Annotated in this window: 49 protein-coding genes and 3 pseudogenes (2 of these 52 cut by a window edge); 17 read left to right on the top strand and 35 right to left on the bottom strand. The window is 60.0% G+C overall.

What is annotated here, in order from left to right; genetic code table 11:
- From AB4Z53_RS23330 to AB4Z53_RS23315, 4 genes and pseudogenes are all read right to left on the bottom strand, one after another.
- On the bottom strand, positions 1 to 1,394 hold the 5' portion of the coding sequence (locus tag AB4Z53_RS23330) for an arylsulfatase (protein ID WP_441597904.1). 997 nt of this gene lie to the left of the window's left edge; only the first 1,394 of its 2,391 coding nucleotides appear in the window; its start codon is at positions 1,392 to 1,394; its stop codon lies off the left edge, out of view.
- A 549-nt stretch (positions 1,395 to 1,943) separates the two neighbouring features.
- Positions 1,944 to 3,047 carry an NADH:flavin oxidoreductase/NADH oxidase gene (locus AB4Z53_RS23325; RefSeq protein WP_441597869.1) on the bottom strand — a complete coding sequence of 368 codons (1,104 nt, stop codon included), beginning with the start codon at positions 3,045 to 3,047 and terminating at the stop codon, positions 1,944 to 1,946.
- A gap of 275 nt (positions 3,048 to 3,322) precedes the next feature.
- A pseudogene (locus tag AB4Z53_RS23320) lies at positions 3,323 to 3,451 on the bottom strand (ring-cleaving dioxygenase); the annotation flags it as partial.
- On the bottom strand, positions 3,451 to 5,220 hold the full coding sequence (locus AB4Z53_RS23315) for a sensor domain-containing diguanylate cyclase (protein ID WP_441597868.1): 1,770 nt from the start codon (positions 5,218 to 5,220) through the stop codon (positions 3,451 to 3,453). The pseudogene AB4Z53_RS23320 and the gene AB4Z53_RS23315, both read right to left, overlap by 1 nt.
- Before the next feature lie 173 nt (positions 5,221 to 5,393).
- Between AB4Z53_RS23315 and AB4Z53_RS23310 the strand changes: the two genes are divergently transcribed.
- On the top strand, positions 5,394 to 7,190 hold the full coding sequence (locus AB4Z53_RS23310) for an adenylate/guanylate cyclase domain-containing protein (protein ID WP_441597867.1): 1,797 nt from the start codon (positions 5,394 to 5,396) through the stop codon (positions 7,188 to 7,190).
- 13 nt (positions 7,191 to 7,203) lie between these two features.
- Here the strand turns inward: AB4Z53_RS23310 and AB4Z53_RS23305 are convergent, their stop codons facing one another.
- Positions 7,204 to 9,330: a winged helix-turn-helix domain-containing protein gene (locus tag AB4Z53_RS23305; RefSeq protein WP_441597866.1), complete on the bottom strand. Its 2,127-nt coding sequence runs from the start codon at positions 9,328 to 9,330 to the stop codon at positions 7,204 to 7,206.
- 262 nt (positions 9,331 to 9,592) lie between these two features.
- On the opposite strand from AB4Z53_RS23305, the pseudogene AB4Z53_RS23300 reads away from it, so the two are divergent.
- Together AB4Z53_RS23300 and AB4Z53_RS23295 are read left to right on the top strand one after the other, a co-directional pair.
- Positions 9,593 to 10,315: pseudogene (locus AB4Z53_RS23300) on the top strand (DinB/UmuC family translesion DNA polymerase); the annotation flags it as partial.
- A 100-nt stretch (positions 10,316 to 10,415) separates the two neighbouring features.
- Entirely contained in the window at positions 10,416 to 10,913 is a 498-nt protein-coding gene (locus AB4Z53_RS23295; RefSeq protein ID WP_441597865.1) for a ProQ/FINO family protein, read from the top strand.
- A 26-nt stretch (positions 10,914 to 10,939) separates the two neighbouring features.
- Here AB4Z53_RS23295 and AB4Z53_RS23290 read toward each other — a convergent pair whose 3' ends face one another.
- The 7 genes from AB4Z53_RS23290 to AB4Z53_RS23260 all read right to left on the bottom strand — a co-directional run bounded on the left by AB4Z53_RS23290 (position 10,940) and on the right by AB4Z53_RS23260 (position 20,720).
- Complete coding sequence (locus tag AB4Z53_RS23290) at positions 10,940 to 11,914, bottom strand: 3'-5' exonuclease (RefSeq protein WP_441597864.1); 975 nt, start codon at positions 11,912 to 11,914, stop codon at positions 10,940 to 10,942.
- Positions 11,915 to 12,243: 329 nt separating this feature from the next.
- Entirely contained in the window at positions 12,244 to 13,599 is a 1,356-nt protein-coding gene (locus tag AB4Z53_RS23285; protein WP_441597863.1) for an HlyD family type I secretion periplasmic adaptor subunit, read from the bottom strand.
- Positions 13,596 to 15,329 (bottom strand): type I secretion system permease/ATPase, encoded by a 1,734-nt coding sequence (locus AB4Z53_RS23280; protein WP_441597862.1) that lies wholly within the window; start codon positions 15,327 to 15,329, stop codon positions 13,596 to 13,598. The genes AB4Z53_RS23285 and AB4Z53_RS23280 overlap by 4 nt, the downstream gene beginning before the upstream one ends.
- An 8-nt stretch (positions 15,330 to 15,337) precedes the next feature.
- Complete coding sequence (locus AB4Z53_RS23275) at positions 15,338 to 17,317, bottom strand: cadherin-like domain-containing protein (protein ID WP_441597861.1); 1,980 nt, start codon at positions 17,315 to 17,317, stop codon at positions 15,338 to 15,340.
- A complete protein-coding gene (locus tag AB4Z53_RS23270) occupies positions 17,206 to 18,594 on the bottom strand; it encodes a VCBS domain-containing protein (protein WP_441597860.1) in 1,389 nt (462 codons plus the stop codon). The genes AB4Z53_RS23275 and AB4Z53_RS23270 overlap by 112 nt, the downstream gene beginning before the upstream one ends.
- A 1,187-nt stretch (positions 18,595 to 19,781) precedes the next feature.
- Positions 19,782 to 19,988, bottom strand: a complete 207-nt coding sequence (locus tag AB4Z53_RS23265; RefSeq protein ID WP_113537085.1) for a CsbD family protein — start codon at positions 19,986 to 19,988, stop codon at positions 19,782 to 19,784.
- A 405-nt stretch (positions 19,989 to 20,393) separates the two neighbouring features.
- Positions 20,394 to 20,720 carry a hypothetical protein gene (locus tag AB4Z53_RS23260; protein WP_441597859.1) on the bottom strand — a complete coding sequence of 109 codons (327 nt, stop codon included), beginning with the start codon at positions 20,718 to 20,720 and terminating at the stop codon, positions 20,394 to 20,396.
- 450 nt (positions 20,721 to 21,170) lie between these two features.
- Here AB4Z53_RS23260 and AB4Z53_RS23255 point away from each other — a divergent pair, with 450 nt between their 5' ends.
- The 4 genes from AB4Z53_RS23255 (at position 21,171) to AB4Z53_RS23240 (ending at position 23,358) form a co-directional block, all read left to right on the top strand.
- Positions 21,171 to 21,527 (top strand): hypothetical protein, encoded by a 357-nt coding sequence (locus tag AB4Z53_RS23255; RefSeq protein WP_441597858.1) that lies wholly within the window; start codon positions 21,171 to 21,173, stop codon positions 21,525 to 21,527.
- 188 nt (positions 21,528 to 21,715) lie between these two features.
- Entirely contained in the window at positions 21,716 to 22,012 is a 297-nt protein-coding gene (locus AB4Z53_RS23250; protein WP_441597857.1) for a hypothetical protein, read from the top strand.
- Between the two features lie 185 nt (positions 22,013 to 22,197).
- Positions 22,198 to 22,686, top strand: a complete 489-nt coding sequence (locus AB4Z53_RS23245; RefSeq protein ID WP_441597856.1) for a GNAT family N-acetyltransferase — start codon at positions 22,198 to 22,200, stop codon at positions 22,684 to 22,686.
- A gap of 261 nt (positions 22,687 to 22,947) precedes the next feature.
- The gene (locus tag AB4Z53_RS23240; RefSeq protein ID WP_441597855.1) at positions 22,948 to 23,358 is read left to right on the top strand and encodes a low affinity iron permease family protein; all 411 of its coding nucleotides are present in this window, start codon (positions 22,948 to 22,950) and stop codon (positions 23,356 to 23,358) included.
- A gap of 145 nt (positions 23,359 to 23,503) precedes the next feature.
- Here AB4Z53_RS23240 and AB4Z53_RS23235 read toward each other — a convergent pair whose 3' ends face one another.
- From AB4Z53_RS23235 to AB4Z53_RS23210, 6 genes are all read right to left on the bottom strand, one after another.
- Positions 23,504 to 25,297: an ABC transporter ATP-binding protein gene (locus AB4Z53_RS23235; protein WP_441597854.1), complete on the bottom strand. Its 1,794-nt coding sequence runs from the start codon at positions 25,295 to 25,297 to the stop codon at positions 23,504 to 23,506.
- A 12-nt stretch (positions 25,298 to 25,309) separates the two neighbouring features.
- Complete coding sequence (locus tag AB4Z53_RS23230) at positions 25,310 to 26,263, bottom strand: glycosyltransferase (RefSeq protein WP_441597903.1); 954 nt, start codon at positions 26,261 to 26,263, stop codon at positions 25,310 to 25,312.
- Positions 26,264 to 26,339: 76 nt separating this feature from the next.
- Positions 26,340 to 27,443 carry a glycosyltransferase family 2 protein gene (locus AB4Z53_RS23225; protein WP_441597853.1) on the bottom strand — a complete coding sequence of 368 codons (1,104 nt, stop codon included), beginning with the start codon at positions 27,441 to 27,443 and terminating at the stop codon, positions 26,340 to 26,342.
- A gap of 15 nt (positions 27,444 to 27,458) precedes the next feature.
- Positions 27,459 to 28,667: an acyltransferase family protein gene (locus AB4Z53_RS23220; protein ID WP_441597852.1), complete on the bottom strand. Its 1,209-nt coding sequence runs from the start codon at positions 28,665 to 28,667 to the stop codon at positions 27,459 to 27,461.
- Positions 28,668 to 28,895: 228 nt separating this feature from the next.
- On the bottom strand, positions 28,896 to 29,381 hold the full coding sequence (locus AB4Z53_RS23215) for a BA14K family protein (RefSeq protein WP_441597851.1): 486 nt from the start codon (positions 29,379 to 29,381) through the stop codon (positions 28,896 to 28,898).
- A gap of 279 nt (positions 29,382 to 29,660) precedes the next feature.
- Positions 29,661 to 30,257, bottom strand: coding sequence for a lyase family protein (locus AB4Z53_RS23210; RefSeq protein WP_441597850.1), 597 nt, complete (start codon positions 30,255 to 30,257; stop codon positions 29,661 to 29,663).
- A gap of 374 nt (positions 30,258 to 30,631) precedes the next feature.
- Between AB4Z53_RS23210 and AB4Z53_RS23205 the strand changes: the two genes are divergently transcribed.
- The gene (locus AB4Z53_RS23205) at positions 30,632 to 31,117 is read left to right on the top strand and encodes a hypothetical protein (RefSeq protein WP_441597849.1); all 486 of its coding nucleotides are present in this window, start codon (positions 30,632 to 30,634) and stop codon (positions 31,115 to 31,117) included.
- 53 nt (positions 31,118 to 31,170) lie between these two features.
- Here the strand turns inward: AB4Z53_RS23205 and AB4Z53_RS23200 are convergent.
- The 7 genes and pseudogenes from AB4Z53_RS23200 to AB4Z53_RS23170 form a co-directional block, all read right to left on the bottom strand.
- Positions 31,171 to 31,435: pseudogene (locus tag AB4Z53_RS23200) on the bottom strand (pyridoxal-dependent decarboxylase); the annotation flags it as partial.
- Between the two features lie 351 nt (positions 31,436 to 31,786).
- Positions 31,787 to 32,665 (bottom strand): SDR family NAD(P)-dependent oxidoreductase, encoded by an 879-nt coding sequence (locus tag AB4Z53_RS23195; protein WP_441597848.1) that lies wholly within the window; start codon positions 32,663 to 32,665, stop codon positions 31,787 to 31,789.
- Complete coding sequence (locus AB4Z53_RS23190) at positions 32,662 to 33,444, bottom strand: hypothetical protein (protein ID WP_441597902.1); 783 nt, start codon at positions 33,442 to 33,444, stop codon at positions 32,662 to 32,664. Before AB4Z53_RS23190 ends, AB4Z53_RS23195 begins: the two co-directional genes overlap by 4 nt.
- 10 nt (positions 33,445 to 33,454) lie before the next feature.
- Entirely contained in the window at positions 33,455 to 34,042 is a 588-nt protein-coding gene (locus AB4Z53_RS23185) for a protein-S-isoprenylcysteine O-methyltransferase (RefSeq protein ID WP_441597901.1), read from the bottom strand.
- 204 nt (positions 34,043 to 34,246) lie between these two features.
- Positions 34,247 to 34,819 carry a hypothetical protein gene (locus AB4Z53_RS23180; RefSeq protein ID WP_113540251.1) on the bottom strand — a complete coding sequence of 191 codons (573 nt, stop codon included), beginning with the start codon at positions 34,817 to 34,819 and terminating at the stop codon, positions 34,247 to 34,249.
- Between the two features lie 126 nt (positions 34,820 to 34,945).
- On the bottom strand, positions 34,946 to 35,077 hold the full coding sequence (locus tag AB4Z53_RS23175; protein WP_113540252.1) for an ABC transporter: 132 nt from the start codon (positions 35,075 to 35,077) through the stop codon (positions 34,946 to 34,948).
- Positions 35,078 to 35,267: 190 nt separating this feature from the next.
- On the bottom strand, positions 35,268 to 35,855 hold the full coding sequence (locus AB4Z53_RS23170; RefSeq protein ID WP_113540253.1) for a L,D-transpeptidase: 588 nt from the start codon (positions 35,853 to 35,855) through the stop codon (positions 35,268 to 35,270).
- A gap of 320 nt (positions 35,856 to 36,175) precedes the next feature.
- Here AB4Z53_RS23170 and AB4Z53_RS23165 point away from each other — a divergent pair, with 320 nt between their 5' ends.
- Positions 36,176 to 36,931: an SDR family NAD(P)-dependent oxidoreductase gene (locus AB4Z53_RS23165; protein ID WP_441597847.1), complete on the top strand. Its 756-nt coding sequence runs from the start codon at positions 36,176 to 36,178 to the stop codon at positions 36,929 to 36,931.
- Between the two features lie 257 nt (positions 36,932 to 37,188).
- Here AB4Z53_RS23165 and AB4Z53_RS23160 read toward each other — a convergent pair whose 3' ends face one another.
- Entirely contained in the window at positions 37,189 to 37,398 is a 210-nt protein-coding gene (locus AB4Z53_RS23160) for a helix-turn-helix domain-containing protein (protein WP_441597846.1), read from the bottom strand.
- Between the two features lie 840 nt (positions 37,399 to 38,238).
- Positions 38,239 to 39,117, bottom strand: a complete 879-nt coding sequence (locus AB4Z53_RS23155; protein ID WP_441597845.1) for a LysR substrate-binding domain-containing protein — start codon at positions 39,115 to 39,117, stop codon at positions 38,239 to 38,241.
- A 109-nt stretch (positions 39,118 to 39,226) separates the two neighbouring features.
- Between AB4Z53_RS23155 and AB4Z53_RS23150 the strand changes: the two genes are divergently transcribed.
- From AB4Z53_RS23150 to AB4Z53_RS23130, 5 genes are all read left to right on the top strand, one after another.
- A complete protein-coding gene (locus tag AB4Z53_RS23150; protein ID WP_441597844.1) occupies positions 39,227 to 40,753 on the top strand; it encodes an ABC transporter substrate-binding protein in 1,527 nt (508 codons plus the stop codon).
- A 68-nt stretch (positions 40,754 to 40,821) separates the two neighbouring features.
- On the top strand, positions 40,822 to 41,493 hold the full coding sequence (locus AB4Z53_RS23145) for a dimethylsulfonioproprionate lyase family protein (RefSeq protein WP_441597843.1): 672 nt from the start codon (positions 40,822 to 40,824) through the stop codon (positions 41,491 to 41,493).
- Positions 41,490 to 42,443, top strand: a complete 954-nt coding sequence (locus AB4Z53_RS23140; protein WP_113540259.1) for an ABC transporter permease — start codon at positions 41,490 to 41,492, stop codon at positions 42,441 to 42,443. The genes AB4Z53_RS23145 and AB4Z53_RS23140 overlap by 4 nt, the downstream gene beginning before the upstream one ends.
- Positions 42,440 to 43,327 (top strand): ABC transporter permease, encoded by an 888-nt coding sequence (locus AB4Z53_RS23135; RefSeq protein WP_113540260.1) that lies wholly within the window; start codon positions 42,440 to 42,442, stop codon positions 43,325 to 43,327. The genes AB4Z53_RS23140 and AB4Z53_RS23135 overlap by 4 nt, the downstream gene beginning before the upstream one ends.
- A gap of 3 nt (positions 43,328 to 43,330) precedes the next feature.
- A complete protein-coding gene (locus AB4Z53_RS23130) occupies positions 43,331 to 45,364 on the top strand; it encodes an ABC transporter ATP-binding protein (protein ID WP_113540261.1) in 2,034 nt (677 codons plus the stop codon).
- 454 nt (positions 45,365 to 45,818) lie between these two features.
- Here AB4Z53_RS23130 and AB4Z53_RS23125 read toward each other — a convergent pair whose 3' ends face one another.
- The 7 genes from AB4Z53_RS23125 to AB4Z53_RS23095 form a co-directional block, all read right to left on the bottom strand.
- Positions 45,819 to 47,741, bottom strand: a complete 1,923-nt coding sequence (locus AB4Z53_RS23125) for a HAMP domain-containing methyl-accepting chemotaxis protein (protein ID WP_441597842.1) — start codon at positions 47,739 to 47,741, stop codon at positions 45,819 to 45,821.
- Between the two features lie 444 nt (positions 47,742 to 48,185).
- Positions 48,186 to 49,172 carry a ScyD/ScyE family protein gene (locus tag AB4Z53_RS23120; protein WP_441597841.1) on the bottom strand — a complete coding sequence of 329 codons (987 nt, stop codon included), beginning with the start codon at positions 49,170 to 49,172 and terminating at the stop codon, positions 48,186 to 48,188.
- A complete protein-coding gene (locus AB4Z53_RS23115) occupies positions 49,172 to 49,948 on the bottom strand; it encodes a formylglycine-generating enzyme family protein (protein ID WP_441597840.1) in 777 nt (258 codons plus the stop codon). The genes AB4Z53_RS23120 and AB4Z53_RS23115 overlap by 1 nt, the downstream gene beginning before the upstream one ends.
- A complete protein-coding gene (locus AB4Z53_RS23110; RefSeq protein ID WP_441597839.1) occupies positions 49,935 to 50,996 on the bottom strand; it encodes an ABC transporter ATP-binding protein in 1,062 nt (353 codons plus the stop codon). The genes AB4Z53_RS23115 and AB4Z53_RS23110 overlap by 14 nt, the downstream gene beginning before the upstream one ends.
- Before the next feature lie 4 nt (positions 50,997 to 51,000).
- The gene (locus tag AB4Z53_RS23105; protein WP_441597838.1) at positions 51,001 to 51,867 is read right to left on the bottom strand and encodes a carbohydrate ABC transporter permease; all 867 of its coding nucleotides are present in this window, start codon (positions 51,865 to 51,867) and stop codon (positions 51,001 to 51,003) included.
- A gap of 5 nt (positions 51,868 to 51,872) precedes the next feature.
- Positions 51,873 to 52,796, bottom strand: a complete 924-nt coding sequence (locus AB4Z53_RS23100; RefSeq protein WP_113540266.1) for a carbohydrate ABC transporter permease — start codon at positions 52,794 to 52,796, stop codon at positions 51,873 to 51,875.
- Between the two features lie 205 nt (positions 52,797 to 53,001).
- The gene (locus AB4Z53_RS23095; RefSeq protein ID WP_113540267.1) at positions 53,002 to 54,261 is read right to left on the bottom strand and encodes an ABC transporter substrate-binding protein; all 1,260 of its coding nucleotides are present in this window, start codon (positions 54,259 to 54,261) and stop codon (positions 53,002 to 53,004) included.
- A 436-nt stretch (positions 54,262 to 54,697) separates the two neighbouring features.
- Here AB4Z53_RS23095 and nuoH point away from each other — a divergent pair, with 436 nt between their 5' ends.
- The 3 genes from nuoH (at position 54,698) to AB4Z53_RS23080 (ending at position 56,852) form a co-directional block, all read left to right on the top strand.
- Positions 54,698 to 55,693 carry an NADH-quinone oxidoreductase subunit NuoH gene (nuoH, locus tag AB4Z53_RS23090; protein WP_113540268.1) on the top strand — a complete coding sequence of 332 codons (996 nt, stop codon included), beginning with the start codon at positions 54,698 to 54,700 and terminating at the stop codon, positions 55,691 to 55,693.
- A gap of 106 nt (positions 55,694 to 55,799) precedes the next feature.
- Positions 55,800 to 56,366 (top strand): NADH-quinone oxidoreductase subunit I, encoded by a 567-nt coding sequence (locus AB4Z53_RS23085; protein WP_441597837.1) that lies wholly within the window; start codon positions 55,800 to 55,802, stop codon positions 56,364 to 56,366.
- Positions 56,367 to 56,411: 45 nt separating this feature from the next.
- Positions 56,412 to 56,852, top strand: a complete 441-nt coding sequence (locus AB4Z53_RS23080) for a CBS domain-containing protein (RefSeq protein ID WP_113540270.1) — start codon at positions 56,412 to 56,414, stop codon at positions 56,850 to 56,852.
- 49 nt (positions 56,853 to 56,901) lie between these two features.
- Here the strand turns inward: AB4Z53_RS23080 and nuoG are convergent, their stop codons facing one another.
- Positions 56,902 to 57,433, bottom strand: the final stretch of a protein-coding gene (gene nuoG / locus AB4Z53_RS23075; RefSeq protein WP_441597836.1) for an NADH-quinone oxidoreductase subunit NuoG. The gene runs 2,036 nt beyond the window's last position; only the last 532 of its 2,568 coding nucleotides appear in the window; its start codon lies beyond the right edge, outside the window; the stop codon is at positions 56,902 to 56,904.

Here is a 57,433-nt window from a genome sequence, read left to right as displayed (position 1 = left end):
TTGATGCGGACGGGCCACGCCATTGCCATGCCTTGCCGCGTACCGCCGAAATGCGAGGCGATCTGCTTGGTCCATTTGAACGGTGTGTCGAAGGCCCATGACCAGGCGACCGACATGTGCGGGTAGGTCTGGTCGGAACCCCAGGCATCATAGAATTTCAACTGGTCGGCGACGGGAATCTCCATACCCTCGATGGTGATCACCTCGCTCGGGGTGCCGAGCGTGCTCCCTTCCGCGCTCGTACCGTTGTCGCCCTCGATATAGATGACGAGTGTGTTGTCCAGCTTGCCCATGTCGTCTACCGCCTGGATGACGCGGCCGATCTCATTGTCGGAATAGGCGACGTAAGCTGCGAACACCTCGGCCTGGCGGGCAAACAGCTTCTTGCTGTCGGCGTCGAGCGTGTCCCATTTCGGCAGGTCGTCGGGCCAGGCGGTGAGCTGGGTATCTTGCGGGATGACGCCAAGACGCTTCTGGTTCGCGAAGATCTGGTCGCGCATGGCATTCCAGCCCATGTCGAACTTGCCCTTGAACTTCTCGATCCATTCCGGCGTGGGATGGTGCGGCGCATGTGTGGCGCCGGGTACGTAGTAGACGAAGAAGGGCTTGTCCGGCGCAGCCGCGTTCAACTGCTTGATGTAGTTGATGGCGTTGTCGGCCTCATCGGTAATCAAGTTATAGCCGGGCTTTCCGAGCCACGGAAATATCTGCGTGTGATCCTGAAAGAGATAGGGCTCCCACTGGTTGCTGTCGCCGCCCATGAAGCCGTAGAAGTAGTCGAAGCCCATGCCCGACGGCCATTGGTCGAAGGGACCAGCGCTGCTGTACTGGAATGACGGCGTGTTGTGATTCTTGCCAAACCATGAGGTGGAATAGCCGTTCTGTTTCAGTATGTTGCCGATCGTCGCGTTGTCCACGCCCAGAACCGAGTCATATCCTGGATAGCCGGTTGCCTGCTCGGAAATCACACCAAATCCGGTCGAATGATGGTTGCGTCCGGTGATCAGCGCTGCCCGCGACGGCGAACAGAGTGCGGTTGAGTGGAACTGCGTGTAGCGCAGGCCCATCTGCGCCACGCGATCAAGCGCCGGTGTCGGGATGACGCCGCCGAACGTCCCGGCAACCCCGTAGCCGGCATCGTCCGTCATGATCAAAAGGATATTGGGTGCGCCCTTGGGTGGGACGATTTGTGGAGGCCAATACGGTTTTGAGTCCTTTGCGCTCAGCCCGATCTCGCCGCCGAAGGCCGCAGGCGGGTTGGGAAGGTAGCGTCCGTCGATGGTCGTCGTGGCGTCCGGGGCACCCGGTGTGCCGGTAATTTGTTGTGCGTTTGCAGCCCAGGCTGAACACGTCAGAGCCACCGCGGCGACCTGGGTCAAAAGAGCCAATTTCATTCGCATGGTACCCTCCCTGGTCGCTACCATCTGATTGAAACGGTCACATCAGCATGAATTGAGGGGAACTTCAGTCGAACGAATCCATCAGAAAGTATTAGCTGGAGCCTGGGCCCAACCAACTCCGCAAGGGTCAAACAGAATAAGCAACAATGATATGCGGCGGCGGGACATGCTTTGCTTCTCCGCCATCACTCCACCCACATTATCTATATTAGCATGGGCTTGGCAGTGCAGCCAATTAACCCATATGACGGAAGCTTCGATTGTAGCGGGCGCGCGGGAGCGCCTGATGACGCTCAACTTCTCAACCAGCGCTGTCATTTTGCATTTAACCGCAAGACCATGCCGCGAGCACCGAAATACCCTGCAAATATCAGCGCCGGCGCAACCGCTTCCGGGTCAATCTCACCAAGGTATCCGGGCTTTGAGAGGCCCTCCTCTGCTCAGCCTTTGAAGCCATTAGGTCAAAATTCGGCGCCGGATTTTTCGCTGCGCGCTTCACCTGAAATCGGGATGTAAAAGCCGCAACCGGGTCCTGATCTATGCCTAGAGGTCGAAGAGATGGCGGAGCTGTCGGGGCTGCGATCGCAGATACTGATCGGGCGCCCATACCCGCTCACCGAAATGCGCCGCCGCGTGCCAGGGCCAGCGGGGATCGTAAAGGATGGCGCGGGCAATCGCGACGAGGTCGGCATCGCCCATCGTCAGGATCGCTTCGGCCTGCTCGAACTCTGTGATGAGGCCCACGGCGATGACCGGTATTCCCACGCCTTCTTTGACAGCGCGCGCAAAGGGTACCTGATAGCTTGGTCCGATCGCAATTTGCTGGTTCGACGCAAGGCCGCCCGACGAGACATGAATGGCTGAGCAGCCACGGGCTTCGAGCGCCTGGCAAAAGGTCACGGTTTGCTCGATATCCCAGCCGTTCTGCGCCCAGTCGGTCGCCGAGACCCGCATCGTCACCGGCCGGTCCGCCGGAAACGCTTCGCGAACGGCTTCGAAGACCTCAAGAGGAAAGCGCATGCGGTTTTCGAGCGACCCACCATAATCGTCCGTGCGTCGATTGGAGAGCGGCGACAGGAACTGATGCAGGAGATAGCCGTGCGCTCCGTGAATTTGGACAGCGTCCAATCCGAGAGCGGCGGCGCGCCTGGCAGCATCGGCGAAGGCCGCTCTGACCTGCGCAAGGCCACTTTGATCGAGCGCCGCCGGATGGTCATAATCCTCGTGGAAAGGGACAGCGCTCGGGGCAACGGTCTTCCAGCCCCCCTCGCCCGCCGGATTGATCTGGCGTCCGCCTTTCCATGGGATTTCGCTGGAAGCCTTGCGTCCGGCATGGCCGAGCTGGATGGCGATCGGCATGTCGGACCACCGTCGCACACCGTCCAGGACACGGCCCATGGCGTGCTCGCAGGCATCCGAATAAAGCCCGACATCGCCATAGGAAATGCGGCCCTCAGGCAGAACTGCCGTGGCCTCGATGGTGAGCACCGCCGCTCCCGACAGGGCCAGATTACCGAGATGAATGAGATGCCAGTCGTTCATCTGCCCGTCGGTCGCCGAATATTGGCACATTGGGGCGATGACGATGCGGTTTCGCAGCGTAAGCGATCCCAATTCAAAGGGTGAGAAAAGCCTGGTTGCGCTCATGATCGTTCTCCAGAGATCGACGGGGCCGGTCGCGCCGGCCTGTCAATGTTTCGCCGTTTGCCAGCGAAGTTGCAATCTCGGTGTAAAACAGGCTTTCCCGTATACTCCCTCCGGCTCTCGACGCGCACTCAACTATCGGATGTGATCCGAACCTGGCGAGTTGCTGCGACGTCGCCCGGTTTTTCTCCTTTCGGCAGGTGAGCGAACATGTGGGGCTTGATCTGGTTGATCCAGGATGTCACCGCCGGCTCTTTGCCCAGACAGTCCTGGCAAAAGGTATAACCTGTTCGCCGACGGTTGAAGCGCGCGCCGCTAAAGCCGCGGATGGCGTTGGCTTCGGAGATGTCCTGGGCGAGCCAGGGGGCGCGGGCATCGTCGGCCGCTTCGATCAGCGCGAGGCCGTTTACCATCGAAGCTTTTGCGCTGGCTCGCCTGTGCGAGCCGGCACAGGCTCGCGGTGACCAGAGGGTGTCTTGACCTTTCTTGCCGCTCCTTCAACCAACGCGGCTTTGGTTCGATTTCGACCGGCGCGTTTTGCATCATAGAGCAGCTTGTCGGCTTGTTCGTAAAGTGTTGAGAATTCTACAGCGGCACCTGGCGGTGCGGACGCAACGCCCATGCTGGCGGTTACAGGGCTGCTAAGTCCGGGAACTGCGTTGGCGACGATTGAGGAAATGGACTGGCGTCGACGCTCCGCCCTCGCTTCTGCGTCGCCGCCGCGCACAAGAAGGACAAACTCCTCGCCGCCAAGCCGGAAGGCTTGAACATCCTCATCTGCCTGAAGCGCCTTGGCCGTGGCTCTCAATACATCGTCGCCAACAACGTGACCGTGAATGTCGTTGACTGCCTTGAAGTGATCTAAATCGAGTACCGCAAGTGTGCAGTAGCCCTCGGCACGCATCGTTTCGAACTTCTCATCAATGGCTCGCCGGTTAAGCAATCCCGTTAGGGGGTCGCGCTCAGATAGGCGCTCGAGCATATCCGCTTCAAATCGAGCATGGTCGCGCTGGCGCCTAATCGACATGAAGCGATCCGCCAGCCCAAGTGTCGTAAACAGGACCTCGCACACGCAGCCCACATAAAACAGGAGCATGGCGTCGTTCGACTGCAGCCACGGAACGACACCGGTTACCAGACGCACCAATCCGGTAAACATCATGGGTATATAGCCGATCGCCTGAAACCCGGCCGCCCGGCTTCCGCGTCTCAGCGCATCTGCAAGAGACAGCACAAAGACGACAAGCACCGGGGCAAATGCCGCCGTGTACAGGGTAGACTGAATTGGGCGCGCCACGAACGGAAATGCCGCGTGGAAGCTGCTAAGGAACATCGCCCATCCTGCGCAATAGAGGAGCGCGTTACGCAGGAATGGCCGCAACAGGCCTGGTTCGATGAAGCTGCGGGTGAACATTGCCCCGGAAGCAATTGTCAGGCCGAAGATTATCGTGGTCATCCAGCTCAACGTCATTGCCGGCGGATCGAATATGACGACGGCAAGACCGGAAGAGACCAGGATGGTCAACAGCAAGCAGACCGCGAGCGCGGTATGCCATAGGACGAACGGCTCGCGCAGGACCCGGTAAAACGCCGCGTTGAAAATGAGCGGCATAGAGAGCATCCCGGCCAGCGCTGCCAAAAGAAGGAACGACCGCGTACGGGAAATGTCTATAGGGAGGTCCGATGGTCCGATACGGGCGTTCTCGAGCGTCATCGTGTGGCTTGGCAAATCAAAGGCGACCACAATCTGCGTCGTGTCGCCGGTGACGCGTGGAAGTGCTGCCTTGAAATATCCGCCGGACAAGGCGCTTAGCAGCTCACTCGAAGACAGCGAGGCTTGGCGGATGGAGCCGTCCCGATCGATTGCCAGCAAATGAACCGCTGCAAGTGCGCTACGCCTGGAGAAGAGATACTGGGGAAGGACATCACTCGCTTCGATTTCGAAGCGCAGTAGTACGCGATCGCCCTTAATCGAATAGGCGTGATCCGCGCAGATCCAGCGCTCCGGGGAGACAGCAAGAGTTGCGAGGTCGTCCGACAGCCCCGCTGATTTCCAGCAGGAACTGCTTATCTCCGCATTTCCAGCCGCGCTGAGTGGTTTGAGACCCAGCGATGCGAGCAGCACAAGGCTAAGCCCTGCCACGGCAAGCATTTTTTGAACATATTCCCAGATCATTGGCCGACGTTAGCCGCCAATCGTTGAGACGCAGTTACCCGACCGCAGTGTGACCAATATGGCAACCCGCTCAGTCTCCAAATGGGGAGATGGTCGGGGAGCCGTCGCTGGGCTATTGTGGCTGGGTTCGGTTTGTGTAGCCAAGAGCATCTGGCAGCATAAGGGGCGAGGAGATGAGCATCCTCGGAGAACGCAGGCTGGCGGCAATCTTCGTTGCCGATATTGTCGGCTACTCACGGCTCGTCGAATTGGACGAGGCGTCGACACTTGTGGCAGTCACGGATCTGCGCCGGACCCTGTTCGAGCCTCTGTTGGCGCAGCATCATGGGCGCCTCTTCAAGCTGACGGGCGACGGCCTGATCGCTGAATTCGGTTCCGTTGTGGAGGCTGTAGCCTGCGCCGCTGCGGTTCAAAAGCAATTGCCTGAACATCAGACGCAAATCCCGGCTGAGCGTCGGATCGTCTTGCGTATCGGCATCAATCTGGGCGACCTACTGGTGGATGGCGAGGACCTGCTGGGGGACGGCGTCAACGTGGCGGCCCGATTGGAACAGTGTTGCCCGCCAGGTGGTCTCCTTATCTCCGGAACAGCATACGACCAGCTCTCTGGAAAGCTCGATTGTCGCTTCGAGTTCGCTGGTGAGCGGCACCTGAAAAATATCGCACGGCCCGTAAGGACTTACGGCTTGGTACTGGACAATGCTGGCGACGGCGGGAGAAACGCCTGGGCGGTGGGCGATAAACCTACGGTGGCGGTGCTGCCGTTCGAAAACATGAGCGGCGATCCCGAACAGGTCTATTTCAGCGATGGCATCAGCGAAGACATCATCACGGAACTCTCGCGCTTCCGCGAGCTCATGGTCGTCGCGCGAAACTCTTCCTTTTCGTTCCGGGGAAAAAATGTCGACGCACGCGAGATCGGGCGTTCGCTCGGGGTCCGATACCTTGTCGAGGGTAGTGTCCGCCGGGCCGGCGGGCGCGTTCGCATCACAGCCCAGCTCATTGACGCTGCGAGCGGTGCCCATTTTTGGGTCGAGCGATACGACCGCGCACTCGAGGACGTATTCGCCGTTCAGGAGGAGATCTCCCAGAGCATTGTCGCAATGGTGGCCCAACGGATCATCCAGGACAGCGAAGTCGCAGCCCGACGACGTCAGCCAGAAGACATTCAGGCTTATGACCTCTTCCTCCAGGGGAATCGACTTTCCGACGTATTCACGCCAGAGGCACAAGCGCGTGCGAAGGCACTGTTCGAAGAGGCACTCCGGATTGACCCAGGCTTTGCCCGAGCCCATACGGGTCTAGCCTGGATATACCTCACTCGTTCGGTCGAGACGGGCGTCGGAGTGCCGCGAGACAAGGACGAAAACCGGATCGCGGCGTTTCACCAGGCCGAGGAAGCCCTGGCGAACGACCCCAACGACGCGCGTGTGCACTCCACCTTCGGATACATGTGCTTGATGTGGCGCGAATTCGAGCGGGCCGAGCGACATTTGAGCCTTGCCCGCGCCTTGAACCCGAACGACCCTCTGATCCAGATTTTCTGGGCCTGGATCCAGTCGTGCAACGGAAAGCCCGAATTGGCCTTGCATGCCGCCGAGATTGCCTTTCGGCTCAACCCAAGCCACCCGACCTGGTACAATTACTACCTTTCGCACATCCTGTTTCGGCTCGGACGCTACCAGGAAGCAGCCGACGCATTGGAGCGACTAATACTGGACGCACCCAGCCGGCGACACCCACGGTATATGGCTCTGCGCGCGGCGGCCTTCGGACATTTGGGGCGCCTCGAAGAGGCACAGCAGTGTGGCAGGGCCTGCATCGAGTCAGTTCGCGCGTCATGGCACGGCGATCCGGCCGCCGGCCCAAGCGAATACGTGGATTGGCTCGTGGATGTCTTGTATCTGCGGCGAGACGAGGACGTAGATCGATTGCGTGAGGGCCTGCGCCGCGCCGGATTGCCGGCTTGAGCAACCCGCTGCCTCACTCCGGCACGCCAGCTTTTCGCAGGCCGTCCAGATAGGCGCTCATCAGGCGCGCGTCGTAAATTGGTACCCGACGACGTAAAGTATCAAGGGTTACGCTGGGTTCGAGCTGCAGGAGATGCTCGACCGTTTCATGCGCTTCGCGCGGGCGGCCGAGTTCCGCCAGACACACTGCATGAAATCGCAGGGCGGGCGCAAAGCCTGGCCTGGCCCGAAGGGCGCGGGTCGTCCATTGAAGAGCTTCGTCGAAGCGCGCTGCGAGCATGTAGGCGCAACCGAGCGCCGACATGGTGAAGAAGGCCTCGGGATCGAAAGGGCTCAGCCGCAGTGCCTTCAGCAACGGGCGCATGGCCTCGTCCAGGTGCCCGGTCGTTGCGAGAGCCTGTCCTTGAAAGGTGAGAGCCTGCACGCAATTGGCGTTCGCGGCGAGCGACCGGTCAAAAAGTTCGAGGGCACCCTCGGGATCAACACGCAGCTGCCACATTACGAAGCCGACCATCCACTGCACGTACGGATCATCGGCGCCGTCCTGAAGAGCCTCCCGCCCGAGCCGGATTGCCGTCTCCCGCTGCTCCTGTAGCGCAAGGCTCAACCCCTGAGCACTGCACCAAGCGTAACACCGTGCCACGAAGGCCTTTGCCACGGCAAAGTTCGCGTCGATGCCGATCGCCTCCTTGAGAAGAGCGACGGCTCTATCAAGCCCCTCACCCGTCAACGCGTAAAAGTGCGGCAGTGCCCTCAGGTAGTAGTCATAGGCGTCCAGCCGGTCGGTGGGCTTGTTGCTGGCTCGTTCAATCTCGGCCTGGAACAGAGATGGCCCTACCGCTGCCACAACGCTCGCCGTCATCTGGTCCTGCAGGTCGAAAACATCGGCGAGCTCACCATCAAAGGAATCCGCCCAGATATGCTGTCCGGTCTCTGCCTGGATGAGCTGCCCGGTCAAGCGAACGCGGCTGCCCGCCCTGCGCACGCTGCCCTCGACCACATATCGGACGCCAAGCTCGCGCCCGACCTGCCGGACATCCACGGCCTTCCCTTTGTAGGTGAAGCTTGAGTTCCGCGCGATCACAAAGAACGATTTTACCCGAGCAAGCTTCGTCGTGATGTCTTCTACGATACCATCGGCAAAGTAGTCCTGGTCCGGATCGCCACTCATGTTCTGGAATGGAAGTACGGCGATCGACGGTTTCGTCGGGAGCGGCAGCGGCGCCGGCGCTGTCCCAAATGCAGAACCAACCGTGGTCGATGCCGTTCCGATCGAAAAGACCCGCATTGGTCGCGGTACATCCTTCAGCTCCCTTTCGCCCAGGTCAACAAAGCCATGCTGAAGCTTGGCCTGGACCTCGTGATACGCGTCTTCCGACAAGCAGAGGCACCCAGCCTCGCAAATTCTCTCCAGCCGCGCGGTGATGCCCACGGCCTCTCCCCTCAGCGTCCCGTCGTCCGCTTCGACCACGTTGCCTACGTGGATGCCCATCCGGAATTCGAAGCGTCGCTCGCTGGGTAGACCGGCGTTGCGCTCCAGCATGCCTGTCTGCACCTCGACCGCGGATCGCACCGCATCCTCAACACTTGGGAATTCGAACACCGCGCCATCCCCTGTGCGGATCACGGCGCGCCCATGATGCCCCGAGATAGCCGGGTCTATCAGGTCGGCTCGCAAGTTTCGCAATCGGGTCAAGGTGCGTTCCTCGTCGACCCTTACCATTCTGGCATAGTCGGCGATGTTGGCAGCCAAGATCACGGCAATCTTGTGCGTCCCATCCACGCAGCGTTCAGCGCATTCGCGCTGGTGACGTTCAATCGGGATGCCGACCTCTTCGCGAGCGGGCGCCACGAACCGTATGCCCTTCTTTGGCAGAGTACGGATCAGTCGCTGTTGTTCGCCATCATCGCCGATGGCCGATCGAGCAGCCGAGATGCGGCTGCTCAGCGTAGCGTCCGAGACAATCCGCCCCTTCCAGATCGAGTTGAAGAGATCGTCCCGCGTGACCACGCGATCGCGATTTTGAAGCAAGTACTCAAGAAGATCGAAGACCTGTGGCTCGACGCGAACCAGCCCTGTGCTTCCGCGCAATTCGCGCCGGTCAGTATCCAGCACAAACTCGCCGAAGACATACAACAAGATTGAGCCTCCCTCGCGAGACGGCAGTCTATCACAGGCGAACCCTGAAAAAATCAAGGAAATCTCAAGATAAAATCACGGTCGCCTGCAAGCGGGGCGTGTTGCCGCCTGTCATCCTCTGGCCTGTCAAAGAACGCTCATCCAGGTGGATCGAGCATACCGAGGAGAGACCATCATGCCTGCAACCGCATCCACGATCACAGCATCGCCGACACGGCGTCAATTTCTTGCGACGACGGCTGCCGTCGGAGCCATCAGCCTGCTGGAGGTCGCAACCGAGATTGCCGAAGAAATCCGTGGACAGATCAAGACGCGGACCGGACTGACGGCGTCCGCCGGCGTTTCCTACAACAAGTTTCTGGCCAAGATGGCGTCTGACCAGCGCAAGCCCGATGGTCTCTTCGTCATCACGCCGAAAAATGGCCCGGCCTTCGTCGAGGCCTTGCCGGTCAAGAAGTTCCATGGCGTCGGGCCGGCGACGGCCGAGCGCATGCACAGGCTCGGCATAGAAACGGGAGCCGACCTCAGAACGCGCGACCTTGCCTTTCTGCAGCAGCACTTCGGAAAATCAGGGCCTTATTTCTACTGGATCGCCCGTGGTGTCGACGAACGGCAGGTCAAACCTGACCGGGTGCGCAAGTCGATCGGCGCGGAAGATACCTTCTCCATCGACGTCCACGATTTCGAAACGGCACGCGCGGGACTTCAGCCGCTAATCGAGAAGGTCTGGCGCTGTTGCGAGGTGAACCGCATTCACGCAAAAACGGTAACGTTGAAGGTGAAATGGGGAGACTTCACGCAGATCACCCGGAGCAAGACGGTCACCGCCCCGATCGCAAGCGCTGGCGAACTCGCCGCCGTCTCCACGCTCCTGCTCTCACCGCTTTTCCCGGTCACAAAAGGCATTCGGCTTTTGGGCGTGTCGCTGTCATCGCTCGACAGCACGACCGTCGAAGACAAGCCTCAACTCGCGCTCGCGATTTGAGCTTGCCCGGCCGTGCGCCCCGACCCCAATGTCGCTCTTTTGACATGTTGTGCGGCATATCCTTGATGAGGACTTTGCCAGATTGCTGCGGGCACGAACCGTGAAACGTCAGAAACCTCCCACACTGAAATCACCACGAGAGAAAACCGGCCCGGTTCCGGCGCGCGATCGAGAGGTATCAAAGGCCGATGAGATCAACGCTCTCCTCACACGGCCGATCGCGATCCTTCCGATAAAGGTAGGTGACCCGATCCGGCCATTTGCCTTGGGCCTATGGAATGAGATCCGGTGCCTTTTGAAGCCGGAGATCAGCGTATCGACGCTGCGAAAGGCGACGGGGGCCTATATTCATTCCAGAAGCTATCAGATCGCAGTCGCGCGCCAGGATTCATCCCGTCATGACATCAACGGCGTGCCGATAGACCTCGTCTCCGACGCCGATCGACTGGACGCCCAGCAGAGGTACGAAAGCTTGCGGGGGCGTGATGGAAAAGCCAAGTCAGGCGCGCACCTCCTTCTTCCTGCGCCGCCGTCGAAAACCGAAATGATCCGTGCGGCGCTTCTTGAAAGACGTCGGTCTCCCGGCAAGGCCGTATAAGCTCAACGGTCGGGCTCAAGGAAGGCTCACGCAGCCCTGAAGCGGTCGAAAGCCGTCAGGTGCTTGACAGGCGGATCGGCCTCATCCCAGCGATAGATATCCGAGCGCAGGTATCGAAGCTCGTCCTCGAGCGCATCCTCTCCAACTTCGATCCACCATGATTTCGGGCGCCCGTCGCTGCCGTCTGACCAGCGATAGCCGCGCGCCTTCAGATGGTCCTTCATGTCGAATGGGCTGTTTTCCGCAAACACACGAACGCGCGATCGCTGGCTTGCCTCATAGAGTTCGGCAAACGGCTTCCGGCTCGCGCCGTCCTCGCCCTTTGCCAGGACCTCGAGCAGCGCGAAGCAGTCGTCTACGGCTCGATGTCCGTCGTGGAAGTAACCAGCCTGCCCGATCAGGTAGCCGAGCTTGGTGCCTTCGAAGCCGCGGGACGCCCAGTCGATTTCGGAGACCGAGCAAGCCCAGGCCTTACCCGCAAAGATCGAAGAAAATGCCTCGCAGAACGGCCGATCGAACCCGGCGTTGTGTGCGATGATGAGATCCGCCGGTTCAAGGATCGTACGCAACGCCTGAATATCGATCATCTGGTCAACGACCATGGCATCGGTAATGCCGGTCAGGCGCGTGACCTCAGCCGGGATAGGAACGCCTGGTTGCTGCAGCCCTCCATAAACCCCGGTCACGTCGCCGATGTTGCCGGCCTCGTCAAACGTGAACGCGATGGTTCCGATCTCGATGATCTCGTCCTTGCGGTGGTTGAGGCCGGTCGTTTCCGTGTCGAGGATGACGCCTCTCAAGGGAAACTCGGGACGCAACGCTGTCGCAATGGGGCGAGGCTCGAGCTTTGTGAGTATCCGAAACCGGCCTGTAGCGCGAAGGTGCCGGACCATCTCCTCATCGCTGAGACCGGTTGAAGCCTGTCGCTTCATGCTCGATGGACGGGCGACCTTTGACGGATCCGTATCATCGGAAACAAATAGGTCGAACTGTTGCTTCATGCGCTCTCTCGAACTCGTTTCCGAACCTGTTCCCCGAATCCATTGCTCGGGTGTCCCCAATAAGCCATACGCCTGAACGACCTTAAGGGGAAATTGTGCAAACGATAGAAAGCAGCGTTCACAGCGGCTTTGCACAGTAAGAATGCTTGCGTTCCCCGGATCTCGAATTCAGGAGACCAAGGGCAAACGGGCGTCCGGAATTTCCGCCAGGCGGTAGGAAAGCAGGAAAGAGCGAGCCCGGCGCAAAGCGATGAGGCTCCGTTCGTTTCGAACTGACTTCGCCCCGAGCCAGACAAGCACGCAAGACGCATGCCCCGGCGATTTCGACCTCAATTCTCCCGCATGGACCTTCGGAACGTTCGCGCGAGCGGCTCGCCGATATAGGCAAGCATTGTTCGACTGCCGGTACGGATCATCACTTCGCTGGTCATGCCAGGGAGCAACTTGCGGCCGGCAAGCTTATCGAGCTCTTGCTCGTCGACCACGATTTTTGCCGTGAAGTAGCCGGCACCCGTTCTGTCGTCGGTCAGGCGATCGGCCGACACAAGCTCAACGAGGCCCTCGAGCGGGGGCATGTCGTAGCGTGCAAAGGCCGATATTCTGACATGTGCGGTCTGGCCGACTACGATGGTGTCGACGTCTTCCGGACGAACCATAGCCTCGACAACCAGTTTCTGGCCGGCGGGCACGATCGACAATATCGGCTCGCCGGGGCGCACGACCCCGCCGGTCGTGTGCACCTGCAATCCCATGACGACACCGTCGACGGGCGCTCGGATATCAACACGAGCAAGCACGTCCTCGGCTGCGCGCAACTGCTGCTGAAGATCGAAAAGTTCGGTTTCGACCTTGCTGAGTTCGGCCACCGCCTCGTTCAGTCGCGTCGTGGAGAGGTTCATGATCTGCTGTTCGATCTCCGCCATCGACTCCCGGATACGCGCGATTGCAGCGATATTGGTCGCACGCTCCCCTTTCAGTTCCCCCTGGCGCCGGCGCAACTGGAGGTGCCGCTCGCGGGTGGCAAGGCCCTTCTTCGACAGCTTTTCGAGATCAGCCGCCTCCGTTTCGATGGAGACCATCACCTGGTCCTGTGCGGCGACCATGTCTTCGAGACCTTTGATCTCGTTTTCGCTCTGCAGGATGCGCTGATGCAGGATGCCGGTTTCGTTGCTGAGCGCGAGGCGGCGCGCCAGAAAGACCTCATTCTGCACTGCGACCGCCTCTCGGGCGGCCGAAGAGGACGAAGGCGTCAGAAGCTCCTGTTCGAAGGCAACCTCGTCTTTTCCATCCCGCTCGGCCCGTAGTCGCGCAGCCGACGCCTTGCGGGACATGACACGGTTCTTAAGGAGCTCCAGATGCGCGGCTGCCTGTGTGTCATCCAGCTTGACCAGGACCTGGCCGCTTTTGACGTGTTCGCCATCGGCGACCTTCAGCTGCGAAACGATGCCGCCTTCGAGATGCTGGATCACCTTGCGCTCGCCCTCGACCTTGACGACGCCTTGCGTGACTGCCGCGCTGTCGAGAGGCGCCAGCGCCGCCCAGCCGCCGAAGATGCCAAAGAATGCGAGGATCACCACACCCCCGGTCGCAATCGCGGGCTTTAGCCGTGGCTGAAGCCGTAGGTCATCCAAGACTGTGGTTGCCGTGGTATCGCCTCGACCAAGGGCCATCATCTTTGCAATCATGCGCTCACGATCCCCAGTCGCGGTGCGGGTGTTGCGGCTCGCGCACGCTCTTCCATTGCACGGAACACATCATTGCGCGGACCGAAGAGATCGACCTGACCGCGCTGAAGCACGAGAACCTTGTCGACGCTCTCCATCATGTTTGAGCGGTGGGTGATCAGAACGACCGTTCTTCCAGCAGCCTTCAGCCTTTGGAGCGCATTGCTCAGCGCCTGTTCACCGTCACGGTCGAGGTTCGAATTTGGCTCGTCCAGAAGCAGGAAAGAAGGGTCGCGATAGAGCGCACGCGCAAGTGCGATCCGTTGGCGCTGGCCGCCCGAAAGCGCCGCGCCCGCCTCTCCGATCTCTGTGTGGTAGCCTTTGGGAAGCCCTTTGATGAGCTCGTGGACCCCGGCCTCATGCGCAGCGCGCAAAACTTCGCGGAAGGATTGCTCATTGAGTTCCTGAAACCGGGCGATGTTTTCGGCGACGGTTCCGGAGAAAAGTTCGATTTCCTGCGGTAGGTAGCCGACATGCTGGCCGCGATCGGCGGCGGCCCATTGCGCAACATCCATGCCACCGAGGAGCACCCGGCCGTGGGCGGCCGTAGAAGCTCCCATGATGAGCCTCGCCAGGCTGGTCTTGCCCGCCGCAGACGGCCCAATGACCGCAAGCACTTCGCCGGGCTCGAGCTGGAAGCTCACACCCTTCAGTATTGGTTCTCCGCCGCCTTCGCGCGCAACGATGAGGTTTTCGACGACAAGCCTCCCCTCGGGCCGCGGCAAAGGCAGAATGGGAGCCTCGTCGCGCCGAGCGCCAGCCACTGCCGACAGTCGTTGATAGGCAGATCTTGCACTCACGATCGCCTTCCATGTGCCGATCGCCTGCTCGACGGGCGCAAGCGCCCGGCCCATCAGGATGGATGCCGCCACCATTGCGCCGGGAGACGCTTCAGCGTGCACGACGAGATAGGCTCCAAGCCCGAGAACACCGACCTGCAGGCCGAGACGCAGGAAGCGTGCCGCCGCGGCAAGGGCGGCCGAACGGAGGCTTGCGGTCGCCTGCCCCTCAGCCGCGGCCTTTTGCAAGGGCTTCCAGCTGGACATCATCGCCTGCAGCATTCCCATCGCCTGTATGGCCTCGGCGTTTCGGATTGCTGCTTCCGCTTGCGCATAGGCTTTGCTTTGAGCGCTGCTCGCCTGGGCAATCGGCTGTCGCGTGACGAGCTCGGTGAGGACGGCCAGAGCAAAAAGCGCGATGCCGCCCCCCAAAGCCAACCAGCCAAGCCAAGGGTGCAGAAGGAAGATCGCCGCGAAGAAGATCGGCGCCCAGGGCGCGTCGAGGATCGGGAAGATTGCCGATCCGGTGACGAAGTTCCCGAATTGCTCGAGATCGCGGAGCGTGCGAGCGCCGCCATTGCCCCGCTTTCCCGCCGCCTGTTCGATCGAGGCGGCAAGCAGCACCGGTGACAGGCGCCCGTTCAGCCAGATCCCGGTTGCAATAAGCAGTTGCGATCGCACGGTCTCCAGTATGGCCAGAGCCAGAAGCGCCACAACCGCCATGACGGTGAGTGCCGTCAAGGTTTCAAGGCTGTGGCTCGAAAGCACCCGGTTATAGACCTGCAACATGTAGAGGGCGGCCGTCAGCATCAGGACGTTGATTGTCGCACTGAAAGCAACCAGGGGCCAGGCGGCACGCCGAAGTTCGGCAGTCACCGCCTGGAGGGAAGACTGGTTTGATGCCCCGCTCATCTCTGCTCCTACGAAAACTGGAAATCGCCGGCATTCAAGTTGTCGAGATTGCCGAGCAGCGTGACATTGTCGAGTTCGGTCACGAGGATTGCGCCACCTGCAGCACTGGGATTGGGGTCATAGTAGACCGCTGCGTGCCCCAGATCCGAATTGTGGAGGACGAAGAACGCGCCCGTGGTGATGTTGCCGTAGCTGTTGATCGTGCTCTGGACCGAAGCGTTGGTAACGCTCGCGTCCGTTTTAACGGCAATCTCGGTGCCAGCGACATTGATCGTCGCATTGTTGCCCGACTTGAAGTTGTTGACGGTGAGGTCGTTGTTCCCCACGGAAAACTCGCCCGCTCCGGTCCCCACATCGAAGCGCAGCTTGTCGACGGTCGTTGTATTCGTACCGGCATCGAAATCGGTGACATGGTTCGCCGCGCTACCGAAGTTTCCAAAGTCGAAGGTGTCGTTGCCAATTCCACCGGTAAGAATGTTACTGCCTGAACCGCCGATAAGCCAGTCGTTGCCGCCGCCACCACTTAAGGTGTCGTTTCCGGCGCCGCCGACCAGCACGTCGTGTCCTGAGCCACCGGTGATCGTTATCACGTCATTGTGGTTCAAGCCGAAGGCAATGATCGTTTCGCTGTTGTTGGACAGCGTAGTTGGCTGGTTAAGGCCAGACGTCCCTATCCAGAGGCGGATAGTAGTGCCAATTGACTGATTTCCATGCGAATCTGTCGCCATTACATTGAACGTCATGTCCTGACTATTGAGGTCGCTTGCCAATGTGAGCGCGCCTGTCGTCGGGTTCAGTGTCAGGCCCGTGGTCGTGCCGCCGCCGAAGCTGTAGCTCACGGCATCGCCGTTGGGATCGACGGCAGCGAACGTGCCGAGAAGCGTTCCGGAAGCGAGCTTGTTGCCGTCATCTCCGGAGACTGCACCCGGATTGAAGGCAAAAGTCGGGGCTCCGGGTGCCTGATTGGCCGGCGCATTGACCGTGAGGGCCACCGTGTCGATATCACTTAGGGAGCCATCGGACGATGTAACGGTCAAAGTGTCGGCGCCGCCATAGTTCGTGTCGCTGACGTAGCTCAGCGCAGCCAGCGCAGCATTGACCTGCGTGAGCGTCCCGCTGATGGTCACCGTCGCGGTGGCATTGTTGCTCACGGTCACGCCGCCGGCGGTGCCAACTGTCAGTTTGCCGTGAGCGACAGACACGGTCGTCGACACATTGGCACTGTCGACATCCGCCACAGCAACACCGGCGATCGCACTTGCCGTGTTCGAATTGACAGTCTGCGCCCCCGGCACGGTGTTGGTCGGCGCATCATTGACCGGCGTGATGTCGAGGCTTGCCGTACCGGCAACGCTACCGCCGTGACCGTCCCCGATCGTGTATTTGAATGAGACACCGGTGTCGTCGTTGGCAGCGGGCGTATAGGTCCAGGTGCCGTTGCCATTATCAATGAGCGACCCCTTGCCGGCGTCGATCGTCAGACCGGTTGCCGTCAATGCGTCGCTGTCGACGTCGTTGGCGTTGCCGAGGAGCTCGGCCTGGGTGATCAGCCGTGCGCCACTATCCTCGGCGATTGCCGTCAGGGTGACGGCGGACGTCGCCGGGTTGTCGTTGACTGGCGTGATATTCAGGCTTGCCGTCCCGGCAGCGCTGCCGCCGTGACCGTCCCCGATCGTGTATTTGAACGAGACACCCGTGTCGTCGTTGGCAGCGGGCGTATAGGTCCAGGTGCCATTGCCATGATCAATGAGCGAGCCTTTGCCGCTGTCGATCGCCAGACCGGCCACTGTCAGGGTATCACCGTCGACGTCGTTGGCGTTGACCAGCAACTCCGCTTTCGTGATCAGGCGCCCGCCGCTATCCTCGGCGATTGCCGTCAGGGTGACGGCGGAGGTGGTCGGGTCGTCGTTGACCGGAGTGATGTCGAGGCTTGCCGTGCCGGCGACAGTGCCACCATGACCGTCGTCGATCGTGTAGCTGAAGGACACGCCAGTGTCGTCATCCCGTCCGGCAACTGTGCCGGCAGATTGGCGACCTGCAGCGTCGTGTTGTCATCGACGTCGGTGGCGTTGGCGAGTGCGTCGAGCGTCACCGTCGCTCCACCCTCGGTGGCACCGTCGCTGACCGCACCCGATACCTTCGGCGCATCATTGGTGCCGGTGACGGTCCAGGTGACCGAGGCCGGCGTCGAGGTGATGCCGTCCGACACCGCATAGTTCACCGTCACCGTCGTCGTCTTGCCGTCGGCCAGGTGGTCGTAGGTGGCATGGCTCGGGTCGAGCGTGAAGGAATGGGTGGCKGCGTTATAGCTGACRCCGTCCGGCAACTGTGCCGGCAGATTGGCGACCTGCAGCGTCGTGTTGTCATCGACGTCGGTGGCGTTGGCGAGTGCGTCGAGCGTCACCRTCGCTCCACCCTCGGTGGCACCGTCGCTGACCGCACCCGAAACGGCAGGTGCATCATTGGTGCCGTTGACCGTGACGACGATGTCCTTGCTTGCGGTTCCATCGGCAGACCAGACCGTCAATGTTTCTGTCACGACCTGCCCGGCTTTGAGCCCCTGCGTTGCCTCACGCCCGTTTTCGAGCGTGTAGCTCCACTCACCGGTCGCCGGGTTGAAGGAGAAGTTACCGTAGGTCCCCTTGAGCGCCGCTTCAGACACTGCCTTGAAATGCTTCTCGCCCACATCGACGTCATATACCGCCACCGTTCCGGAGGCGGACGGCGTGCCTTGGTTGTTGTTGTTTGTTCCGCCGGCCTCCGTCACGGCCGCCGTGAACTTTCCGCCTAAGGACGCAGCATCGTTCTGGCCGCCAATGTCCAATGTCACCTTGGCATAGCTGAGCGTTCCGTTTCCCAGCCGGATAGAATAGTAGAACGAGTCCTGGATGTGGTCCGACGCTGTCAGTGAATCGATGCTTCTGGCGCTACCGGGCGTGTTCGAACCGTCATCGAGCCTGAACTCCACTTTTCCATCGTAGATCCGCATCCAGTTTCCGGCCGCGGTTCTCTCCCAGGTCGTGGTGACGTTGCTCTTGAGGAGCTCGGACATCATATCGGAGCCACCATCGTCGACGGACCAAAGCGTTTTTGCCTTCCCGCCGAGATCGTTTGCCATGACATCGAGGGTGATGGTGTTGGTCGTGGAATTGTAGAGACCTGATGACTTCAGCTGATCCTCGGTCCACGCGAAGGCATCTTCCTGCGCCTGCGGTGCATTGCTGAACGACGTCGCGCTTCCACCACCCGTGGTCTGCGTAGCCATGACTTTACCCCTCTCGTCATGCGTACCTCGGTATCCGAGGCGCTTTGGTGTTATGCGATGTAAGCCCGACGGCCCACATTTGAGCCAATGGTTGAGCCAATGGTCATCTCATCCCACCGTTGATTGAAATGCTGATGCGCAGTCCAGACCGCCCCGAAGCACCCATGTTGCTTGTAAAGCGACCGTCCTCGAGCCGCGACGATCTGCTCGCGATCGCCGGATTGGTCGACCATTGGAAGAAGGAGCGACGCTGCAATTCTCGACCGGGTAGAGGTAAGAAAGCTGGCCAGTCTGAGCCGGTGTCTTGCCTCCTGGCACCCTCTCGGGGCGAGAAAAATTCGCGCACGACTGCTCCTATCGGGGCAGCCAAGAAACCAGCCGTCCCCAAACTAATTTCATGAAATTTATGATGGTTTCCTCAGCCGGTTTTTCCCCAACCGGCCTCGGCACCCCCAGTATCCTTAATGAACTCATAACACATTTGATGGATTAGCAAACGGAAGATTTCATTTCGCTAAATTAAAGATTGTGAACAAAGTTAATGGGATGCCGGACTGGAAAGTTGACCTGAAACGGCGCGTATTCGCCGTCTTTGGACCCCACCGGCGTTCGTCGCGACGACGCGCTTGGAAAGACGTTTCGCAGACCTTCGCATTTTTTGGTTCAACCTTCGAAGCGCAACTTGGGGCGATGCGATCGGTACGCAGCCATTAGCGAAACCATGCTCGAAGTTTTCGAGGCCTCGTAGCTGGGTTAGTCGGAAGATCGGTGCCTGTCGCCAATGACTGCAGCCGCAACCTGTCAGCGCGAGCGTCATCCACGAGACGTCTCGCTCGCGTTCCCTCTCTCGTCTAGAACGCCTCTGGCACCTTCGATCGCCACTTCTGCGGCGGCATCGGCGGCGGTCACGAGGTCCTCGACCGATACATGCGCATGAGCGCTGGTAATTGATGCTGTCGAACAGGGCCATGGCGGCAATCGCAAGTGCCGTGACTACCGTTGCCGCTATCCCCTGGTTACACAAGACGCTCGTGAAGGGTGCCGTAGTTCGGTCTCGCAGCCTTACAGGTTCAATGATTTTGGATTGTGAAGTGGGAAGATCGTTGTGGGATTGGACATCCGGAGACCGTTTAAAGGTCGCCGCGACCGGCGACCTTTATCAAAGCGCATCCTAGAACAGTATCGGCTCAATGAAAGCGCTGGCTGTCGTACCAGGCATCAACGTCCTTCTTGGCCTGATCCTTGGCGTATCCATAGCGTTCCTGGATTTTCCCTTCGAGTTGCTCGCGCTTTCCGTTAATTTGATCCAGGTCATCATCGGTCAATTTACCCCATTGTTCTTTGATTTTACCTTTGACCTGCTTCCAGTTACCTTCGACGCGATTCCAATCCATGGTAATTTCTCCACTATTGTTTCCTTCACGGATTGAAAACGGCCCCAGCCCCTCACTTGTTCCCACATTCCAATCGACGATCGGCTCGGAAGGAGGCAGGAACTCAGTCCCGGTTCGTTGCTGACCGGTCGCCGTGTGGTAGTCCGGAGTTTGGAGTTTAGAGACGTGTGTTCGAAAGTGCCCCATGGCCGACAAGACGTCCTCCCGGTACCCGAGCATCAAGGACGAAACATTTTGCTTCACGGCACTCTTTTTGCGACTGCTGCGGTCGAGAACCAGCAGCCTGATGGCACTAGAGCCATAGCTTCATTGGATCAGGCAACGCAGCTCGATTCCGCGGCATCGAGCAAGCCGAAATCGACAGCCGCCCAACCCGCTCCGGGCTAGGCACAGAAAGTTGCGTCGCTAGAAATCGAAATAGACTGTGGTGCCGGACCGACGGTGGTAACGATAGTAGCTGCGATCACGGTAGCCGCCGTAATATCCATACTGGCGCGGATAGCATCTTGCGCTTGCGTAATGACCGCATGAGCGCCAGGCGTAGCGTCTATCCCACCGACGATCCCAACGGCGGTCTGCGTGCCAATGCCGGTGACTGCGGTGTTTTACCAGTTCGACAGTGCCGGTTTGCACTTGCTCGGGTCTCGGCACAAAAATCGGAGCGGCGCTCAGCGGCGAGGCGAAAGACGCAGCTAAACCAATCGCTGCTAAGGGGGATAAGAGCTTTTTCATGGTTGCTTCTCCTCTCTAGCAAATACATTGGACTCATCACCCGTCACCCAACGTCGGTGCGGAACTACCGTTCCGAGGGACAGACTTCAGTCAGCCCCGGCCCCGACCATGGTCTGCCAGGGTGTTAAGACCAAGGTCCGGCCTTCAATCGAAGTGTCAAATCTGATCTGCCTCGATTTTCGTTCTTGATGCACTGCCGGAATGACCCAAGCCCCCCGCCCGCCACAATCGAAACCGCGACCGAGTTGGGAAACGCCGGCTATGCGCACGAGGATGGCCGGGGCAAAGAAGATGCGGTCCCGGATACCTTCACCGGAGATGGCCACATCAGTTGGGGGGCTATGCTGGTAGCCGGAGGAAGAAACCTCATCATCGAGAATCATCGGAAGTATGGACTTATTTCAGCGCGCGCTAAATATCCCAGGGACGGTTGAATGAAAGACTGGCGACGTGTCACCACGATATCTCACCCTTCGGCCCGATGGCGCGGTCTCGGAAACTGTTCTGAACCAGGAAATTGCAGCGGAGCTCGCTACACTCCCGGAAGACCCCTCCCTTTACTTCGACCTCGGTGAAACTTACGTGCTCATCCCGCTCGACAGGCTGGTCAACGCGCGGTCGCGCGAAAAAGGTATCCTCACTGCAAACCGCCGCATGCAAGTGGCGGCGAGAGGCAACCCGGAGAAACGCAAACCTCTGACCGTTCGCGCCCTGGACAATGTGCTTTGGCTCGTTGTGGACGGCAACTCGACTTTGATCAACGCCCGTCATTCGAACTGGCGGGCGATACCTTGCCATACTGAATGAGCACCGGCGGCTCGATCCGCGGCGGGCAGTGCCGGATGCACAGTCGGAGCCGCGTTTGGAGGGGGCGCGCTCCGCGCCAGCTATGGTTTGCTTCACAGTAAGCTTGGAGCCGCACGGACGAGAGCAGGCACCATCAGCAGAAGCTTCAAGTAGACTGCACTGCTGGCGATCAAAGCACAATAAAATGGATGAAAGGCCGCGCTCACCGTAGCCTGGCCGCCCCTATACTCAACAACGACCAGCGCCTGCTTCATACCGGTCAGGGCAGGTTCTTGAATCTGCCTGGCGAGAGCACTGGACGGGTCTTCGCGTATGACGCGCCGGACAGTCATCTAGTCGAGCTTATGGTCGGCGGCGTCTCGTACCTTGTCTCGCCGACCAGCGAGATCGACGTGAGCGCGATGCTGGAAATCTTGAACACGGAGTTCGGGATCAAGCGAATTCTGCTTGAAAGCGGTGCGGTTTCCTCATCGCGCCGGCTTTAGAGGCGCGACGCGGCAGCGACCGCGTGGTGGAATTTGGCGAAGAGGGCCTGGCCGGCAAGATTGAGCTCTCCCTGATCGGAGCCAAGCCGTTGAGCCATGGCGCCGTTCATTTAAGATACAAGATCGTTCGGCCGGACTGATCGAGGGTTGGCGCGACCAACACAGTGGATGGATCACGCCGCAAAATGCCGTCAGCAATCACGATCAGAGCCGCCCGAACGGAAGACATGCCAGTCCTCGGCACGTTCGGCACGCAGCTGACGGCGCTCCATCACCAATGGGACCCCGAGCGCTTCATCGCGACGGGAGCCGGCACGAAGGCTTCCTATGCTCGATGGCTGCAAAGTCAGCTGGAAGCGCCCGATGTCGTGGTCCTCGCAGCCGAACAGGCAGAAGCGATCGTCGGATATGCCTATGCCTCTCTCCAAGGATATGACTACATGGCGCTTCGAGGACCAGCAGGTATCATTCACGATCTCTTTGTGAATCCCGAACATCGCGACCAAGGCGTCGGTCGCATGCTGCTCGACGCGGCGATCGCGGAGCTGCGAGGGCGAGGCGCTAGCCTGATCGTACTCTCGACGGCGCACAGGAACGAGGCAACCCAGCGGCTGTTCGCTACGGCAGGCTTTCGCCCGACAATGGTCGAGATTGCGTTGGATGGGAACGCCTAATTCTGTGGCGCACAGTCTGTAGATCGACAACATTGGAGCACGGAAACGAAGCAACAAACTTCTTGTCATTGGCCACAACCTACAAGGAAATGTTCCCGGATCTGGCAACGATGAAGGGGGTTGGGATCTTTTCTCGCTCGCCGACATGGTGGAACAAGCACCGCGCTCTTCCGTTTCCTTGCCGAGCGGCGAACGCAATTCCCTACGGGGACCCAATGATGGTGAAGTTTGCAAGAAACACCAAGCCGCGTGGACCGTGTCATGGATCGTATTTTTGCAAGGTTCGCGACCGCAATCGCACACGCGACAGGAAGCCCTCTCGCCTTCCTCCTCTGCGTAGTGGCAGTTCTCATGTGGGCGCTGTCAGGTCCCCTGTTCGGTTTCTCCGAGACATGGCAGTTGGTGATCAACACCGGAACAACCATAGTCACCTTCCTCATGGTGTTTCTGATCCAAAATACACAAAACCGCGATGGTGCTGCGCTCCAGGCCAAACTTGACGAAATCATCCTGTTCACGGACGCCGAAAACGATTTCGTCGGAATCGAGAAACTAACCGACAAAGAGCTGGAAGAACTCCATGCTCGATGCGAGAAGGCAGCCCGGCGTTCGAACGCAATTCTACGGAATACACATCACGAAAGAGATGCGAGAAAGCGCCGACCGCAGTAGCCGCCGACGCTTATGACAGATCGTCAGAGCGTAGTTTGGTTTCGGCGAACTTTCGGTCCTTCGCGTGCTCCAGTGACGCCGACGATTCTTCCTCTGGAGCCTGAGGGGTCGTTCGAGGTAATGGTTGGTCGTGCACCAAGCCCCTTCAAGCCCGTCGCTCTTCGACAGTCTCGTGCTCGTACAGCTGATCCATGGTCAAGCTGGCAACATCGGCGAAAGGTGCCTGGCTTTTCACCTGACCGCCACCGAGGATGACGACCTCGTCACAGAACGAGATCGTGCTGCGGTGATGACTGATAACTATCGTCGTGCGGCGTCCCGCTCTCGACTTCAGCGTCTCGACGATAGCCGCCTCCGAAAGCCCGTCGACCGCGTTGGTGGCTTCGTCGAGGAGCAGGATATCCGGATCGCGCACCAGGGCCCTGGCGAGTGCCACCCGTTGCCGCTGCCCCGCCGAGAGGCTGGCGCCTCGATAGCCGACGACGGTTTGATAGCCCTGCGGCAGGGCTTCGATGAAACCATGCGCCTCAGCCATCTTGGCTGCATGTTCCACTTCGAAGTTTGTGGCCTCCCGGCCATAGGTAATGTTCTCCAGGATCGTTCCGTCGACCAGTTCCAAATCCTGGCTCGCAAGCGCGATGCGGCTTCGCCATTGCACCGGGTCGATCCGGCTTAAGGGCACACCGTCGACGAGAATGCTCCCCTCGTCCGGCTCGACGAAACGGCACAGTAGATTGACGATCGTCGTCTTGCCGGCACCGGACCGTCCAACGAGCGCGGTCGAGCAGCCGCCACGGATTTCGAATGCCGCCGACTGCAGAACGACGTCGCGGGCACCGGAGTTCGGATAGCGGAAAGTGACGTCATCAAACCGCAGCTGCCGTCGCAATCCGCTGAATGGCTCCCGTCCTTCCGGCGGCCTTGGCTTGCCGGATGGATCTAGGAGCCAGCGCACCTCCTCCAGCGAACCGCTCCAGCCCTGGATCTGGCTCCAGGACATTTGCAGAGCACGCACATGCGGCTGCAGGCGGTAGAGTAGGACTACGAATGCTACGATGACGGGAAAGGAAACGCCGACGGACCAGGCGCCGACGACGACGGCCAGGAAGAGCATGGAGTGAAGGGTCTCGGTCAATGGCGGCAGCAGGCCCTGGCGGGTCTGTAGCGCGAAGGCGGCGCGCCGCACAGCATCCGACGCCCCATCGAACTGGCCCCTTTCCCGCGCCTCCTTGCCGAATATCCGTATCAAGCGGCCGGCGTGAACCAGATGGAGCATGCGAGCCGCCAGTTCGCCGTTGAAAGCGGTGACATCGCGGCTCGGGGCCCTGAGCGTGGCGGAGAGCAAATAATGTAGGAGTTGGATCAGGACGAGGCCGAGCGCCACGAACAAAGTCATCTGCCAGGACAAGAGTAGAAGGAACGCGAGCAGGATGATAGTGGCCGAGCCATTCACCAGCGCCGCAAGCACGGTCTGTACTGCATCGGAGGCCCGCCAGGACTCGCTTGAAATGATATTGAGCAATCGCCCCGGATTCTCTTTCATCAGGAAGGGATAGCCGACTTGTAGGAGTCGAGATGCAAGGGCGCCGCGGATCGAATGCCCCGCATTGCCGTAAATAAATGCCGCAAGCACCGTATTTGCATAAGCCAGGATATTCTTGAGAAAAATCAGGGCAAAGGCGGCAGCCGCAATGACGATCAGCCGTTGACGATCGTCCATGCCGGATCCGACTTGCTGGAAGAGAGCGGAGATGCCGCTCAGCGCTGCCGGGTCCTGATGGCCAGCAATGATGCCGAGCATGGGAATGATGAGGCCGATCCCGACGCCCTCCAGCGCCGCACCGCAAAGGCCGAGGATTATTACGACCGGAAGCAGACGCAGTTGGCCACCCAACGCATCGCGCAGCAGCTGGAGGCTCGGCAGGAGGATACGGAACATGATGGCGCGTCCTCAGCGCTGGAGTTGTTCATTGACCGGCTGCTCGCCTTGGCCCGTTGGGCGCGCGGTAACCACGAGGGCTAGGAACTTGAGCGCGCCAAGCAGGTTCATCAAGGCGATCGGCCAGTGAGAAAGGTGCAAGACGGGGTCGAACCGGGGGCCCCCGAGGATTTCCGCGAAGGCTGACCGGACCGACCAACAGAAATGCCGGAGTAGCCATGGCGCGGTGCGGGCGTGTTTCATACAGAGTGCGCCATTGCCGAAACTGTAGTTGCAATGGAGCGTCTCGATGGTCGCGCGGGCACGGCGGCCGTGGTGATGGAAGACGGTCATATCAGGAACATATTCGACCGGAATGCCGAGACGATGGGCGCGCACAAGATAATCCGTGTCTTCAGCCGATCGCAACGGAGCTCCGGCGCCGAAACGTTCATCGAAAGCACCGATGCGCAGCGCCACCTCGCGATGCATTGTCATATTGCACCCCAGCACGAAACCGCCCGGGTGAACGTCACAGGTCAAGCGTTCGCGTACGTTCGACCTCTTGATCGTGAAGGGCAAATCCTTGGCGTCTCCAAGTTCGACGCGGCCGCCGCGGATGATGCCAGCTTCCCCTCCTGTGTAGTGGCGCTCAAGGTCGCGCAGATAGTTCGCATCGATTTCGCAATCGTCGTCGATGAAAATCAATATGCCGCCCCGGGCGCGTGACATGGCCGCGTTGCGCGCAGCAGCAAGCCCCGGACGACTCTCGACCAGGTGCAGCACAGTCAGCGGCGACCCAGTGATAATCCGAGCAATTCGCTCCGGTGTGTCATCAGTTGATCCGTTGTCAACGACGATCAATTCCCACAAGACGCCAGCATGGAGAGCACAGGCTGCCTCGATCGATCGGATGCAGGTCTCGAGCGCTTCGGCGCGGTCGCGCGTGCAGACGATAAAGCTTGCGAAAGGCGCCGCGTGTGACATGGGCGCCAACGCCGCCGACGTCTCTGCCAGGTTGCTACGTTCCACCGCTGTCCACTTCAGCCCTTCGACGATCATGCTACCGTACCCCCTCGGGTGGAAGCACGCTCGCCGCTGGCACGGAACGCCGGTATCGCGACAAGCTGTCGAGCCGCCTGCTGGCCGCGAGCGAAATGCGGCTGCACCAAGGGGCACGCGCCCCGGTAAAAAGGCCATATCGTTCGCGACGACGGATGAGCCCCCATTTGTCCGTCAGCGTCAAAAACTCGTGGGTGAGTTCCGGCCTCCGTTCGTCGCTGACGAGCTGATAGAGAAAATAGAAAAGGTTCAACGTGCCCGCCTCGTAGCCTGCGCGGGTTCCCGGCGGAAGCACCGAGATCCTATCTTCCAGGGAACGAACGCACCCTGCCGCTTGCCGGATCGTTTCGGACGTTACCGCAAGACCTATGTTGTTCAACGCGCTGGGATCGTCACAAAGACGTTCGCGCTCGAGGTTTTCGGCAACGATCGCAAGATGCGTGCGTCGCATTTGGCGCTTGTGCGTGTTCGTCACGCTATTGCCGTGGATGCGGTATGCGATCAGCGCCTCATCGAGCATCCTCGCTGGAAAGTGGTCGGTGACGCGCCGGAAGAGATCGAAATCCTCCGCATGCACATACTGGTTATCATAGTTCAGCATATCCGGCGGGATGACGTGCCTGTTATAGACAACAGTCGAGTGGATGAAGATTGTAAAAAACTTCGACAACGCCCTGAGGCTTGCCGGCTGATAGATCGGATTGGGGGTGCCACGGATGATGCGGTTGCCAAAGAGTGTATCGATGCCCGTGCCGCAAATTGCGAGTTCCGGCTGCTGCACGAACAACGACACTTGGCGTGATAGCCGCGATGGATAGGAAATGTCGTCCGCATCCATTCGAGCTATGAGATCGCCCTTTGCCAGGGCGAGGCCCTCGTTCAAGGTTGCGATCAGCCCGCGATTTTCCCGCGAAACGATGGTGATGCGAGCGTCTATTTGCTGATAGCGCCGCATGATTTCCAGCGAGCGATCGCGCGAGCCATCGTCGATGACGATGACCTCCAGCCGCTGGTGGTCCTGCCTCAGGATGCTTTCGATCGCCGCTGCGAGATAGGGCTCGGCGTTGTAGACGGGCAGAAGGACGGAAACCAACGGAGTGGTCATGGGCAACCTCGAATATTACTGCAGATCTGACGCTTGAAGCGTCTTTCCTCGGGCACCGGAGGCAACCGCGCCCGGTGGGTAAACCGGGTGCCGCCCCTCGTCCGCTCGCCCACGAGGCCAATCGGCCGTTTGCACCGTGCCCATCGCGATAGCGCCGAAGCTGCTGTCCGGGCGCACATAGGGGAAATGTCGTTTCAGGGCATTGAGCGGCTTCTCGAATGCGAACCAGGAGAGTGTAGCCACGATCAACGTCGCGGAGCCAGCGACAAGCAGGCGTCCAAGCCCCTGCTCGGCAACGTTCAGCGGTATCCACGCTTGCGCGCTGACGACCAGGGCAAGCACGACGGGATGAAGCAGATAAACGCCATAGCTAACGCGCCCGAGAGCCGTCAGCGGCGGAAGTTGAAGCAGTCCGCCGACCCGACCGCCAAAGCCCGTGGATGCGCACCCCACCACCATCGCAAGCGGGATGAGTGGAAAGGCTTCGAGACCGATCCAGACGAGCCAATCAAGCACCGGCCCTGTCGATGTCGATCGACCCCAAAGGAGCACGAGGGACAAGCTGGAAAGCGGCAGCCAACTGACCGTCATCCATCGCGGCCAGGACATCGCTGTCGAACGGTGGACAGCCAGGAGCGCTCCCGCCGCCAGGGCGTCCATCGAGGCGGGAGGCAGCAGATCGCGCGCAAGCGAAGGCTCACCCGTCAGCGGCCAATAGAAGCGGTAGGCCAACGAACAGGCGATAACGCCGACGCAGAACCGCCCAAGCAGATGGCGCGGCGTTAGAAGAACAATCAGTGGCCAGGCAACGTAGAATTGCTCTTCAATGCTGAGACTCCAGATGTGGCAGAGCACCCAAGGTGTCCAGGCGTCTTTCAGCGCGTACCAGAAGTTCGAGAGGTAAAGCGCATGCCAAAGCCAGCCTTCCCTGGCGCCTTCCAGGTTGACCAGCCAAAGGATGCCCAGCATCCCGAAATAGGGTGGAAAGATACGCAAGGCGCGACGCGCGTAGAAAGATTTGAGAGCCGTTGCCGGCTCGAACAGAGCGGCCGAACGGGCGTCAAGGAGTAACCGCGTGATCAGGAAGCCGCTGAGGACAAAAAACAGCCGCACCCCCATGTGTCCCCAATGCGAATCCCCCGCGGCAAAAAAATGCGCATACAGAACCATCGAGACGGCAGCGGCTCGCAATCCGTCCAACTGACGGTCGCGCAAATTCAGCATTGAACATCCCCTCGGAGTTCCGACCCTTGCGGGCCTCGTTCCTTGTGGAGCCAACTCTTTGGTCAGCTACGATTTTTGCCGCGAGGCTGCCATTTGCTTCGAAAGAAGCGTGGAAAGTCTGACAGGTCTCACCATGCGCTGCAGGCGGCCCCCCAAAACTAGGGACGAATAGGGCCAAACTTTGACGGCTTGATCAAAGCGCGCCGGGCCAATTGGATCGGCCGCCGATTAATAATACGGCGACACGCATTCCTGGCGCGGCCCGTAATAGGGCTGGAACGTATTGTCGTAGGCGTTGTACGAACGATAGCGGTCATAGCACCATTGCACGTGGGCAGACGGCGCGTTGGAATAGACCCTGCGGGGTGGCTGCGCGATCGCGCCCCCGATGACCACTCCGGCACCGAATGCGGCCAGCGGGTACCACCACCCGTCACTGTGGCGGCGGTATCCATCGCGACGGTAACGGTAGCCCTCGTAGCCATTGTAATAGCCGTAACGTGGGCCTGCATTGTAGCGGTTGCCGCCGTAGCGGTAGCCGTCGTAGCCGCGCTTGTGCGGCGGGCCGCCGTAGTGACCTGGCTTGTGGTGGACCAACTCGACCGGCTGAGAAGCCAACTGCCCGACCGAAACGGCAGACACGGGCATGGCCTGCACTGAAACCGCCGACAGTGTCGTAGCCGCTGCTACGAGTACTGCACCTACTCTTCTCATACGCTTCCCACTATCAAACAAAGTCCCAGTGAATGGGTTCGTGCCACGAAGGGCTCAATGTGCTCGACACCCAACGCCACTAGCGATCATGAACAATTAGATTCGCAACGAATTTTAAATGGCGTCAGAAGTTCCACCATTGGACCTCAGTCCTATGGCGGCCCGGCAAAGGTCCTAAATCGAAACAGTGTACTCGGAGCAATAAATGTCGAACTCCGGTCGCGACCGCGTTAAAACTGTTGTGGGATGGTGTAGCCGGTTACTTGGTCTGAATTTCTCTCAGGAAAGGTCAAGTTCCCAGCTGCCTCCGGCCATCTGCTGCAGCCAGCGCGCGAAATGCACGACACGCGAATGAGCGAGGCGTTCTCCGGAAATGTCCAACCAGTAGCCGACCGGCCCTGTGACCACCACGGGGGTCAAGCTGTTCGAAAAACAGTCGGCCGTGGAGTGATTGGCGTTCACATGATCGTTCGGGTGGATCGGTGCATAGGTGCCAAAGGCGACGCCGAAATCTCTAGCATTGGCGATGTTGGCCAGGACCTCGTTGATGTCCATGTTGAACGAGATCCCGCCGCCGCCATGGACCGGGAATGCCTCGGGACGGATGCCCGCCAGGAGATCGTCGATCGCCCTGATAGTCGCCTGGCCCATGGCCGCCTCGATCGCGCCGGTCTCGATGTTGGTCCGCGCGGCCGCCTTCTTGACATGCAGCATGACGGCAAGGAGCAAGGGGTAGTCGGCAAACCGCGCGGCACCGTCGAGCGGATAGAGCTCGACTGCCCGCTGCGTCTGGATGCCGTATATGGCCGCCGCTGGCACGGCATGCGCGCCAATGCTGTCAACTTCCTGACGGGTCGGGCCGTGGCCTGCGATCATAAATGCGTTCTCCTCTCCAGTGGGACGCATAGATCGGGTATTCGACCCTGTCTGACAAACGACTATCGCGCAGGGGTCATTCCTAAAACTCATACCCTTCGTGGAAGGATGGCGAAGCGCGCAGGCGTTCCAGCGGTCGCATCCGGCTAGCGTGTAACGCCTTGGCACGGAACGGGCGTCGTGAGCATCTGTGCCAGGAACCGATTTCGGCGGGTTGTGCGACTGGCTCTTAGAATAACTCTGCGAGTGAGACCTGCGAGCCCGAACCGGGGACGTACGCATCACCTTCATATTCGTCTGATACGGTGGACCGGATGCTTCAACTGACGGTCACTGGCAATTCTTCTCGGCGGAAATCGAGGTCTTGCAGGCACATGATGGGCAAACCGCAACAATCATATTTCCACGTCGTCGTTTGCACCTCGCAGGCTGCGGATAAAGCTGTGCTGGTATTTTCCGACCTGAGCGAAAGACAGCTCATCAAACGCTTCGTGATCCCCTATCGCACCGGAGGGAGCGTGAGCATCGGCAAGAAAATCGTCAGGATTTCGGACCTTGTCGCAATCAAGATAACCGAGACGCCTCAGCCCAAGGAAGCCACCCTAAAGGCGATGCAGGAGGGTAGTTTGAGAGCGATCGACGAGCTCAATCAAAACTCCCTTTGGCCGACAACGGCCTGTGAAGCTTTCGGCTGGGATGATGAAGACATCATGCATGCCGACGCTGACGTCACGGAACGCTACATTACCGGCCGTCCAGGACACCCATCTCGTATAGCGCGCGTGTTCCACAGCCGAGGCATGAAAGTCGCGGCGGGCACACTCGCCTTCCTGACTGCCGGCCTATGGCTCGGCTTGTGATGTGCCTTGCTGAGTGGATGAATGACCATGCCCGCGTGACGCAACGATTCCCCCTAGCCCATTCCGCGCGCGATTTCGGTGATCACGCTGAAGGCGGTATCGGCATCCTCGCGGGTCATCTCGCACTGGCCCGCCTAGAAGTATGGCCATGCGATCATCGACGCGGGTTTGCGACCAGGCGACATGGTTGCGGATCATCGGGCGCAGGCCTTCGAGGCCCTGGTATCGGAGTAGAAACCACGGTTTCAACCCACGGAACCGGCGGCCGAGCGGTGTGGTCCATCTGGAACAGTTGATGATGGTGTCATGGTCGTAGGTTGTGTCAGTAGCGAGAGGTTCCATTCCTTCCGACCTGCGAAGCTCTGCTACCTGCCAGATCTAAGCCTCGTTTCGCGATTGGGCGACCAGTGCCGAGACCGTCCCGCCATTTATGCCTTCACCCCTCGTTTCACTGACGGGCCGCCGGGTCGACGACCGGGGTTGTCACGGTCCCTTTCCCCGCCGGTTCGTCGCAGCGAGCCGCGATAAATTGAGCGCTCTCCCTGGGCAAATGCAGTGTATGATTTCGCCATTCTCGGCAGCGCGATCGGAGGAAGTCGCACTTGTTACGCGTCAGAAACTTGAAGTGAAGCTGCGTGAGCATGAGGCGCGTTCGACGCCGAGCGCGGATCAGGCTGAGGCAGTCCCACCTTTAGGATGGCCTGCGCGGCAACAGTGCTTGAGCTGCTTCCCGGATCCACAAGGGCAAGGATCGTTGCCTCGCAGTTGCAGCCTACCGACGATTGGCAGTAGTGCGTAGGACGGAAGCATCCCAGCCAAAAGGATCGCCAACTTTGCAGAAACTCCGGGAATAACCAGCCGGCGGCCCGCTTTGAACCCGCGCCAGGCAGCGGCTGCCACATAATCGGGGCTGGCTTTCGGCAAAACCTTGAATAGCGCAGCCCTGTTGGCTCCAGATTTTTCGAGGAATTCGGTCGACACCGGTCCCGGCGCCACGCAGGTCACAGTTACCCCTGTCTTTCGCGTCTCCTGGTACAGGGCCTCTGAGAAGGAGTGCACAAACGCCTTGCTCGCATAATACATCGCCATGTAGGGGCCAGGGGTAAAGCTGGCCACAGAGGCCATGTTGATGACGCCCCCACGGCGTCTTTCGACCATGCCCGGCAACACGCGCAGTGTCATTTCAGCAAGAGCGCGCATATTGACGTCGATCATTCCCAGCTGGTCGCCAATTGGCAACGATGTGGCCGCACCTCGCAAGCCGAAGCCGGCGCTATTGACAAGAACGTCGCAGACGAGACCCTGGCGCGAAAGGAACTCTTCAAGATTGGTCGAAGCATCGCGAGATGTAAGATCAAGCGGGAGGCAGAATGCTTGGCCGCCCGCCTGTTTGATTGAGGATTCCACGACGTGGAGACCCTCGATGGATCGCGCAACGAGGACCACCGGCGCGTCGTCTCGTGCGGCAAGTTCGGCTATCGCTCTGCCTATCCCCCGGGACGCTCCGACGACAACAACTGCCGGTCGTTGAAGATGATGCGACGTCATGCCGAGGGCTCCCGCGCCGCAATCGTAGAGTGTTCGACCGCAGAAAGACTGGCCACCTCGTTTGCGATCTCTCCGTTCAAGATTTCCTCAAAGCGCAGGAGGGCGCGCGCGACATTTGCGCCGTCCATGACGCGGTGATCGTAGTGAATACGCACAGTGACCGATCCGTCTTCACCGATCGGGCCATAGTTGAAGATCGTCGTCAAAGGTGTCAGGGGATTGAGCGACTCCGCACCCAGCCCGGAGTAGACCGACAACTGGAAGGTGCCGAACCGGTGACCCCGTTGGCGACCCATATTGAGGCTGAGCCACATCATCAGCCGCCGCAGCGGCGCCGGAAAACGTGCAATCTTCAGCGCTCGACGGAACTCCCTAATCTCAAGAACGGGGCGGGACCGAGCTTCCTGGAGCAGGGCGCTCAACTCCGGGATCGACCGCCGTTCGGGCGTCTTGATCGTACTGAGAAGCACAACCCGCTCACCTTGGTATTCCCGCTCGTGCGCCACGGACGCGACACTTCCCGGGTATTCATAAAGTTGCGGTCTCGGCAACTTGACATAGGCCCGGCGGAACTCCGGTATCTCTTTGCACAGGAGCCCGTAGCCCTTCAAGAACAGCACCATCCAAGAGGGGCGTTCCGATTGGCTCGTTCTGGCTTCCAGTAGCGCGCTGAGACGCATCTGTCGCTGTACTGTGACCCGTGGCACGCCGATCGAAAATCGCATGAGATCCCCGACAAGGCGGCGTGCCGCAGAAAGCTTGACCGGTCGGCCCCGCATCATGCCACCTCTAGTACAGATAGGGTATAATGCGCTTCGTCCTGTCCATGTAGGCACGATACTCGGCGCCGAAAAACTCCAGCATCAGACGCTCCTCCTTGTCGACACGCAGAAAAAAAAGCACGGCAAAACCAACGACGCCCGCAAGGCCGACCAGCCAGTTCGACAGCAAAAACACCTGGCCTATGCCCATCAGTAAGAAGCTTGTGTACATCGGATGGCGTACGTGAGCGTACAGGCCTTTGCTGATCAGCTGGTGTTTTTCTCGAATTTCCAGCGAGATAGACCAATTCCGGCCGAGCTCCTTGTGCGTGCGGCGGAACGTCCATAGAGCCATGCCGAAAATCAGGACCCCGAGGCCCACCGTCCATGAGTGTGCGGGGTAGTCGGCAAAGCGGGGAATACCGGTTGCAACATAAAGCCCGGGCAAAATCGCAAGACCAAGCAAAACAGCAGCAAGACCAATGGCGTCAGTCACCGAGCGGCGACTGGTAGCCACGCGCACCCGCTTCGCCCGGCGTTCAAACGGGTAACGGACCACATACCAGGCAAYGATGCCTATGACCCAGAAAGCTTCACCGATGGAAGCGACAGACATGTTCACGTTGCATCACCTAAGTTTTTGCTGCTGCTTCGGCCACCAATACTTCAAGCAAGCGCGAGACTGCCACGCGCCGCCTCTACCTGACAAGGTGCTAAAGTGAAACCGAGCACGCCAAAACTCACGCCGGCCCGACGTCAGGCGCTGGTAGCCATCATGGCCAGCCGGCGCTAGGTCGCCTGATCGACTGCTGATCGCGGATCAGCCACCATTCATCTCGCGTAGTCTTGTGACGAACTGTTGGGGTCTCAGCCAGATACCAGGTGTCTTGTATCCCATGGAGCGGGCAATGTCGGCCACGAAAGCATTGCAGTTGTAGAGCGACGCGTGCCAGAAGTGGGCTTCGGATTTGAGCTTTCGGATTTTGGAGACGACGTCGCGGTATTGCGCTTCGGTCAACATGACGCGCCAACTTGCAGACCTGTATTGCTCCTCAAGATCACCGTCGCTTGCGCCCGTTTCTGCAGGGACCGGCAGAAGATGCCCCAGCACGTAGGGAGCGGTGTCGCTTGTTGCTGGAGCCAGTCCCGCGACTTCCGGATTGACCATTGCTCCGGACCCGTCCAGGCGGCCAAAGACCACATAGGTATGACCGTAACTGAGCGCATAACGGGAGCGAAATTCGATGAAATAGCCCTGATCGCGCTGTTGCGCTGGACTGCCTGCAATGGTTGAGACATAGCGTGGCTGCGGGCTTTTGTCTTGCGATTGACACGCGGTAACCGCCAGGGCGGCTATGACGGCGAACGGAATGCGACCTAGTGAGAGCGTCATTACTGCGCCATATCTCCTGAATTCAGATGAGCGCTTGAAGCGGCCATCTTGAGCGGCTTGCCACCGCAGCCGCGATCAGACAGGGCGGGGAGGACCGTGAGGCCCTCCCCGAACCAAGGTCAGCCACTATTTGTAAACGGGCGCAGGTTCCGCTGCCACTGGTGGCGGCGCTTTACCCTTACCTTTGCCGATTGTTCCGCAAGCCGAGAGGCTAGCAACGGAAAGCAACGCAACTGTTACGATTAGAATTCTGCTCATCAATATTTCCTTCCCTCTGTGATCGGAATGGGTATTCGAAGGCAACATTCATAGTATTAGTAGCAATTCTAGATTCGGCCTAGTGCGGAAAGGGCACACTCGTCAGTCCATTTATCATTACCGAACTTTGAAGAGTTCGTCAGAAGTATGTCAGCCCTATTCCAATACCGCCCTAACATAGAGGGCGTCATCAAATGATCAATACCTGCGTTCCAACCGGAGTTCGCGCGTAAAGATCAACGATATCGTCGTTTGTAAGTCGGATGCAGCCGTTGGAAACGGCCTGGCCTATTGTCCAGGGTGCGTTGGTGCCGTGCAGACGGAACTTGGTGTCCTGCCCATTGCGATAAAGATATAGAGCTGACGCCCCCAACGGGTTGTGAGGGCCGCCGGAAACTCCCCCGGCGTATTGCGCCAGTTCCGGTTTGCGCTGGATCATGCTTGCCGTCGGCGTCCATGCTGGCCACTCGGCCTTTCGCCCGACAACGGCGCGGCCCTTGAGCGTCAGGCCCTCCTCGCCGACACCTATGCCATAGCGCATCGCCCATCCGCCCTTTTCGATGGCGTAGAGGTAGCGTTGGTTGGTGTCGACAAGAATTGTGCCGGCTGGCTCATTGCCGTCGAAGCGGACGTGTTGTTTTCGAAAGCGAGGATCGACGCCGGGGGTGCCGGCATACAGGGAGGGAAAGGAAATGCGCTGCCAATTTGAGCTGCACCCGGCCAATAGGCTAAGGCTGCCAATGAGCAGGAACCTCCGTGTAATGCGGTGATTGTCCATTCTTACCTGCTGAGAAAAATGGTACGCCCCGAATCGTTTTTTAGCATTACAACATTTATCCTCCAAGCTGCAATAACTTCGTCTGGGGACAGGATAAGAAAATGGCTTCTTGCGGACATTCCCGCGAATTAGACGGAAAGCGCTGTATATTCCAAAAGGGGGCCTAGATGCATTGCGTGAATCGGGTCTAAAGTTGTCGCCATTCTTATGCGTTGCTGTGCTGGTCCGGTTGGAGGATCCGGTCCTAGGGTGCATTTCACAGAATGACTTGCGAAGACGTGGGCGCGTTCGCGGAACGGCAAAGTTAGGAATGAACACATATGGATCTAGGCTTCGCAGGCAAGGTCGCGCTTGTGACCGGCGCGGGTTCCGGAATTGGTGCGGCAGTGTGTCACCAGCTCGCTGCCGAGGGCGCCGAAGTCGTCGCTGCGGATGTTGATGCGAGTGCCGTGCGCCTGGTCGCCGACGAAATTCGTTCGAGCGGAGGCAAGGCCCATGATATCGCGGCCAATGTCGCCGATCCGGCCGCGGTGGAACAGCTGGTAACGTTTGCCGTGAAGGCCTGTGGAGGCCTGCATCTTGCTGTCAACAATGCGGGCGTCGACGGTGTCCGCCGGCCGATTGCCGACTATCCGCTTGAGAGCTGGCACGCACTCATGGATGTGAACCTGCACGGCGTTTTTTACTGCATGAAGTATGAGATTGCGGCGATGGCAGCGCAGGGCGCAGGCGCGATCGTAAACACCGCTTCCATTCTGGGCTCCGTCGCACTCCCGACCGCTGCCGCTTACACCGCCGCCAAGCACGCAGTGGTCGGACTGACCAAGGCGGCTGCGATCGAGTACGCTCGAATGGGGATCCGCATTAATGCCGTAGCCCCTGGCTGGATCGACACGCCGCTCACTTCAGAAAATGTCGATGTGATAAACAGCAGGCGCATAATGTCTCTGCAGCCAATGGGACGGCGCGGCACGCCGGATGAGGTGGCTGCCTTGATCTGTTTTCTGTTGTCTGAGCAAGCGAGTTTCATCACAGGAAGCGTTCACCTTGTGGATGGCGCCTACACGGCGCACTGAGAAATCGCCTCTTGCGACAGCCTCGAACTTCTTGACACCAGTCGCTACGATCAAGATTGACGTTGCGTCCTACTGTGCCGGTAGACACCCCGGCGTTCGGCAAAGACCGGTGTTGAGCACGATCGAAGCCGCAATCAGCTCTGCGACCATTATTGGAGCACGAATGCGAAGCCGATCCCAGCGACCGAACGGGACTGATCAGCACCCACCTCCGCGACTGCCTGTTGCCTCGCAGCGGGTGCTGCAAGAGGTCCTGATCACTGAAAAAAATGCGAGGCGTCCACTTCCAGCGCTTCGGCGATCGACAACAGTTGGTGTGGACTGACCCAACTGACACCCCGCTCGATTTCAGCCACTTGGCCGCCTGTCAGGCCGATTGCGGCGCCCAATTCCGCTCGTGACATTCTCGACCTGATCCTTCGCGCACGGATACGGATCCCGATATGGACGACGACGGGTTCTTGCATTTGGTCCTTTGCGCCAGGATACGAGGACAGCGTACCATTCTCCTTTTTCTGTCCTGGCCCCCTTCCAATATGCTTCCGGAACGGCAGACCCGAGATGTCGACCGAGCTAGCGCAGACAGACAATGATTGCCAATAGCGGAGATTCGGGGTTGCCATGCCCATTGCAAGGCCAATGACCCCCTCTTCCACGACCTTGCGATACGCGCAGTTCCAACGTCGAAACGCGGAGCGTCACTAAATCGCGACCGGTTGGTTCCCAGCCACGTCGGGCAGGACGGCCGATCGCGCGGGAGGAAACGCGACCCCTGGGCCGATGTCTCGCGGTTGCCAATTGAGGAGTACTTTCGAGAACGACGACAGGGGCGTTTTCGGCGCCCAGCGGCAAGAGAATGCCAAGGAGCCCCCCAGTTACCCTGGGAACGGCCAAACGAAGCGGTCCGCCTAAGATTGAAGGCGTTCAAACTGGTGATGGATATGTCAGATGGCGAACTCAGTCTGCGAGGCTTATCCCGGGATATGCGAGAAAAGTCGCCTTCGATATCCGCGACCAACCCGCCTCCTGCGCGCGGCGAACGATAACCTTCTCCATGGCAGCCGCCCATCCTTGGACGCTCCAGCGCCCAATACGGACGTTCATGATGGCTATGGTAGCGCTGCTATCCGGCTCGGATCTGCGATCTCAATCCTGGGATTGGCAGTTCTAACGACGTATGCCGAGATAAGAGCCGTAGCGGAAGTCTTTTTCGGTATTTTCGGTTCGCATCTGATGGATATACCGATGATGCTGAGATGACTGCAGGCTCTGCATAAGCGGTCCATGCAATCATCCGACTTGCGTCTTCACACCTGGCTTTCAATCCATTGCAGAAATTTGCGGATCGCCTTCTCGTTCGCGCGCCGTTCCAGGTGCACGAGATACCACCCGCCCGGTTGCATGACCTGCGAGGCAAGCGGGACTGCAAGCGTACCGCTGGCAATATCTGCCTCGACCAGGAACTGGGGCACGACGACCAAGCCTTGGCCGTTGGCGGCTGCTTCGATTGCGAGCAGATTGCTGTCGAAGAGCGGCGAGGATTTTTGAGAGAGGCCGCTTGCTCCAACGCTGGCCGCCCAGGCTTCGGCATCCTCGGAGGTCCCGCTGACCGACAGAAACGAGAAGTGCCTGAGGTCTTCGGGCGTGTTGATGACCTTGGCGATGGTCGGCGAGCAGACGCCGACAAGGCGCTCGCGGCGAAGGAGCGTGTATGCAAGGTTCGGCCGGTTCGGCGTCTTCGTGTAGATGAAGCCGATGTCGGCGCGGTCGGAATTGAACTCCCAATCGAGAAGGCTTGCGTCGAGATTGACGGCAACCTCGGGCGAACTCTCCTTGAACGTCTGCATGCGCGGTATCAGCCAGCGAACGGCAACGGTGACATAGACCTGCACCGTCAACGACGCCGGCGTGTTCGTATGCCGGATGAGGTCGGTCGCAAGCGCGATCTTGTCGAGGGCCTCCTGCACAACGGGAAAATAGACGGCGCCCTCCTGGCTGAGTTCTACTCGCCCAGGAAGCCTGAGAAACAGCAGCGTGCCGAGATTGCGCTCAAGCGACGCCACCTGATGGCTGATCGCCGATTGCGTGACCCGCAACTCTTCTGCTGCCGCCTTGAAGCTCATCAATCGCGCCGCGGCCTCGAACGCCCTGAGCGTCGTCAAGGGCGGCAACGTGCGTCGGACCATGTTCTAGAACCCACATGAATTTTACTCATGTAGACGTTAATTCTAATCGTTTGCAAGCAGCCGGCCCCATTTTCATACTCCCTGAATAATCCAAAAACGGGGAACCGAAATGAAACGGGATCTTTTGAAATCCACGGCGCTTGCCGTGGCGGTGGCCGGCTGCGCGCTTTTTGCAACCGCCGCCTCTGCTCAGCAGGGTTGTGTGCGGGTACTCGGCTACGAATCCGATGGAGAGAAGCAGACGATGGATCCGGCCGCCCTCATCGGCACCGACAGCGTTTATCACATCCGTTCGGTCTATGAGCCGCTTGTCGACCGCAGCAATACGATGCAGGCCGTGCCGGTGCTGGCAGAAACCTGGGAATCCAATGCCGATGCCACCGAATGGACGTTTCACCTGCGCAAAGGCGTAAAGTTCCACGACGGCTCCGACTTCGACGCCAATGACGTGGTCTATTCCTACCGTCGCCTGCTTGACCCGGCGATCTCGCCCGGCGGCTTTTCGACCCTCGCCTTTCTCGATGCAGACGGCATCACGGCGGTCGACGACCATACCGTGCGCTTCAAGGTCAAGGAGCCGGTCGTCGAACTGCCCATGCTGATCGCGACCAAATATGCCTTGATGGTTCCAAACGGAGCCAAGTCCGAGGAGCTTCGCACCAAGGGCAACGGCACCGGGCCTTTCCTGCAGGAGACTTTCACCATCAATGGCGCGGTGCGCGTAATGCGGCGCAACCCGCACTACTGGCGCTCCGGCCTGCCGAAGGCCGAGTGCCTCGAGATCACCACCAGCCTCGAATCCACCTCGCGGCTTTCCGCACTTCTGTCCGGCACCGTTGATCTCTCGCTGACCGTGGATCCGCCGAGCCTGATCACGCTCAAGGACAATCCCGCAGTCGAACTCGTTGCGACGCCGGGCGCAACGTCGCTCTATCTCGCCGTCTGGACCGACACGCCGCCCTTCGACAACGCCAAGGTGCGTGAGGCCCTGCGGCTGGTGATGGACAGGCAGAAGATCCTTGATACGGTACTGCTCGGCTATGGCGAGGTCGGTGGCGATACACCGATCCCGCTTTCCTCGCCGTTCGGCCTCGGCGTGACAGCAAAAGCCGCCGACGTCGAGAAGGCCAAGGCGCTGCTTGCCGAAGCCGGCCATCCCGATGGCATCGACTTCGATCTCTACACGTCGGATTCCTATCCGGGCATGATGCTGCTGGCGCAGGTCTATGCGCAGATGGCCGCAGAAGCTGGCATCCGCGTCAACGTCATTACCTCTCCGGCCGAGGGATACTGGGATACCGTCTGGCTGAAGAAGCCGGCGGTCATCTCCTACACCAGCGCCCGTCCGCCGGCCGAAGCCCTGACGCTCTCGCTGAACAGCAAGTCCGAATGGAACGAGACGCACTGGAAGCGGGACGATTTCGATGCGCTGGTCGTCAAGGCCGGGCAGACGGCGGACGAAGCGGAGCGCAACAAGCTCTATCGCGATGCCCAACGGATCGTCGCCGATGAAGGCGGCATGATCCTGCCGGTCTTTACCTCGGTGGTCGCCGGCTTGCGCAAGGGCTGCTCGGGCTACCGGCCGAATGTCGATGTGAACCGTATCGACTATGCCGAACTGAGCTGCGGCAACTAGAGCCGCCCTCTCGACCCTCACGATAACCCATCCACGGGACGACCCGCCCCGTGGAAGAGGATAACTGCATGACAATTTCCGCCCTGACGATCTTTATGAATTCCTTTGCCGATGCGCTGGATCGCGACCCAAGAGCCGTGTCGCGATCTCATGCCGCCCGGCTGCGCCGGATTGTGGAGAACCTGCCGCCGGTCATCGCCGTGCCCGAAGGACGCGTGCCTATCCAGGCGGCTTGCGAAGACGAGCTCGAATCCGCCAGTGGGGTATCCGCGCTCGCCAAGGCTCTTGGTGCCCTGCTGCCGGCCATCCATATCACCCGCAGCAAGAGCTATCTGGCCAATCCGCCAAGCAGTGATTTCGCCGAGAACTACGGATACGGCGTGATTTGCGGACCCGACAATGGCGTGCCGGCCTTGATCCAGGATCCGGATCTCGCGTTCGGGCTGATGTTCCTGGGGCCGCAAACCCACTATCCGCTCCACCACCATCCCGCAGATGAGCTCTACTACACGGTCACCGGGCCATCGTTCTGGCGGGCCGGAGATGCCGACTGGGACATGCGGGGCATCGGCGAAACCATTCATCACGCACCATGGGTGCCGCACGCTACACTCTCGGCCGACAGGCCCCTGGTGCTTCTCTACATCTGGGAGGGCGATCTTGAGACGGATGCGGCCTTCGTTCCCGACCCGCTGACCGCCAAGGCGGCCCTGGTTTCAGCCGGAGCGATCCCGAAATGAGTGTCGTCCGCCTCCTTTTCAGCCGGATCCTGTTTTCGGCCCTCACCCTGCTCCTGGTCTCGATCCTGATCTTCCTGATCCTCGAAGCTCTTCCCGGCGATGTCGCTACCCGCATTCTCGGACGCGACGCAACCGTCAGGGCGCTGGAGGTGTTGCGCAGCCAGCTCCACCTCGACCAGCCCGCACTCGTGCGCTATTTCCATTGGCTCGGCGATTTCCTGCGCGGCGATCTCGGTGTGTCGATAGCGACGGGGCGCCCGATCGCCGACGTTCTGGCGCCCCGCATCCTCAACACGCTGCTTCTGTCGCTATTGGCCTTTGCGATCTACCTGGTGCTGGCACTTGTTCCGGCCGTCGTCCAGGCGGTCAACCGCGGCAGGACCACCGACAACGTCATCTCCGTGATCACACTGCTCCTGCTCTCGCTGCCCGATTTCCTGCTTGCAACGATCCTGCTCTTCCTGTTCGCGGTCGCCGTACCGATCCTGCCGGCGCTGGCGACGATCTCGGAGACCAGCACCTGGCAGGAGACGCTTCGCGCCATGGTTCTGCCCGCCGTGACGCTCGCAATCATGATGGCCGTCTATGCCATCCGTGTGCTGCGCGACAGCCTGATCGAAGTGCTGCGCTCGGACTATGTGCGTCTCGCCGAGCTCAAGGGGCTTCGCCCCCGCGCCGTGCTTTTTCGCCACGCCCTTCCGAACGCCATTGTCCCCGCGCTCAACGTGACCGCGCTGAACCTCGGCTTCCTGATCGGCGGCGTCGTCATCGTCGAGCGGGTGTTTTCCTATCCGGGTTTCGGCACGCTTCTGATCGATGCGCTTCAATTGCGCGACATTCCCCTCATCAAGGCGACGGTGATGATCAGCGCGGCCGTCTATGTCGCCGCCAACCTGGTAGCGGACGTGCTCGCCGTCCTGCTTCAACCCCGCCTGAGGACAAGCCGATGACCATGACGACGTCCAATCTGCCCGCACGATCCGCCTGGTTCGACAAGGCGCTCTGGCGTGCGACACCCGGCCCCTTCAGGGTCGGTGCGATCATTCTCCTCGCCCATGTACTGTTCGCGGTCGCAGGCGCCTTGTGGACGCCCTACGGCTTCTCGGAAATGGGCGCGGGCCTCCCGCTTTCCGGCGCATCCCTTCAGCACCCGATGGGGCTCGACCAGATCGGCCGCGATGTTTTCAGCCGTTTCATGTACGGCGCGCATATCGTGCTGTTGCTCTCCTTCGCCGGCACGATGCTCGGCATGGTGGCCGGAACCACGCTCGGTCTTCTGTCCGGATATATCGGCAGTTGGTTCGACGAGATCACCCAGCGCGTCGTCGAGGCGATGATCAGCATTCCCTTCCTGGCGCTCGCGCTCGTCATGATCATTGCGGCCGGCCCGGCGCTCGCCGGAGAGCCGGTGCTCATCGTCTTCGTCGTCGCCCTTGTCTATGCGCCGCGCACTGCCCGCATCGCCCGCGCAGCGGCAATGGAGATCGCCACGCGCGAATATGTGGCGATAGCGGAACTGCGCGGCGAAGGCACCTGGTCGATCGTCTTCAGGGAAATCCTTCCCAATGCCGCCAACGTGTTGCTCGTCGAGTTCTCGCTTCGCCTCAGCTATGCGCCGATCCTCATTGGAGCGCTGGGCTTCCTTGGCTTCGGCATCCGACCGCCGACGCCCGAATGGGGGCTGATGATCAGCGAAAACCGCAACCTCCTGATCGCCTCTCCCGTGACGGTGTTCGGGCCTGGTCTCGGCCTCGCTTCGCTCGTCATCGGCTTCAACCTCTTTACCGACGGCCTGTCGCGCATGCTCGGCCAACGGCCCGTCGCGGGAGCGTGAAACATGAAAAAGCTTATCGAAGTTCGCAATCTCAATATTGCCTATGGCGGAGCGTCCGGCCTGAGCAACGTGGTGCAGGACGTCTCATTCGAGATCGACCGCGGAGAAGCCTTCGGGTTGGTCGGAGAATCCGGCTGTGGCAAATCGACAGTTGCCTATCGTCTGCTCGGCTACGGCACGATCAACAGCTTCGTTCAGACCGGCGAAGTTCTTTTTGACGGTGTCGACCTCCTGAAGCTCGCGCCCACAGCACTGACGTGCCTGCGCGGCAACCGCATTGCCTTGGTGCCACAGAACCCGACGACATCCCTCAGCCCCGGCATGCGGGTCGGTGCGCAAATCCGCGAAATGATCGCAACGCACAACGCGCTAGCGGACGGCATCACGATGGAACGCCGCATCATCGAACTCTTTGCGCTCGTCGGCCTGCCGGATGTCAGCCACCGCTATCCGCACGAGCTCTCCGGCGGTCAGCAGCAACGGGTGACGATCGCCATGGCGGTCGCGTGCGATCCCGATCTTCTGGTTCTCGACGAGCCGACGACCGGCCTCGACGTAACCACCCAGCGCCAGATCATCCAACTTCTTTCCGATCTTCGAGCCCGCATCGGCATGGCAATGCTCTATGTTACCCATGACCTTGCGCTGCTCGCCCAGATCGCCGACCGCGTCGGCGTGATGTATGCCGGCCAGCTGGTCGAAGTGGCGACAAGCGACAAGCTTCTTTCGGCCCCCGCCCATCCCTATTCCCGCGGGCTGATTGCATCGATCCCGACGATGGACGGCACCGATCGACATGCGCGCGGACTGCGCGGCGTGCTCCGCCGCGATCAGATGTCGACCGGCTGCAAGTTCGAGCCGCGCTGCGATTTCGCTACGCCCGCCTGCCGCGCGACGCCTCAATTCCTCCAACCGATCGCCGACGCGCGATCCGTCGCCTGTATGCGCTGGCGGGACGCACCCGCCCAACATCAACCAGCCGCCTTGGCCGAGCCGAAAGGCCGGGCATCTGCGAGGTCGGAGCGGCTTCTTGCGGTCGCAGGACTCCAGCTTTCCTATCGAAAACCGAGCATCGTCGACAAAATGCTGGGCCGCAAAGCCCAGCCGGTGGTGCGCGACATAGACCTGGAACTTGGGACCGGCGAAGTGGTCGCGCTCGTCGGGGAATCGGGCAGCGGCAAATCGACGATCGCACGAGCGATTAGCGGTCGGCTGCCGCCGCGCTCCGGGGCGATCAAACTGAACGATGGCCCCCTTTCGCCGGCTTTGAATGGTCGCTCGGCCGAGCAGTTGCGTCAGATACAGTACATCTTCCAGAACCCCGACGCCTCGCTCAATCCCCGCTCCAGCATCCGCTCGATCCTCGAGCGACCCATGAAGCATTTCGGCATTTCAGCACAAGGCAAGGCGCTTGAAACTGTACTGGAAAGCGTCGGCCTTCACGCCGGCTATCTCAATCGCATTCCCGAACAGCTTTCCGGCGGCGAGCGCCAGCGCATCGCCATCGCCCGCGCGCTCCTCGTCAACCCGAAGCTTTTGATCTGCGACGAAATCCTGTCGGCGCTCGACCTGTCGGTCCAGGCCCGGATTGTCGAGCTTCTGCGGTCGCTGAAGGAAAAGCACGCCGTTGCCATGCTTTTCATTTCGCATGATCTGGCCGTCGTCCAGCAATTGGCAGATCGGGTGGCCGTCCTTTATCACGGCGAACTCATGCAGATGAGCGAGGCGGCGTCGCTCCTAACGGCACCGCTGCATCCATATACGGAAATGCTGCTGGAAGCCGCACCAAGCCTTCGCAAGGATGGGCATGTCTCCCGCCCGCCCGCTTCGCCCGAGTTAAAGGCAGCTCCGGGGATCGGCTGTCCCTTTGCCGGGCGCTGCCCGCGCCAGCCCGGCAGCCTGTGCGCCGAAACACGTCCACCCGTTCGGGAAACGGGAGGCGGCTTTGTCCGTTGCCACCTGCCCGTCGACGCTCTTGGAAGGCACGTCCGCTCACCGGAACATATGCAACCTTTCGCGCGCGTCCAAAGCCACTGACGTGTCCCGGTGCATCTGCCCGGCCGCGCCAGCAGCCGGACAGATGCACGCAATGTCGTCCCTTGAACGCCACCTTGGGTAAGGTCAGACGGCCGCCTTCTTGCGGCGAGCGCCCACAGTTGATCGCTTTCTCGTAGAAACTCGCCTCGGCCCGCCATGTCGCTTGCCGCCAGGTCTTCCGGCAGTGCTTAGCCGTCGGCATGAAAGTCGCGGCGGGCACACTCGCCTTTCTGACTGCCGGCTTATGGCTCGGCTTGTGATGTGTCATGCTGCATGGCCTCGAACGAGGCTTCGCGCCATGCGCGCCTCCTCGATTGAACGCCCCCAGGCAACTTCCCTCTTCACAACCCTGGATATGGATCCTCAGCTCGTCGGCGCAGAAGTCATATCCGGGCAAGTTTCGGGTCCATCGCTCAGCTGCAGCAGCGATCATTGGGATCTGACCCTTGCGTGCCTAGAACTCTTCCCAGTCCTCTCGTCTCAACGTTGCATTGCTGCCGGACGCGCCAATCAGCCGGCGTCGGAGCTCACGCGCGGGCGAGTGCGGCGGAGACACAACTGTCGGGTATGCTGTGTTGGGTGCCTTTGGCGCCACCTCGGTCACTTTGAAAAGTGCGATGAGTTCGTTCAGCGAAGACACTTCCCGCGAAAGGCTGTGGATCGCAGCCGTGGTTTCCTCGACCATCGCCGCATTCTTCTGCGTGTCCTGATCCATTTGGTTGACGGCAGTATTGATCTGCTGCAGGCCCAAGGCTTGTTCCTGTGCCGCCTCGACTATGCCGCTGACGTGATGGTTCACTGCCTGCACCTCAGACGCGATCGCCTCCAGGGCGCGACCAGTATCGCCGACAAGCTGTACACCTTCTTGGACCTGGGCCTTCGAGACCGCTATCAGTCTTGCGATCTCCTTTGCTGCCTTTCCTGTGCGCTGCGCCAGTTCGCGAACCTCTTGCGCGACGACCGCAAACCCCTTTCCGGCTTCCCCGGCGCGGGCCGCCTCTACGCCGGCATTGAGAGCGAGAAGGTTCGTCTGGAACGCAATGTCGTCGATGACACCGATGATATTGGTAATCTCATTGGACGATTTCTCGATCTGCTCCATCGCCTCCACGGCACGGCGCACCACGACACCGGACTGTTCCGCATGACTGCGGGCGCCAGCAACCAACTGGCCCGCTTCATGAGCGCGTTTGGCGGAATCCTTCATAACTGTCGTGATTTCCTCGATTGCCGCCGCTGTTTCCTCGACGGTGGCAGCTTGCTGTTCGCTGCGTTTGGCCAGGTCATCGGTCGCCGTTCTGATCTCGTTTGCGCCGGCGTCGATGGCACTGGCATTGTCCGCAACGCGTGCCAGTGCCGATTGCAGCTTCTGCGCCGAACTGTTGAAATCGCTGCGAACGGTATCGAGCGCCCGTGAGAATGGAGCACCTATGCGATGGGTTACGTCGCCGTTCGAAAGTCGCGAGAGGCCCTCGGCGAGGTTGCCGACGGCAAACTCCACCTCGGCCGCCTCCTGCGCCTTCTGGGCTTCGCGCTGAACGCGCTCAGTCTCGCCGATGTTGCGATTGGCCTCCGCTTCCTCTTCCAGCCGCGCCCGTTCCACAGCGTTCTCGCGAAATACCTGCACCGCCCTTGCCATCGAACCTATTTCGTCCGTGCGGCCTGTAAACGGAACCTTGCTGTCGATATCGCCGTTGGCCAGCGCGCGCATGGCCCCGGTGATGCGCTGGATTGGATTGGCCACGCGCACAACGACGACGTAGATGCCCGCAAAGCTGAGCAATACCGCTGCAGCAGCGGCGGCAAGTGAAAGAGAGAAGGCCACTTCCGCCGCCTTGTCGGCGGTTACGACCTCTGCCTCGGTCTGCGTCATGATGAAGGCGACAAGTTCCGAGATTGTCTGGTTTGCCTGGTCGGCGAACGGCCTCATGTCTGAGGTGAAGACGACGCGGGCCGCATCCATATCGTGGTTCCTGATCCGGTCGACATAGCGAGCTGCCTGGTCAAGATAGCGGGTCGTTAGCGATCGGATGTCCGTGATGAGCGCTCGTCCGATCGGTGAGAAGACACCGGCTTCGTACTTGGTGATCGAAGCTTCGAGTTTCGCCTTGGCCGCGGCAAACGACTGCATTTCAGTCTGGAATTCGCTCTCGTTTGCAATCATGGAAAAGCGCGCCAGCGAAAGACGAACGTCCGCGAAATCACCCTTCACCTCTCGCGAGGCGAGCAACCGCTCGATCCAGAAGTTGCCGACCTTTTCCGCAGACATGGTGATCGATCGCATGTTTCTCAACGAAATAGACGAAGACGCAGCAACGACAACGATGATGGCGGCGATCAACGCAATCAAGGAGGTTTTGATGGTGAGCATTTTCATGACGAACACAGCCGAAACTAGATACAAAGCCGACTTCGATCCGCGCTCGAGAGTTCGATGAATTGTCACCGACTGTCGCAGCACTGATGTAGGAAGTGCAGCCGCGGCAGGTCATGCGGCCAGAACGTCAACATGATGTTGAGCGACGCTTCCGCCGCGGACATAGCTCGCCGCAACACTGAAAGACGCGCTGACACCCCTACGCAAATCCGGCGTTGCATCTTTGCGCGAGATCAATCGAACCTGAGAACGTACTCACAGAATCGGATTGGCGAACGGGCGCAACCCAACGTCCGGCTCAGATCAACAATCTCAAGCAACCTCTTGTGTTTGAGGAGAATCTGACCAGGGGCCGGCGTTTGCCGAGGACCAGCATAGCCCTCAACGGTCTTGTCGTTCTGCGGCGCGCCAAGGTTGCAGCAATGGCCATCGCTCGACGCAAATTCAACGGCCCTGCGGGCTTGTCAGAAAGAGGAGCCTGCCTCCGAGTTCGGAGATGACAATTTCGCGCGCGTCCCAAACGAGGACCGAAACCGGCCGCGTGAGCCCATCGACAATTATTTCCCGGCCACCCGTCTTTCGGTCGAACCTCAGTAGCCGGCCGCTGTGTTCGCGGAATCCTTCCTTCTGGTCGTAGAGGCCATGCTCGAGGACGAGCATCCGACCATCGCCCTCGAACGCAACTGCAACCGGTGCATTTAGGTTTTCGACATCAGATCGTGGCTCCGCACGGCCGAGATTCTGTGGAATGGAGACGACCTTTCCAGCACCCGTCAGGAAAGGAAAGCCGCCGAACAGCGTGACATAGAGGCGCCCTTCGCGAAGCGCGATACCCGTCGGTACAGCGTCGACCTCTTGGCTGTCTTCCCCCTTGAACTCGGTCGGCGAGAGCGTCTCCATCGCGGTGGCCTGTTGCCGCAAGCGGCGGAAGCTCATGAGCGTCTGCTTACGGCCATCTCCCCCGATACGCTCGACGCTGTTGCGAGCAGAATCGACGACGTAATACGCACCGTCGGCCACAACGAAGTCGAACGGGTTCCAGAAGTCGGCGCTGACGACGCGGCGTTTTCCGGTGCGATCGATCGCGACTAGGGCATGGTCATAGGGTCCCTCATCCGCATTGGCCGGCGTCCACCCTTGAGCGACAATGAGATCATCGCCGGCGCGAAGCACGCGATAGGGGCCCGTCGGGTCGCCGATCACATCGAGCCCATGGGGAAAGGCTGGCCCCAACGCGACGAGTTCGCCGCCGGCCAGGCGTTTGTAAAGCAAACCACCGGCAAGGTCGGTCACCAGAAGAGCATTGCCGTCACGCGAAAGGCCGCCGAAAACGGCGCCTTTCACGCGCACCGCTTCGAGCCGATAGCCCGGCGCGACCGACGGCTGGGCCGTCGCGCCAATTGCCAGCAGCAGCAAAACCGTGGCGATCATCATTTGCCGGAGCGTGCACATCGGAAGCCGCCATTGGCAGAGAAGCGGAAATCCGGATCATAGGCCAAACGATAGGTTGTGGTAAGATGGATCGGATCACTGTTCCAGGATCCGCCACGCAATACGCGGTAGGATTTGGCACCCGTCGCTACGCCTTCGGCGCTATAGGGGGCATAGAGATCGGAAGTCCATTCCCAAACATTGCCGAGCAGATTGAGCACTCCCTCGGCGCTCGCGCCACCGGCAAACGACATCGCCGGCGCGGTCATCGCATAGCCGTCGGCGGCATCGCCGGAACAACAGGTTGCAGCACCTGCATTGACGTGCCGCGCGTCCGGTGGCGCCATACCCCAGGGGAACGCCTGTCCTTCGCTTCCACGTGCCGCCCGCTCATATTGCTGTTCCGAGGGAAGAGCGAGGCCGTAGTGGAGGCAGAAGGCATCGGCATCATCCCAGCTGACGCCGACAACAGGATGATCGTCCAAACCGAGAAGCGGATGACCGGCATAAAAGGCTGAGCGATGACCGGTCGCGTCGACGAAATCCCGGTACTGCCGGTTGGTGACTTCGGTGCGGTTGATGGCAAATGCCCTCCCCTGCAACAACCGTTGCGGACGTTCGTTGTCCGGGCCATCGTCACGACCGAAAACGAAGGGTCCGGCAGGAATTTCGACGAGCGGATTTCCGGTGATCGGACCGTGACCGGCAGCGGTTGCCTCGATCGCAAACGTAAACGCGACTACGGTGACCACCACGCAAAAATTAAAAGTCGACACGACGCTGAGACTCGCCATCGAAGAGAAACACCCGGTCAGCCGGGACCTTGATACCGATCGGCTGGTCGATCTGGCCGGCAAAGTTCTTATCGGCGCGCAAGGTCAGCAATTGAGCGCCGATCCTCAGGCTGACGAGCGTGTTCTCGCCGGTAAGTTCGACAGAATAGATCGGCGCGACCAGATTGACATCGGGATCGTCCGCGCCGGTCGCGTGAACGTCCTCGGGCCGCACTCCGAGCACCGCGCGACCAACGGTCCCGCGGCCGAGCCCGCTGACCCTGAGGCCGGCGCTCGCAAACACGCCGTCGCGCATCTCCCCCGGAATGAGGTTCATCGGCGGAGAGCCGATGAAGCCGGCAACGAAAAGCGTGCGGGGATCGCTGTAGATCTCTTTTGGCGTCCCGAGCTGCTCGATCACGCCGTAATTCATGACCGCCACCCGGTGGGCCAAAGTCATCGCCTCAATCTGGTCGTGCGTCACGTAAATCGTGGTGACCTGCAGCTCGTGCTGGAGATGCTTCAACTCCGAGCGCATCTGGGTGCGCAGCTTGGCATCGAGATTGGAGAGCGGCTCGTCCATCAGAAAGACGCGCGGGGTGCGCACGATCGCCCGGGCGAGCGCGACGCGCTGGCGCTGGCCGCCGGAAAGCTCTTTTGGCAAGCGGGAAAGCATGGTCTCGAGCCCGACTCGACGAGCGACTTCGGTAATGCGCTTCTTGCGCTCCTCCAGCGGCACATTGCGGATCCTGAGCGGGTAGCCGATGTTCTCCTCGACAGTCAGGTGCGGGTAGAGCGCATAGGACTGGAAGACCATCGCTACGTCGCGATACTTGGGCAAGACGCCGTTGATCCGCTCTGCGTCAATGTAGATATCGCCCGATGTCGCCTCCTCGAGACCGGCGACCATGCGCATCGTCGTGGTCTTGCCGCAGCCGGACGGACCAAGCAGCACGAGAAACTCCTTGTCCCGGATCTCCAGGTTGAAGCCGGCCACGGCGATGAAATCGCCGAACTTCTTGGAGACATTGCTAAACGTGACGGACGCCATGGCCTCACCCCTTGACCGCTCCCAGGGACAGGCCCCGGACGAGATGCTTCTGGACGATGAACGCAAAAATGACGATCGGCACACAGGCCATGAAGCCTGCAGCGCTGATCTCGCCCCAATAGGTGTTGTATTGCGTGACGCGACCCGCAATGCCGATCGGCAGCGTCTGAGATTGCTCGGTGAGGGTGATGATCAGGGAAAGCAGGAATTCGTTCCAGGAGATGATCAGACAGAAGATGGCAGTCGCTGCAAGCCCCGGCCGCGCAAGCGGCAGCGCCACGTGCAGGAAGGCACCCCAGCGCGTGTCGCCGTCGACGATCGCGGCTTCTTCCAGCTCTACCGGCAGGTCCTGGAAATAGCTCTTCATCATCCAGGTCGCAAAGGGGAGGTTGAAGGCTGTGTAGGCGATGATCAGCGCCGTCTTCGTGTTCAGCATGTCGAAATAGTTGAAGAACAGGTAGAGCGGGATGATGCTGACGATCGGCGGCATCATCCGGGTCGACAGGATCCAGAAGGAAATCTGCTTGCGCCATTGCCACGGGTAGCTGAAGCGCGCCAGCGCATATCCCGCCATTGTGCCGAAAGCCACGGAAACGATGGTCGTGCCGACGGCGACGAGAAAGCTGTTGAAGGCGTAACGCAGGAACGGGCGCTGGATGAAAGCTTCGTCATAATGCTTCAGCGTCGGGTTCTGCGGTATCCATTGCGGCGGCACGGCGAAGATGTCGATGTCGAACTTGAGCGAGTTCGCGGCGATCCAGTAGATCGGAAAGAGCGTGAGTATCACGGCAGCGAGGATCGCCAGATAGGCCGCCAGTCGGATGAGCCATTCCCTCATGCGGCTGCGCGCGCGGTGGGTCCCCGTCGCCATTAACGTCACTCCGCCAACCGCATGCGTTTCATGAACCAGGTGCTCAGAACAATCGTCACGAAAAGGACGAACAGCGAGATCGCCGCAGCGTAGCCGGGATCGGCGAAGCGATAAGCCACCTGGTATATGTAGAGGCTCAACACCTTTGTACGATCCGCCGGACCTCCTCCTGTCAGGATAAAGACGAGATCAAACAGACGAAGCGCATCCATGACCCTGAGCAGCAGCGCAATGGCGATCACAGGTTTCAGGAAAGGTAGCGTCAGGTCCCAGAATTGTCGCCAGGATGAGGCGCCGTCGATCGCGGCCGCTTCGTAAGGCTCCACCGGGAGGCTCGCCAATCCCGCAAGCATCAAGAGGAAGATGAAGGGCGTCCACTGCCAGACATCGGCAACGATGATCGAAAACATCGCAAGGTTCACATCACCTGCCCAGGCCTGCAGTGGCAGGCCAAGGCGGTACATGATCTCGTTCAGCACGCCGAACTGGGGCTCGTAGATGAGCTTCCAGGTGATCGCGACGGCGATCGGCGGCAGCATCATCGGAATCATGAGTACTGTTTTCAGGAAGGTCAGTCGGCGAATGAACCGGTCGAGCAAGAGCGCCAGGCCGAGACCAAGCAGGAACTCCGCTGTCACGGCGACGACGGTGAAGACAACAGTGTTGCGCAGCGCGACATGAAACTGCGGATCGGTGAGCAGCCGGGCGAAATTGCCCGGGCCGACGAATTCCCAGGGCAGGTCGGGGTTCGGGCTGATCCGGTGAACGGCCGCATAGAACATGTAGAAACTGGGGAAGATTGTCAGCGCCAACAGGATCAGGACGGTCGGCGCCAGCATCAGATAGCGCAGATGGCGTTCCGCCCATTGTTCCAAGCGGCCACCCGGCCGAAGCTCAGCGGTCCCTGCACCATTTGCGGACTTCGACATTGCCGAGGATCTCCTCCCAAAAAGCGTGCTCCCGGCTTTTGCAACGCGTTGGACCAATCGTGCGGCCGGGCCACGAGGGGCGAAACCCCATGCGCCCGGCCTCCAGCGCTGCGCGTCCTATCAACCGCGCAAAGGTCGCTTTCATACTTTGAATGCCGGACGTCTTGTCCTTCAGTCGGCCATCAAATCGAACATGCAGCACCGATTACTTAAGGCCGGTGATTTGCTCCACCGCTGCCTGCGAGTTTTTCAGGGCTTCCTCTGGCGTGACAGTGCCGGCGACTGCTTTTGAGAGTTCGATGCCAAAGGCATTCTCGATCTCCGGCCACTTCGGATGACGCGGACGCGGCGTCGATGCCTGGATCGCCTCCATCAGCACCGGATAGTGTCGGAACTTCTCCTGCTTGGTCAGCTCTGGATCGGTGAAGACCGAGGCCCTGACCGGCGGATTGCCGCGCTCGGCGGAAATCTTGATCTGTTCCTTGGAAGTCGCCCACAGCATGAAGTCGAAGGCTTCCTGCTTGTTCTTGGACGCCGACATGATGCCCATGGTCCAGTGACCGATTTCCGAGCTGCCGGGCTTGGTTCCGGCCGGAATGGGGCCGTAGGAAATCTTGCCGACCATCTTCGATTGGCTGGGATCTTCGAAAGTTGCGACCCAGTTTGGCCAGTTGATCGAGGACGCTGCCGTACCGGCGGCGAGTGCCGTACCCACTTCGTTGGCATTGTAGCTCTCGACACCCTTTGGCGAGACGTCACGCAAGGCCATGAAGGTCTTCATTGCGGCGGCGCCTTCCGGCGTATCAATCGTCACTTTCGACCGGTCGGCATTGAAAAGATCCGCACCATAGGACCAGAAGATCGGCATGAAGTCGGCAACGACCGGGTTGCCCTGACCGCCGCGGAAGACGTAGCCGAAATAGCGCCCTCCGCCGTCCTTGGTCAGCGCCGCGCTCGCCTTCAAAACGTCATCCCAGGTCTTCGGGGCTCCGACCCCCGCCTTCTTGTACTTGGCAGCGTCATAGAAGAACATCTGCGCGTTTCCCACATAGGGCAGGCAGACATAAGGCCCTGTGTTATATGGGTTGCGGCAGATCGCCAGAGACTTCGACAGGAAGTCGCTGTCTGGCCCTTCCAAGCCAGCCTTCTTGAAGAACGGCATCAGATCCTCCAGATGCCCATTCTCGGCGAAGAACGGAATCCACGGATCGTCCATCAGGATGATGTCGAAGACGCCTGATTTGGTCGCGCCAGCATTGGCGCCCTGCTCGAAGACATTGGCATAGGGCGCCTGCACGGCTTCGACCTTGACCCCCTTCAGTTTTGCATAGTCTTCGGCCGCAGCCCTCAAGCCGTCCCCTTCACTGCCCGACGGTACGAGGATAGTGATGTCGGCCCACGCGGCTCCATTGATCGCAAGCGCGGACGCCGCGACAGCCAGGGCGAGAAACAGTTTTCGAACCATTGCACACCTCCCATTCCGAGTTCCTGGTCGAGGCACACGTCGAAATGGGCCCGACCTTTGTCCGGCCTGACGGAGACGTTGCCTCGACATATACGAACGACTGAACGAGGAGGCCGACGTCTCCTAGAGCCGGCTGTTGCTCCCGCGTCAAGTTTACCACATCGGAAGCCGTAATCAGAGTGGTTGCATTAGGGAATGCTGTTATTTGAGATTGCGTCTCCCGCGCGGTGGTTGAGGGTGAGCGCCGCGAGCGAGCACGTGGGTATTGGCAGACCGGTTCGTCTCTAGTCACGCTCAGCCTCGCCATTCTCGCCGCTTGTCGAAAGCCGTCGTTTCGTGAGAAAGTAGGACAAGCTAGACGTACCCGAAGTTCTCAGGGGGTAGGTTAGGCAAACTCCAGTCGCGTATCGGCCTTTTGACCAGGTGGCCGCGGATCATGGAACTTTTTTTCGCCCTTGGCCTGATCGCCATCAAGATCGCATTGCTGATTGCAATGCTGCTTCTTCTGCCTTTGCCGCTAACCTGGCTGGAGCGCAAAGTTGCCGGGCATATGCAACAGCGAATGGGTCCCATGCGCGTCGGTTGGCACGGTCTTTTGCAGCCCTTGGCCGACGGAATCAAACTCTTGACGAAAGAGGACCACATTCCCTTAGATGCCGACCGCTTCCTCTTTAAGTTGGCGCCGATCCTCGCACTTGCACCACCCTTTGTCGTCTTTGTCGCGATCCCGTTCGGTGAGAAGGTCTCGGTGCTGAATGCCGAGATCACGCTTTACGTTTCCAACTTGAACGTGGCCCTGCTCTTTGTTTTCGCGGTGATCGGCCTCGAGGTCTACGGTGTCATCTTCGGCGGCTGGGCCGCCAACAGCAAATACGCGGTGCTCGGCAGTCTTCGAACCTGCGCACAGATGATCAGCTACGAAATTCCCATGGGGTTTGCGGTCATCGGCGTCGTCATGCTGGCGCAATCGATGAGCCTCGTAGATATCGTGCGCGCCCAAAGCGATGTCTGGAACATCGTTTATCAGCCGATCGGGTTCTTCGTGTTCTTCGTTGCCGGCTTGGCCGAAGCGCAGCGCATTCCCTTCGACCTGGCTGAAGCGGAAGGCGATCTCGGCGCCGGGTTCCATACCGAATATAGCGGCATACGCTTCGCGTTCTTCATGGTCAGCGAGTACGTCATCATGCTGCTCGTATCCGTGCTTTCGGTGATCCTGTTCTTCGGCGGCTGGAACGGAATACTCCTGCCGTTGCCACCACTCCTGTGGTTCCTGCTCAAGGTAGCAATCTTCGTCTACCTGTTCATGTGGCTTCGCTTCACGTTGCCTCGCTACCGCTATGATCAACTGATGGCGATCGGATGGAAAGTCTTGCTTCCTCTGTCCTTGGCGAACATACTTATCACCGGAATTGCTTTTTCTCAGGGGTCATAGAGGCTCCACTGCGTCTTTCCTGGATCAGGACACTCGCAGCAAATCAAAGGGCTACGGCGACTGAAGCGCCTCGTCGCGCACAACGGCGCCGTAGAACGGCGCGGCGATGGCACGCGTGCTCGACAGAGTTTCAACTTGGATCGGATGGGCGCTGTTTTCCGATCTGGCACGCGCCCTGAGGTTGACCTTTGGTTACATGTTCTCCAAGCCCGTGACCATGCAGTATCCGGACAAGGAGAAATGGCTGCCCTACGCGCGCTATCGCGGACACCACTTCCTCAAACGTGACGACGAAGGCGAAATCAAATGTGTCGCCTGCGAACTCTGCGCGCGGATTTGCCCCTGCGATTGCATCGAGGTCGTCCCCTATGAGGACGAGAAGGGCAACCGCCACCCCGCCAAATTCGAGATCGACACGGCCCGATGCCTGTTCTGTGGCCTATGCGAAGACGCCTGCCCGGCAGACGCGATCGCACTCGGTCAGCAGTACGAGTTCTCAAGTTTCTCCTCGCGTGACCTGGTGATCGGGCGCGACGACCTCCTTGGCAAACCGGGAAAGGCATTGACCGGCGGTGGCGTCGTCGCCGCGCGTCTGAACACCAAAGCGGACGTGTTGGTCGAGACTAAGGAGTCGAATGGTTATAACTGGTGGCGGAATATCCGGCGGACGTGAACGCGCGCCATCTGTCAGGCCGCCGCGCGTAGGCAGGAGGGTCAGATGTTTGTCGGCGAAATCGTAAAAGACAAGGGTGCCGGCGTCATTGCTGTTGCTCCGGACCAGTCGATGGTGGAAGTCCTCAGGCTGTTTCGGGACAACAATATCGGCTTCGTGGTCGTCAGCCACGCGCCTGGACGATATCTGGGCACGCTATCGGAGCGGGATTGTTGCAATGCTCTTGCGGAGTACGGCCCCGAGGCGGCGCTAATGCCGGTCGCTGAAATCATGAACCGCAATGTTGCGGTCTGCTCGGCCCTCGATGGGTTGCCGGTGGTCATGGGCATCATGACCCAGCGGCGCACACGTCATGTGCTCGTCATCGAGGAGGAGGCGCTTGTCGGCGTTGTCAGCATCGGCGACGTGGTCAAGCACCGGCTTGAGGAAGCACAGCGCACAGAACTGCACCTGCACGACTACATAGCCGGGGCCGGTTATCATTGAAGGGTTTCGAGCCTGTCGGCCGTGGCTACGCAGAGCCACAGGTCAACGATCACGGTCCACGCCAGACCCGGTTCGTGACCGCGGCTTGCTCTGCCGTCGCTACGCGTTTGACCTCAACCGGGCACGGGTACTCACCGCGCCGCATCAGGCTGTTGAGGCGTAGGGACCGATAGTTTTCAGGGACAAATACGAGGCGTCTTGGAAACTGCCTCTCGACCTTCAGCGCCGCTACCAGCGCGCCCCGGGTTGAGCAAACGGTCACCTGGTCACCGGCCGAAAGCCCCAATTCTTGAGCATCCAGCGCGTTCATCGCGACGTAAGGGTCGTTGGCGACCGTATTCAGGATCTCCGAGCGCTCCGAAAGGTAGCCGTTGTGGAACAGGCAGTTGCCTGTGACGAGCATGAGGCCGTCGGCAGTTGTGCAAGAAGGCGGCAACGCGGAAAATGCGCTGCCAGGCGATATCGCGCTTGTCGTGGTGAAGGCGCCGTCGGCGCCAATTTCGTCTTCGCTCAGCCCCTGATAGGATGGAACGGTCCGCGCAATCTCTTTGAAAATCTCGCTCTGCGTCGAATGCTGCAAT

Origin of the sequence: Ensifer sp. 2TAB8, assembly GCF_052115125.1 — a bacterium.
Taxonomy (GTDB): domain Bacteria; phylum Pseudomonadota; class Alphaproteobacteria; order Rhizobiales; family Rhizobiaceae; genus Ensifer.
Note: the sequence above shows the minus strand (reverse complement) of the source record. Positions and strands in the feature narration are given on the sequence as shown.

Coding starts and splice junctions, on each gene's coding strand:
- AB4Z53_RS23325 (WP_441597869.1), bottom strand. CDS start 3,047: ATGAGCGCAACCAGGCTTTTCTCACCCTTTGAATTGGGATCGCTTACG.
- AB4Z53_RS23315 (WP_441597868.1), bottom strand. CDS start 5,220: ATGATCTGGGAATATGTTCAAAAAATGCTTGCCGTGGCAGGGCTTAGC.
- AB4Z53_RS23310 (WP_441597867.1), top strand. CDS start 5,394: ATGAGCATCCTCGGAGAACGCAGGCTGGCGGCAATCTTCGTTGCCGAT.
- AB4Z53_RS23290 (WP_441597864.1), bottom strand. CDS start 11,914: ATGAAGCAACAGTTCGACCTATTTGTTTCCGATGATACGGATCCGTCA.
- AB4Z53_RS23285 (WP_441597863.1), bottom strand. CDS start 13,599: ATGATTGCAAAGATGATGGCCCTTGGTCGAGGCGATACCACGGCAACC.
- AB4Z53_RS23280 (WP_441597862.1), bottom strand. CDS start 15,329: ATGAGCGGGGCATCAAACCAGTCTTCCCTCCAGGCGGTGACTGCCGAA.
- AB4Z53_RS23265 (WP_113537085.1), bottom strand. CDS start 19,988: ATGGATTGGAATCGCGTCGAAGGTAACTGGAAGCAGGTCAAAGGTAAA.
- AB4Z53_RS23260 (WP_441597859.1), bottom strand. CDS start 20,720: ATGAAAAAGCTCTTATCCCCCTTAGCAGCGATTGGTTTAGCTGCGTCT.
- AB4Z53_RS23250 (WP_441597857.1), top strand. CDS start 21,716: ATGAAAGGCCGCGCTCACCGTAGCCTGGCCGCCCCTATACTCAACAAC.
- AB4Z53_RS23245 (WP_441597856.1), top strand. CDS start 22,198: ATGCCGTCAGCAATCACGATCAGAGCCGCCCGAACGGAAGACATGCCA.
- AB4Z53_RS23240 (WP_441597855.1), top strand. CDS start 22,948: ATGGATCGTATTTTTGCAAGGTTCGCGACCGCAATCGCACACGCGACA.
- AB4Z53_RS23235 (WP_441597854.1), bottom strand. CDS start 25,297: ATGTTCCGTATCCTCCTGCCGAGCCTCCAGCTGCTGCGCGATGCGTTG.
- AB4Z53_RS23230 (WP_441597903.1), bottom strand. CDS start 26,263: ATGTCACACGCGGCGCCTTTCGCAAGCTTTATCGTCTGCACGCGCGAC.
- AB4Z53_RS23225 (WP_441597853.1), bottom strand. CDS start 27,443: ATGACCACTCCGTTGGTTTCCGTCCTTCTGCCCGTCTACAACGCCGAG.
- AB4Z53_RS23220 (WP_441597852.1), bottom strand. CDS start 28,667: ATGCTGAATTTGCGCGACCGTCAGTTGGACGGATTGCGAGCCGCTGCC.
- AB4Z53_RS23215 (WP_441597851.1), bottom strand. CDS start 29,381: ATGAGAAGAGTAGGTGCAGTACTCGTAGCAGCGGCTACGACACTGTCG.
- AB4Z53_RS23210 (WP_441597850.1), bottom strand. CDS start 30,257: ATGATCGCAGGCCACGGCCCGACCCGTCAGGAAGTTGACAGCATTGGC.
- AB4Z53_RS23205 (WP_441597849.1), top strand. CDS start 30,632: ATGATGGGCAAACCGCAACAATCATATTTCCACGTCGTCGTTTGCACC.
- AB4Z53_RS23195 (WP_441597848.1), bottom strand. CDS start 32,665: ATGACGTCGCATCATCTTCAACGACCGGCAGTTGTTGTCGTCGGAGCG.
- AB4Z53_RS23190 (WP_441597902.1), bottom strand. CDS start 33,444: ATGCGGGGCCGACCGGTCAAGCTTTCTGCGGCACGCCGCCTTGTCGGG.
- AB4Z53_RS23180 (WP_113540251.1), bottom strand. CDS start 34,819: ATGACGCTCTCACTAGGTCGCATTCCGTTCGCCGTCATAGCCGCCCTG.
- AB4Z53_RS23175 (WP_113540252.1), bottom strand. CDS start 35,077: ATGAGCAGAATTCTAATCGTAACAGTTGCGTTGCTTTCCGTTGCTAGC.
- AB4Z53_RS23170 (WP_113540253.1), bottom strand. CDS start 35,855: ATGGACAATCACCGCATTACACGGAGGTTCCTGCTCATTGGCAGCCTT.
- AB4Z53_RS23165 (WP_441597847.1), top strand. CDS start 36,176: ATGGATCTAGGCTTCGCAGGCAAGGTCGCGCTTGTGACCGGCGCGGGT.
- AB4Z53_RS23160 (WP_441597846.1), bottom strand. CDS start 37,398: ATGCAAGAACCCGTCGTCGTCCATATCGGGATCCGTATCCGTGCGCGA.
- AB4Z53_RS23155 (WP_441597845.1), bottom strand. CDS start 39,117: ATGGTCCGACGCACGTTGCCGCCCTTGACGACGCTCAGGGCGTTCGAG.
- AB4Z53_RS23150 (WP_441597844.1), top strand. CDS start 39,227: ATGAAACGGGATCTTTTGAAATCCACGGCGCTTGCCGTGGCGGTGGCC.
- AB4Z53_RS23145 (WP_441597843.1), top strand. CDS start 40,822: ATGACAATTTCCGCCCTGACGATCTTTATGAATTCCTTTGCCGATGCG.
- AB4Z53_RS23140 (WP_113540259.1), top strand. CDS start 41,490: ATGAGTGTCGTCCGCCTCCTTTTCAGCCGGATCCTGTTTTCGGCCCTC.
- AB4Z53_RS23135 (WP_113540260.1), top strand. CDS start 42,440: ATGACCATGACGACGTCCAATCTGCCCGCACGATCCGCCTGGTTCGAC.
- AB4Z53_RS23130 (WP_113540261.1), top strand. CDS start 43,331: ATGAAAAAGCTTATCGAAGTTCGCAATCTCAATATTGCCTATGGCGGA.
- AB4Z53_RS23125 (WP_441597842.1), bottom strand. CDS start 47,741: ATGAAAATGCTCACCATCAAAACCTCCTTGATTGCGTTGATCGCCGCC.
- AB4Z53_RS23120 (WP_441597841.1), bottom strand. CDS start 49,172: ATGATCGCCACGGTTTTGCTGCTGCTGGCAATTGGCGCGACGGCCCAG.
- AB4Z53_RS23110 (WP_441597839.1), bottom strand. CDS start 50,996: ATGGCGTCCGTCACGTTTAGCAATGTCTCCAAGAAGTTCGGCGATTTC.
- AB4Z53_RS23105 (WP_441597838.1), bottom strand. CDS start 51,867: ATGGCGACGGGGACCCACCGCGCGCGCAGCCGCATGAGGGAATGGCTC.
- AB4Z53_RS23100 (WP_113540266.1), bottom strand. CDS start 52,796: ATGTCGAAGTCCGCAAATGGTGCAGGGACCGCTGAGCTTCGGCCGGGT.
- AB4Z53_RS23095 (WP_113540267.1), bottom strand. CDS start 54,261: ATGGTTCGAAAACTGTTTCTCGCCCTGGCTGTCGCGGCGTCCGCGCTT.
- nuoH (WP_113540268.1), top strand. CDS start 54,698: ATGGAACTTTTTTTCGCCCTTGGCCTGATCGCCATCAAGATCGCATTG.
- AB4Z53_RS23085 (WP_441597837.1), top strand. CDS start 55,800: ATGGCACGCGTGCTCGACAGAGTTTCAACTTGGATCGGATGGGCGCTG.
- AB4Z53_RS23080 (WP_113540270.1), top strand. CDS start 56,412: ATGTTTGTCGGCGAAATCGTAAAAGACAAGGGTGCCGGCGTCATTGCT.